The 57,671-nt window shown below is 59.3% G+C and carries 40 protein-coding genes (2 of these 40 only partly in view); 22 read left to right on the forward strand and 18 right to left on the reverse strand.

Translation table 11 applies throughout. From position 1 onward, the window contains the following. From LOC68_RS02585 to LOC68_RS02605, 5 genes are all read left to right on the forward strand, one after another. Positions 1 to 698 carry the 3' portion of a Gfo/Idh/MocA family oxidoreductase gene (locus LOC68_RS02585; protein ID WP_230215325.1) on the forward strand. It extends 658 nt beyond the left edge of the window, so 698 of the gene's 1,356 nt are visible here — the last part of the coding sequence; the start codon falls outside the window, past its left edge; it ends in the stop codon at positions 696 to 698. Between the two features lie 227 nt (positions 699 to 925). After that, positions 926 to 1,465 carry a sigma-70 family RNA polymerase sigma factor gene (locus LOC68_RS02590; RefSeq protein ID WP_230215333.1) on the forward strand — a complete coding sequence of 180 codons (540 nt, stop codon included), beginning with the start codon at positions 926 to 928 and terminating at the stop codon, positions 1,463 to 1,465. Beyond that, positions 1,462 to 2,868: a hypothetical protein gene (locus LOC68_RS02595; RefSeq protein ID WP_230215335.1), complete on the forward strand. Its 1,407-nt coding sequence runs from the start codon at positions 1,462 to 1,464 to the stop codon at positions 2,866 to 2,868. Before LOC68_RS02590 ends, LOC68_RS02595 begins: the two co-directional genes overlap by 4 nt. Positions 2,869 to 2,922: 54 nt before the next feature. Next, positions 2,923 to 5,868, forward strand: a complete 2,946-nt coding sequence (locus LOC68_RS02600; protein WP_230215337.1) for a PVC-type heme-binding CxxCH protein — start codon at positions 2,923 to 2,925, stop codon at positions 5,866 to 5,868. A gap of 98 nt (positions 5,869 to 5,966) precedes the next feature. Further along, positions 5,967 to 6,545 carry a hypothetical protein gene (locus LOC68_RS02605; protein WP_230215339.1) on the forward strand — a complete coding sequence of 193 codons (579 nt, stop codon included), beginning with the start codon at positions 5,967 to 5,969 and terminating at the stop codon, positions 6,543 to 6,545. Between the two features lie 11 nt (positions 6,546 to 6,556). Here the strand turns inward: LOC68_RS02605 and LOC68_RS02610 are convergent, their stop codons facing one another. From LOC68_RS02610 to LOC68_RS02625, 4 genes are all read right to left on the reverse strand, one after another. After that, positions 6,557 to 11,932: a HEAT repeat domain-containing protein gene (locus LOC68_RS02610; protein ID WP_230215341.1), complete on the reverse strand. Its 5,376-nt coding sequence runs from the start codon at positions 11,930 to 11,932 to the stop codon at positions 6,557 to 6,559. A 181-nt stretch (positions 11,933 to 12,113) separates the two neighbouring features. Further along, on the reverse strand, positions 12,114 to 12,926 hold the full coding sequence (locus LOC68_RS02615) for a hypothetical protein (RefSeq protein WP_230215343.1): 813 nt from the start codon (positions 12,924 to 12,926) through the stop codon (positions 12,114 to 12,116). 120 nt (positions 12,927 to 13,046) lie between these two features. Beyond that, positions 13,047 to 13,430, reverse strand: coding sequence for a hypothetical protein (locus tag LOC68_RS02620; RefSeq protein ID WP_230215345.1), 384 nt, complete (start codon positions 13,428 to 13,430; stop codon positions 13,047 to 13,049). A 354-nt stretch (positions 13,431 to 13,784) separates the two neighbouring features. Then, a complete protein-coding gene (locus tag LOC68_RS02625) occupies positions 13,785 to 16,067 on the reverse strand; it encodes a serine/threonine-protein kinase (protein WP_230215354.1) in 2,283 nt (760 codons plus the stop codon). A 166-nt stretch (positions 16,068 to 16,233) separates the two neighbouring features. Here LOC68_RS02625 and LOC68_RS02630 point away from each other — a divergent pair, with 166 nt between their 5' ends. Further along, positions 16,234 to 16,842: a sigma-70 family RNA polymerase sigma factor gene (locus LOC68_RS02630; RefSeq protein ID WP_230215356.1), complete on the forward strand. Its 609-nt coding sequence runs from the start codon at positions 16,234 to 16,236 to the stop codon at positions 16,840 to 16,842. A 237-nt stretch (positions 16,843 to 17,079) separates the two neighbouring features. Here the strand turns inward: LOC68_RS02630 and LOC68_RS02635 are convergent, their stop codons facing one another. Beyond that, positions 17,080 to 17,448 (reverse strand): hypothetical protein, encoded by a 369-nt coding sequence (locus LOC68_RS02635; RefSeq protein ID WP_230215358.1) that lies wholly within the window; start codon positions 17,446 to 17,448, stop codon positions 17,080 to 17,082. Positions 17,449 to 17,774: 326 nt separating this feature from the next. On the opposite strand from LOC68_RS02635, the gene LOC68_RS02640 reads away from it, so the two are divergent. From LOC68_RS02640 to LOC68_RS02650, 4 genes are all read left to right on the forward strand, one after another. Further along, the gene (locus tag LOC68_RS02640; protein ID WP_230215360.1) at positions 17,775 to 18,692 is read left to right on the forward strand and encodes a hypothetical protein; all 918 of its coding nucleotides are present in this window, start codon (positions 17,775 to 17,777) and stop codon (positions 18,690 to 18,692) included. A gap of 211 nt (positions 18,693 to 18,903) precedes the next feature. Then, the gene (locus LOC68_RS28720; RefSeq protein ID WP_390623329.1) at positions 18,904 to 19,401 is read left to right on the forward strand and encodes a transposase; all 498 of its coding nucleotides are present in this window, start codon (positions 18,904 to 18,906) and stop codon (positions 19,399 to 19,401) included. Between the two features lie 229 nt (positions 19,402 to 19,630). After that, positions 19,631 to 21,538, forward strand: coding sequence for an FAD-dependent oxidoreductase (locus LOC68_RS02645; protein WP_230215362.1), 1,908 nt, complete (start codon positions 19,631 to 19,633; stop codon positions 21,536 to 21,538). A 40-nt stretch (positions 21,539 to 21,578) separates the two neighbouring features. Next, entirely contained in the window at positions 21,579 to 23,648 is a 2,070-nt protein-coding gene (locus LOC68_RS02650) for an FAD-dependent oxidoreductase (RefSeq protein WP_230215364.1), read from the forward strand. Positions 23,649 to 23,740: 92 nt separating this feature from the next. On the opposite strand, the gene LOC68_RS02655 is transcribed toward LOC68_RS02650, so the two are convergent. Next, on the reverse strand, positions 23,741 to 24,115 hold the full coding sequence (locus LOC68_RS02655) for a carboxypeptidase-like regulatory domain-containing protein (RefSeq protein ID WP_230215366.1): 375 nt from the start codon (positions 24,113 to 24,115) through the stop codon (positions 23,741 to 23,743). A 24-nt stretch (positions 24,116 to 24,139) separates the two neighbouring features. Beyond that, on the reverse strand, positions 24,140 to 25,105 hold the full coding sequence (locus LOC68_RS02660) for a DUF1559 domain-containing protein (RefSeq protein WP_230215368.1): 966 nt from the start codon (positions 25,103 to 25,105) through the stop codon (positions 24,140 to 24,142). A gap of 546 nt (positions 25,106 to 25,651) precedes the next feature. Here LOC68_RS02660 and LOC68_RS02665 point away from each other — a divergent pair. After that, positions 25,652 to 27,001, forward strand: a complete 1,350-nt coding sequence (locus LOC68_RS02665; RefSeq protein WP_230215370.1) for a hypothetical protein — start codon at positions 25,652 to 25,654, stop codon at positions 26,999 to 27,001. Positions 27,002 to 27,047: 46 nt separating this feature from the next. Then, positions 27,048 to 27,485 carry a hypothetical protein gene (locus LOC68_RS02670; protein ID WP_230215372.1) on the forward strand — a complete coding sequence of 146 codons (438 nt, stop codon included), beginning with the start codon at positions 27,048 to 27,050 and terminating at the stop codon, positions 27,483 to 27,485. A gap of 116 nt (positions 27,486 to 27,601) precedes the next feature. Here LOC68_RS02670 and LOC68_RS02675 read toward each other — a convergent pair whose 3' ends face one another. The 4 genes from LOC68_RS02675 to LOC68_RS02690 form a co-directional block, all read right to left on the reverse strand. Next, a complete protein-coding gene (locus tag LOC68_RS02675) occupies positions 27,602 to 28,231 on the reverse strand; it encodes a hypothetical protein (RefSeq protein WP_230215374.1) in 630 nt (209 codons plus the stop codon). 138 nt (positions 28,232 to 28,369) lie between these two features. Continuing rightward, positions 28,370 to 28,840, reverse strand: a complete 471-nt coding sequence (locus LOC68_RS02680) for a hypothetical protein (RefSeq protein ID WP_230215376.1) — start codon at positions 28,838 to 28,840, stop codon at positions 28,370 to 28,372. Positions 28,841 to 28,894: 54 nt separating this feature from the next. Beyond that, positions 28,895 to 29,698 (reverse strand): hypothetical protein, encoded by an 804-nt coding sequence (locus tag LOC68_RS02685; protein ID WP_230215383.1) that lies wholly within the window; start codon positions 29,696 to 29,698, stop codon positions 28,895 to 28,897. A 194-nt stretch (positions 29,699 to 29,892) separates the two neighbouring features. Further along, positions 29,893 to 30,501: a hypothetical protein gene (locus LOC68_RS02690; RefSeq protein ID WP_230215385.1), complete on the reverse strand. Its 609-nt coding sequence runs from the start codon at positions 30,499 to 30,501 to the stop codon at positions 29,893 to 29,895. A gap of 794 nt (positions 30,502 to 31,295) precedes the next feature. On the opposite strand from LOC68_RS02690, the gene LOC68_RS02695 reads away from it, so the two are divergent. The 4 genes from LOC68_RS02695 to LOC68_RS02710 all read left to right on the forward strand — a co-directional run bounded on the left by LOC68_RS02695 (position 31,296) and on the right by LOC68_RS02710 (position 37,475). Next, positions 31,296 to 32,483, forward strand: coding sequence for a S1 family peptidase (locus LOC68_RS02695; RefSeq protein WP_230215387.1), 1,188 nt, complete (start codon positions 31,296 to 31,298; stop codon positions 32,481 to 32,483). A 427-nt stretch (positions 32,484 to 32,910) separates the two neighbouring features. After that, positions 32,911 to 33,729 carry a hypothetical protein gene (locus tag LOC68_RS02700; RefSeq protein ID WP_230215389.1) on the forward strand — a complete coding sequence of 273 codons (819 nt, stop codon included), beginning with the start codon at positions 32,911 to 32,913 and terminating at the stop codon, positions 33,727 to 33,729. A gap of 540 nt (positions 33,730 to 34,269) precedes the next feature. Next, positions 34,270 to 36,171, forward strand: coding sequence for a S8 family serine peptidase (locus LOC68_RS02705; protein WP_230215391.1), 1,902 nt, complete (start codon positions 34,270 to 34,272; stop codon positions 36,169 to 36,171). Further along, the gene (locus tag LOC68_RS02710) at positions 36,168 to 37,475 is read left to right on the forward strand and encodes an MBL fold metallo-hydrolase (protein ID WP_230215398.1); all 1,308 of its coding nucleotides are present in this window, start codon (positions 36,168 to 36,170) and stop codon (positions 37,473 to 37,475) included. The genes LOC68_RS02705 and LOC68_RS02710 overlap by 4 nt, the downstream gene beginning before the upstream one ends. Positions 37,476 to 37,506: 31 nt before the next feature. On the opposite strand, the gene LOC68_RS02715 is transcribed toward LOC68_RS02710, so the two are convergent. Beyond that, positions 37,507 to 38,628, reverse strand: coding sequence for an AraC family transcriptional regulator (locus LOC68_RS02715; protein ID WP_230215400.1), 1,122 nt, complete (start codon positions 38,626 to 38,628; stop codon positions 37,507 to 37,509). Between the two features lie 181 nt (positions 38,629 to 38,809). On the opposite strand from LOC68_RS02715, the gene LOC68_RS02720 reads away from it, so the two are divergent. Both LOC68_RS02720 and LOC68_RS02725 read left to right on the forward strand, forming a co-directional pair. After that, on the forward strand, positions 38,810 to 39,904 hold the full coding sequence (locus tag LOC68_RS02720; RefSeq protein ID WP_230215402.1) for a DUF1611 domain-containing protein: 1,095 nt from the start codon (positions 38,810 to 38,812) through the stop codon (positions 39,902 to 39,904). Continuing rightward, the gene (locus LOC68_RS02725) at positions 39,904 to 40,938 is read left to right on the forward strand and encodes a dipeptide epimerase (RefSeq protein WP_230215404.1); all 1,035 of its coding nucleotides are present in this window, start codon (positions 39,904 to 39,906) and stop codon (positions 40,936 to 40,938) included. The genes LOC68_RS02720 and LOC68_RS02725 overlap by 1 nt, the downstream gene beginning before the upstream one ends. An 87-nt stretch (positions 40,939 to 41,025) precedes the next feature. Here the strand turns inward: LOC68_RS02725 and LOC68_RS02730 are convergent, their stop codons facing one another. The 4 genes from LOC68_RS02730 to LOC68_RS02745 form a co-directional block, all read right to left on the reverse strand. Then, entirely contained in the window at positions 41,026 to 44,400 is a 3,375-nt protein-coding gene (locus LOC68_RS02730; RefSeq protein ID WP_230215407.1) for an efflux RND transporter permease subunit, read from the reverse strand. Between the two features lie 51 nt (positions 44,401 to 44,451). Further along, positions 44,452 to 45,612, reverse strand: a complete 1,161-nt coding sequence (locus tag LOC68_RS02735) for an efflux RND transporter periplasmic adaptor subunit (protein WP_230215409.1) — start codon at positions 45,610 to 45,612, stop codon at positions 44,452 to 44,454. Positions 45,613 to 45,679: 67 nt separating this feature from the next. Continuing rightward, the gene (locus LOC68_RS02740; protein WP_230215411.1) at positions 45,680 to 46,267 is read right to left on the reverse strand and encodes a TetR/AcrR family transcriptional regulator; all 588 of its coding nucleotides are present in this window, start codon (positions 46,265 to 46,267) and stop codon (positions 45,680 to 45,682) included. A 380-nt stretch (positions 46,268 to 46,647) separates the two neighbouring features. Beyond that, complete coding sequence (locus tag LOC68_RS02745) at positions 46,648 to 51,627, reverse strand: PVC-type heme-binding CxxCH protein (protein ID WP_230215413.1); 4,980 nt, start codon at positions 51,625 to 51,627, stop codon at positions 46,648 to 46,650. Positions 51,628 to 51,922: 295 nt separating this feature from the next. Between LOC68_RS02745 and LOC68_RS02750 the strand changes: the two genes are divergently transcribed. Both LOC68_RS02750 and LOC68_RS02755 read left to right on the forward strand, forming a co-directional pair. After that, positions 51,923 to 53,419: a DNA-3-methyladenine glycosylase 2 gene (locus LOC68_RS02750; RefSeq protein ID WP_230215415.1), complete on the forward strand. Its 1,497-nt coding sequence runs from the start codon at positions 51,923 to 51,925 to the stop codon at positions 53,417 to 53,419. Beyond that, entirely contained in the window at positions 53,403 to 53,921 is a 519-nt protein-coding gene (locus tag LOC68_RS02755; RefSeq protein WP_255671047.1) for a methylated-DNA--[protein]-cysteine S-methyltransferase, read from the forward strand. Before LOC68_RS02750 ends, LOC68_RS02755 begins: the two co-directional genes overlap by 17 nt. Position 53,922: 1 nt before the next feature. Here the strand turns inward: LOC68_RS02755 and LOC68_RS02760 are convergent, their stop codons facing one another. Both LOC68_RS02760 and LOC68_RS02765 read right to left on the reverse strand, forming a co-directional pair. Further along, entirely contained in the window at positions 53,923 to 54,873 is a 951-nt protein-coding gene (locus LOC68_RS02760; RefSeq protein WP_230215417.1) for a hypothetical protein, read from the reverse strand. Between the two features lie 47 nt (positions 54,874 to 54,920). Then, the gene (locus tag LOC68_RS02765; protein ID WP_230215419.1) at positions 54,921 to 56,087 is read right to left on the reverse strand and encodes a XylR family transcriptional regulator; all 1,167 of its coding nucleotides are present in this window, start codon (positions 56,085 to 56,087) and stop codon (positions 54,921 to 54,923) included. Positions 56,088 to 56,320: 233 nt separating this feature from the next. Between LOC68_RS02765 and LOC68_RS02770 the strand changes: the two genes are divergently transcribed. Both LOC68_RS02770 and LOC68_RS02775 read left to right on the forward strand, forming a co-directional pair. Then, positions 56,321 to 57,460 (forward strand): sialidase family protein, encoded by a 1,140-nt coding sequence (locus tag LOC68_RS02770; RefSeq protein WP_230215427.1) that lies wholly within the window; start codon positions 56,321 to 56,323, stop codon positions 57,458 to 57,460. A 48-nt stretch (positions 57,461 to 57,508) separates the two neighbouring features. After that, positions 57,509 to 57,671, forward strand: the 5' portion of a protein-coding gene (locus LOC68_RS02775; RefSeq protein ID WP_230215429.1) for a dihydrodipicolinate synthase family protein. Its footprint extends 782 nt past the window's final position; only the first 163 of its 945 coding nucleotides appear in the window; it begins with the start codon at positions 57,509 to 57,511; its stop codon lies off the right edge, out of view.

A 57,671-nucleotide genomic window follows, 5' to 3' on the forward strand; every position in this document is an offset into this window, starting at 1 on the left:
CTGCGATGCGTCCTTACAACTCGCAATACTGGCGCGGCGGCAACTTGAACTGGAATCGCCGCTGGGAATTTGGCAACGGCGTCCTCGGCGACATGGGAAGCCATTTGATCGACTTGCCTTTCTGGGCGCTCGGTTTGCATCGCCCGACCAGCGTCGTTTCGGAAGGTCCTGCCGCTGACGAGATCGCTTGTCCGCCGTGGCAAATGGTGACGTGGGAACACGCGGCTCGCGCAGGAAATGAAAACTGGGCCGAGCCAACCAAGGTGATCTGGTACCACGGTCCGGAAGGAATGCGCCGCCGCAGCGAGTATCTGCAACCGCTGGTCGGCGACGTGACCAAGATCGACGACTGGGGAATCGGCGTCGCCTTCGTCGGTCCGAAAGGGGTGCTGGTCGCCGACTACGGCAAATGCGTCCTTGGTCCCAAAGAAAAGTTCGCCGACTTCCAACCCCCAAAGCCGTTCATCGCGCCGAGCATCGGGCATTACAACGAGTGGATCCAAGCCGCCAAGACCGGCGGCGAGTCCCTCTGCAACTTCAACTATTCCGGCGCGCTGATCGAGCACAATCTGCTTGGCAACGTCGCCCATCGTGCCGGCAAGAAGCTAGAGTGGGACGCGGCGAATCTGACCGTGACCAACTCCCCCGAGGCCAATGCGCTGCTCACCAAAGAATACCGCGATGGGTGGGGCGTTTAGCCGGTTTCTCTCGCTAATGTCGCGTGATATCGCAATAAGTCATTGCCGTTTCACGATTTCTGACAATTCCCGCGCGGTCCCCAACTTTTGGGCGGCCGCGTTTTTTTCTGCGCGACCTCGCAGAAATCGCGCGAAGCGGGAAAAATCTTTGTAAGGTCTCGTCTATTTCTGTAGATAGTAGGGCGAGACCGACGACTCACGTCACCTCCCAGTTGGAACCGCGCCGCATGTCGCCCACGGATCAAACGCTGACCGACGAAGACTTCATTCGTCTCTTGACCGTCTATCACGGGCGAATCCTGCAGTACGTCACCTCCCTCATCCCGAATCGCGCCCAGGCCGAAGATGTGATGCAGGAAGTCTCGCTCGCCCTCTGGGAAAAACGAACGCAATTCGACGCCGATCTCAACTTCCTCACGTGGTCGCGAGCCTTCGCTCGACTGCAGGTGTTGGCCCACTATCGCAAACAATCGCGGATCCCGACCCAACTTTCGGACGGGGCGCTCGACCGAGTCGTCGCCGCAATCGACACGCGGCAACATGCGGTCGACGATCAACTGACGCTCCTCCGCAGTTGCCTTGGCAAGCTGCCGGATGCGCAGCGCGATCTCGTTCGCCGCTTCTATGACGGTCGACTCGACGTCTTGCAAGTTGCGCAAGATCTGCACGTTCAGCCCAACACCCTCTACGTAAAGATCCATCGCATCCGCGAGCGGCTGCTCGCCTGCGTGCAGAAGCATTCCGCTCTGTCAGGAGCGCCGGCATGAGCCAATCCCACGCCGACAACTTCCGCTCCCCCGTTTCACCCGAAGTCGCCCGGTTGGTCGCGCGCTGCATCGGTCAGCAAGCTTCGGACGAAGATTGGCGCCAGCTGAACGAGCTGTTGGAGACCGATGACGACGTCCTGCACTATTACGTCGAACATAGCGGCTTGAACGCGACGCTCGGTTCGCTGGTCGATTGGAACGACGATCCGAAAGCGGCGGTTCCGCCGCGGCGAATCAACTGGCAGTTGGCGGTAACTTTGGCGCTCGCTTGCAGTCTGCTATTCGCCGTCTCCGTCTATCTCTTCTCCGCCTTCGGTGGCGGTGAAAACAACCGGTACCTCGCGCGGCGCGTCTTTTCGACCGCCAGCGACCTGCAAGTTGCCGGCAGTCCGCAGCACGAAACCGCGATCGCTCCCCGTCAGCGTATCACCTTCAGCGACGGGACGGTCGGCTTTTCGCTCGCCTGCGGCGTCGACCTGGTGGTCGATGGCCCGGCCGATCTCGAAATCGTCTCACGCAACTATGTCCGTCTGAAATCGGGACGTCTGATCGCCAACGCCCAGCAGCAAGCGGAACCGATCACGATCGAAACGCCCCAGTGTCGCGTGCAGGATCAAGGAGGCCGCTTCGGGCTCGCTTCGTTCGTCGGCCAGGCCGACAGCGTCGCCGTCTTCCAGGGGCAACTCAACCTTTCCCGCCGCAGCAACACCCATGCGCTGCACCGCGGCGACGCCGTTCGGATCGACGACGATGGCGAGCTCTCGCGACTGCCGACCGTCTTGGAGGGTTTGTTCCCGAATGCCAGCGACATCAACCACACCACACTTGCCGACAGCGTGATTGAATCGGTGACCGACAACGTCGACGATGACTCGGTCTATGGGTTTTATCATGTCGCCCCTAACGGATTCGGCGAAGACGCCGTCGCCTATGTCGATCGCGAGCATCAATGGAACAGCCTTGGCCCGCATGGTATACCGCCGTTTCTGCAGAACGCCGAATATGTGATGACGCTGAACGACGATCGCTTTCATGAAGCGGCGCTCCGGATCAATTTGAAGCTTCGCAAGCCGGCGACCGTGTACGTCCTGTACACCGAGTGCATGTTCGTCCCGGAGTGGCTCTCGCGCGACTTTGTCGATACCGGCTACAAGATCGGGATGGATGAAGGCCCGTACCTGCAAAACGGAAAACTGGTCAACAACGCCTATGACCTTGCCGTCGGCGCGAACAACAGCATCGACAGCAACTTTCGCGTCTGGGCCCGGAAAATCGATTCGCCTGGCGTGATTACGCTCGGAGGCGTCGACATTCGCGTGCATGACTTACCCCAACCTGAATATGGCGCCCACAACGGATCCAACATGTACGGAATCGTCGTCGCCCCCGCCTTGCCTGAGTAGTGCGACCTCGCGCCGCATCCCGCCTTTCCCTTTTGTCCGCCGGAGTCATCTCGTATGCGATCGTTCGCCGCTCTTTCGCTTTGCTTTGCCGTCGCGGTCTGTTGTTCCGCCGAAGAATTCGACTTCGCCGATCAGCTGCCGCGAGTCGCTCCGAAGCAACCGGCCGAAGCGCTGAAGACGATTCAAGTCGCCCCAGGCTTTCGGGTCGAGCAAGCGGCGACCGAGCCGAATGTCGTCGATCCAGTCGCGATGGCGTTTGACGCCGATGGACGAATGTTTGTGATCGAAATGCGGGGCTATTCCGAAGACGATGGGCTCGTCTTGGGTCGCGTCCGGCTGCTCGAAGATGTCGACGATGACGGCGTCTATGAAAAGAGCACCGTCTTCGCGGAAGGTCTATCGTGGCCGACGGCGATCGCCTGCGTCCGCGGCGGCGTCTTGGTCGGCGCGGCGCCTGACATCTACTTTTTGAAGGACAACAACGGAGACGGCGTCGCCGACGAGCGGCGAGTCGTCTATACCGGGTTCGGCAAAACTAACGTTCAAGGTTTGATGAACACGTTCCTGTGGGGACTCGACAACCGCATTCATGGCGCGACCAGCAGCAGCGGCGGCGTGGTGAAGCCGGTCGTCGATGGTCAGCCGCAAGGAGAGGGCGTCAACCTGCGCGGTCGCGACTTTGCGATCGATACCGCGGCGATGACGATCACCCCAACCAGCGGCGGAGCCCAGCATGGGATGAGCTTTGACGATTGGGGAGACAAGTTTGTCTGCTCCAATAGCGATCACCTGCAACAAGTGATGTACGAGGACCGCTACTTCTCTCGCAACCCGTATGTCGCTCCGCCGTCGTCGCGGCGCAGCATCGCCGCCGATGGTCCCCAGGCGGACGTCTATCGCACGAGCCCGGTCGAAGCGTGGCGGGTGATTCGAACTCGCCTGCGTGCCGAGAAAATCGTCCCCGGCGTCGTCGAAGGGGGAGGGCGGCCGGCTGGCTACTTCACCGGCGCGACCGGCGTGACGATTTTCCGCGGCGATGCGTGGCCGTCGGAGTTCCAAGGGAACGCGATCGTCGGCGACGTCGGCAGCAACCTGGTTCACCGCAAACGCCTGATTCCCAACGGCGTCGTCTACAGCGGCGAGCGGATCGACGAGAAGAGCGAATTCGTTTCGTCGAGCGACATCTGGTTCCGTCCTGTTCAATTCTCCAACGCTCCCGACGGCTCCCTCTACATCGCCGACATGTATCGCGAAACGATCGAACATCCTGCGTCGCTCCCCCCGATGATCAAACGGCATCTTGATCTGACCAGCGGACGCGATCGCGGACGGGTCTATCGCGTGGTCGGTGAAAACTACCAGCGGCCCAAGACGCTCAAGATGTCGCAGATGACTGCCATCGAACTGGCCCAGCTGCTCGCCGATCCAATCAGTTGGCGCCGCGAAACGGCCGCGCGCCTGCTATACGAGCGACAAGATCTGTCCGCCGTGCCGGTCTTGAAAGAGATGGCCGCTGCCGGCGCCTCGCCGCAAGCCCGCATCCAGGCGCTCTACGCACTGGCCGGGCTCCAATCGCTCGATGAGAAAACGCTGCTGACGCCGCTCGACGATCAGCACCCCCGCGTTCGCCAACAAGCGATCCGCTTGAGCGAGCCGCTTCTGGCCAAATCTCCGGCGCTGCGTCAAAAGGAAGTTCAGCTGGTCGCCGACAGCGATCCGCATGTTCGCTACCAACTCGCATTCTCGCTTGGCGAGTTTCCCGCTGCCGAGAAACAAGCGCCGCTGGCGAAACTGGCCGCCTCCGATGGAAACGATCCCTATTTTGTCGCCGCGATCCAAAGCAGCGTCGCCGAAGGCGCCGGCGCGTTGTGGGCGAATCTGGCGAAATCGGCCCAGCTGTCCAGTGGCGAGAAAACTCTTTTGCTCGCCCTGGCGAAGCAAGTCGGCAAACAGCGCCGCAAAGAAGATATCGCCGCTATGGTCGCCGCATTGCCGCAGTTGAGCAAGTCGCACGCTGACCTGGTTCCGCTGGTAATCAAAGAAATGGCGGCCGGCGGAGATGCCGCCTTGGCGGCCCAAATTGCCGCCGCCGTTGATGGCAATGGCGAAGCGATGCTGCAGCGGATCTACGATCAGGCGGTCGTCGTCGTGAAAGACGAAAAGGCGCCGCTCGCCGCACGGACCGCCGCCATGCCGACGCTCCGCTTTCGTTCGCTTGACGAGAAGCTCTTCGCCGAACTCTTACAGCCGTCGCAGCCGCCTGCGCTACAGCAAGCGGCGCTGCAGACGCTCGCCCACTTTTCCTCCAGCGAAGCGGCCAATCTGGTGCTCGAGCGCTGGTCGGCGATGAGCCCCTCATTGCGGCAGTCGGCGTTTCAGGTCTTGGCCGCCAATCCGCAAGGGATCGCCAGCCTGCTCGACGCGGTGCAGGCTGGCGAAATTCGGACCGCCGATCTCGATATGAACGTGCTTAACACGCTAAAATCGCTGCAAACTCCGGACATCCAGGCTCGCATCGACGACCTGGCGAAATCGACCGGCAAGTCGGATCGAGACGCGATCGTCGCCGAGTATCGCCCGGCGCTCGAAATGACGGGCGACCCCGAGCGCGGCGAAGCGGTCTTCGTGAAGAACTGCTCCAGCTGTCACCAGATGAACGGCAAAGGACATCCGATCGGCCCGAATCTCGCCGCGATGAAAAACCGGGGCGCCGAGGCGATTCTCACGAACGTGCTGAACCCGAACCTGGAAGTGAATCCGCAGTATATGAGCTACGTCTGCCTGACGACCGACGGTCGCGCGCTGACCGGCATCATCTCTAACGAGACGGCGACCAGCATCACGCTGCTGCAAGGCGAGAACAAATCGGAGACGATCCTGCGAATCGACATCGATGAACTTCGCAGCACCGGTCAATCGCTGATGCCGCAAGACCTGGAGAAGCAGATCGATCGTCAAGCGATGGCTGACTTGCTCCGCTATCTGCTTGATTCGAAGTAATCGAGCAGATAACGCCCCCAAATTTCGACTTTCGCGTCGTAATCGCGTATGATGACGTAGATAAACGTTACTTGATACGACGCCGATTGGAGATAGTTTTGGGTTTTACGGTCTATTACCGCACGACGAAACCAGTTTCTAACGAACTTTCGAGCCAGATTAGCAGCGCCGCCGACGCTCTTTGTCGGCAGCGCCAATGGCTCAGTTGCGAGCCGATCCGCTTCTTCGCCAAGACGGACGGTCACATGAAAGGGGGAAGCAAGCCCAACTTTTCTCCCCATCCGGACGACGTCGCTGCGTTTGAAGCGATCGATCGTCCTGATGGCACGATGCTCGACGCGCTGGAAGTGCTGTGCGAAATCTCGCGCCGACACGCCGTCGATTGGGAGTTCTCTCACGATCATGACGAAGGGCCGATCGGCTTTATCATTAGCGGCGAGTGCGATGAGAACCTACTCGCCCAGGTCGAAGCGCTCGATCAACTGACGACCCTCATCTCCGGCGTACAAACCGGCCCGGCCGTCGCGCCGAACATTTACGTTGAAGACGATCTGATCGACGACTTGCCGGAGGATGTCGGCGGTTTCGCTTCGCTGGCCGAAGTCGAAGCTCACGTCGAAGCGAGCGACGACGATGATGATGACGAAGAGCCGGCGATCTTGAAGTTTCCGAGTTAGCCGCGCATCGGCTATTCCTCTTCCTTCTCTTTCGGCGGCTCGATACCGGCTTGCTTCGCCGCCTCGGAGTCGATCTTCCAGATCGCTTCCCCCAGGCGTTCTTTGTCCCACTCTTCTTCCGCTGTGCCGTAAAGTTCCAGTAACTTCGGCAACGCAGGTTTCGAAGCGGGGCCAATTTTGCCAAGCGCGACGATCGCTCCCCAATGTCGCGCCCACAGCCGCCAGGCTACGTTTGAATCGGACTGCAACAGATCGATCAGCGCTTTCTGCAACTCCGGAACTGCGGGCGCGGCGGCCGGGCCGATATCGCCGACCGAATCAATCACGCTCGTACCGAACGAATCGTCCCTCACCAATGGAACCAACGTTGGGACGAGCACTTTCCCCTTTTCCTTGAAGGAGCCGATCCCGGCCGCCGCCGCTGCTCGAACATTCTTGTCAGGCGACGTCAGCTTTTGCGATAGCACCGGCAACACCTTCTCTGCAGCGTCGGTTTGCTGTGCGACAGCTTGGATCATCGCCTCTGAAACTTTCGGATTCTTCGCATCGACATGCGTCAACAGAGGAGCGAGGTAAGTGGGATCCTGCTTCTCCAGACGCATGATCACCTTGGCGGCGGCAATTTGCAGTTGCGAGTCGTCAGAGTTCAGCGCGGACAATAGATCGGGAGCGATCGGCTTGATTGCCGCGATGGCGGGCAAATCGGCCAAAACGTCGTATCGTTCGTAGCGGTCGGCGAGCCGGCGCTGGTATTCGGCGATCAATGCGTCGGTCGGCCCTCCGATCGCGATCAGCGCCTCGGCGATCGGCGTAAGGCTCTCGCTTCCTCGAATTTGCGCAATGATCGCCGGCGCCGCTCTGTTGGCGGCCGGGCCGATCCCCTTGAGCGCTTCGATTGCGGGATACCGGAAGCGTTCGTCCGCGACTCGTTTCTCCAGTTCGTCAACGGCCGGCGCAGCCGCCGGGCCGATCTCTCCCAAGACTTGAGCGATTGCATTGCTCTGGAATACGTCACTCACTTTTAGCAGCTCGATCAGGCGGGGAACGGCCGGCCCAGCGACATCTTTCAAGCGACGGAGACCTTGACAGACGTCCGCCCGCGGCCCTGCTTCCAATTCGGCCATCAACGGCTCGACGGCGTCGCTCGCCTGCGGATCCAGCTGCGCTAATGCGAGCGCCGCCGGTAGATTGATCTCAGGGTCGTCACTTCTGACCGCTTCGTACAGCATCGCTGGCGCCTGCGGCCCCGCTGTAACTTCTTGGTAGTAGAGAGATTGGTAGTATCCCCACAAGGCGCGTGATTTCTTTTCTGGATCGTCGAATTCACTTAACCTGGCGGCAAGTCGCTCTCGCGTCGCATCGCTCAGCTCTCGGGTGATTTGATATCGAAGGTTCTCCGCCACTGACGTTATCGCGTCAATCACCGCATCGTTCGCTGCGGGATCATCCTTCCCCAGAGTCTCCAAAACCTGGGCGAAAAAAAATCGGCGTACGTCATTAGTCTCCGTCGGCATTCGCTTTATTAATTCAGGAACGACCGCATCGGCTTCCCAAGACCGTCGACGCAGCGATTTGAGGGAATATGTTTGAATCAGATATTCGTCCCAATCAAACCCATGCAGCAGGGCCGGCCCCAGCAGAAGATCTTTCACGTCGCCCTCGGCCAACACGACTGCCGCTGACGTCGCCAGACGCTGCGGTTCGGCGGTGATCAACTTTCTTAGCTTGAGGAAGGTCTCATTATTCAGTTTCAGCGCTCGTTGCGACCGATAAGTATGGGCGATGAAAAGTAGCATCATCCCCTTGGTCTCGGTAGAGAGTTCCGACTCTTCATCGGCAACGACGTCCACGACCGCCTCCACACCGCTCGGTCCGCTGGCGGCGAGAACCATCACAGCCCTCTCGACGACATCGTCGTCGTAACTCGCAAACATCGCGGTAAGGCTTTGGCGCATTTCAGCGTCCAGCTCATAGGAGCGGCTGCTCGAAACGAGCACTCTGGTCGCAGGAAGTTTCGTTCGCTCTTCTTTCAGCATGGCGGTTATTTTCGCGAGCGATGCGTCGGTTAACTCATCGTTCAGCGCAAAGACCGCGGTCTCCGCTACCTCCTCGTCCTCCGCCGCCACCAATTCGACGAGCGCCGCTTCCGCCTTGTCTCGTTGCTCGTTGTCCGCATCCAGGAACCCGCCTAATCGGCGAATCGCGCTGGCGCCAAGCGTCCCTTCCTCCTTCGTCGCCGCGATCAGCGGCTTCAAAACCGCGGCGCTATGATCCGAGAGACCAGCGAGCGTCAGCGCAGCCCACATCTGCTGCGACGCGTCGTCGCCGGCAAGCGCCTCGTATAACGGCCTCAATTCCGGATCATCGGCTGAATCAAACGGATCGATGAGCAGATCAGCCGCCGCGTGGCGAAGCTGCGGCGTCTTCTCTTTGTCCAGAACGACCGCGACCAGCGCGGGCCTCGCTTGACGAAGATGGTAAAGTTTATCCTGGATCTCCCAGTCGTCCGCTTCGCCCGAAAGGGTGGAGACGAGCGCATTCGCAACTTCAACCGTTCGCTCCCCCAGCTTGAGCATCCCAGCGGCGGCCGCTCCTTTCACCTCGCGATCGTCATCATTCAGCCGCTCGCGGTAGATGGCGACGGCCTCGTCGCGGGGAATCGTGGTTCGCGACAGCAGGAGGAGCCCGTTCTTTCGGACGCTCGGCTCTTTGCTTTTCGTCCGCTCGATCATGTACGCCGCAGCGCCGTCGCCGAGATCATCCAGCAGCTTGTCAACCGCTTCGTCGTCATAAAGGTCGAGCTGGGCGAAAGCGACTTCCGCCACCTCCGGATCGTCCGGAGCGATCTGCAGCAGCGCTTGGCCGGCTGCTTCGCGCACGTCCGACCTCGGGTCGTTGAGGGCCAACTCCCTTAATTTCGGGATCGCCGACTTGCTCGCCTCTTTCATTCCGGCGAGCGCTTCGATCGCGCTTTTCCGTTCCCAATTGTCTGGACTATCCAAGACCTCCGCCACCGCTGGAACCGCATCGCCGGCGCTTGGTCCGATTGCGGCGAGCGTCTCCAGTACATGCCGGCGTTCGTCGACGTTTTGCAGCAGTTTCGGCACGACCGCGGCCAGTTCCGGACCGCCTGCTTTGATCGCGGCAAGCGCAGCGAGCGGTTGCCGCGCGTCTCTCCAACTTCCGGCCGCTGCAGCAAGCGCCGGGCCCGCTTCTTTTGCGGCAGGTCCAAAGCTTTCGAGCGCTTCAACCGCCTTTTCTCGGTCGCTGCTGTAGTTGGACTCCAGATACTGGATCATTAGTTCCGTGGTCGACGCTCCCTTCGGACCAAGCTGCGTCAACATCTCAAACGCCGGATTGCGTTCGTACTGTTGCTCGGAATTCTTCAGCATCGAAAGGATCGGCGGCAACACCGCCGTCGCGTCGAGATCGTTCGCAGCGATCACCTGGCAAAGGGCCAGCAGGATCGTATCGTAAGCGTACTCCTCCGGTTTCGTCTCGGCGAGCAGCTTTTCCAGCAGCGGGCGACTGAGTTCGGGATGAGCGCCGATCGCCCCCAAGGTGCGGGCCTGGACCGAAATCTGTTCGTCGTATTGATCGTCATCCGGGTCAAACTCCAGGGCGACAATCGCCGGAACCGCATCCGCGGCGGCCTCTTCATAATTGCCGAGCGCTTCGAGCGTCGACCGCTGCAGTTTTTCATCTTGCGACTCGAGGATCTTGATCAGCGTCGGCAGAGCCGGCGCGTACTCGCGCCATCCCATGGTCGAGATCGCACGCTTTCGCGTTTCCAGCAAACCATCGGTTTGAATGGCGAGCAAAATCAAGTCGTTCGTTTCGTCGTCATCGGCGCCGCAGTCATCCATCACCACTCCTGCCGCCCCCCGCAGCACCGCAGGCTGATCGCTGCCGGTGAAGCCTTGCGCGAACGCCCGAATTTCTTCCTTCACTTCCTTGCCGTTTCGCTCCAGCGAATCGCGCATTTCGCCGAGCGTCGTCAGCGCGACCGCGCGCTCTTGATCCGATTTCGTCTTGTCGGCGACGATCTTCTTCAACAGCGGGTAGAATTCCTTTCCTCCCTGCGAAAGCGAACCGAGGAAAGCGTCCTGGTTCTGCAGCTGCAGATGCAACAGCGCCTGCAAGCGAATCTCCGGTGATCCTTTCGCCTTGCTCAGGGCCTGTTGAATCTCATACTTCTGCTGGGCATCTTCCTTGTCGATCGCCCTGACCAGAATCGGCACGACGCGATCGTCCCCAGGATCGATTTCCGCCAACGATTTGTAGGCGGCGGTCCGGACGAAGACTTGCTCGTCGTCGGCGAGCCGGACCAGCGCATCGACGATCTCCGGCGTCGACGGGCGAATCGCTCCGAGCGTCTCGGCGGCGGTCGATCTTTCGTACCACTCCGTCTCGTCGGTCGTCCCTTTTAAGACCGCTTTCACTGTCGGCGGATGAGGATCTTTCAGCAGACGAATCCCTTCATAGGCGGTCTGCCGAACGCCGTAGGTCGAATCGCCAAGCAAAGCCAGCAGCTCCTTCTCAGCGCCCAACATCCCCAGCGCTCGGCCGGCGTAGTTGCTTTCCGACTCCTTTGCAAACGCGGCGATTTTGGCGATCGCCAGCTTGGCGGGTTCGCCGATCGCTCCCAGCGCAATAACGATGTCGTTCTTGTTTTCGACGGCGGGATCGTCGAGCAGCGCCATCAGGTAGGGTACGGTCGGCGCTGCGGCCGGTCCCAGTTCCTGCAGCGTACTCAACACGGCGTTCGCTGCGTCTTCTTCCTGAATTACGGTAACCAATTCCCCCAGCGCCTCGCCCGCTTTCCAGCCGTCCTGCTCAAAACCCCACCGAATCGCACCGACCGCGGCGGCGCGAACGCTCGGATCAGGATCGCGCACTGCGGCTCGCGCCGTCAGCAACGCTTCAGCGCTGCGTGAGTCGTACATCCCGTCCAGTTTTTCGCAGGCCTTCGCGCGGACTTCCGCTTGGGGATAGGTGAGGATCAATTTCACCAGCGCGTCAAAGGATTCGTCCGAATAAGAAGAGAGCGTTCGCTGGACAGCTTCAGGAATCGGCGTGCCGGGTGCGTTCTCTTGGCCGGAAAAGGGCTCCGGCGGAACCGGCGCACCTTCCACAACCAGCGGCGGAAGCTTGCCTGCGGCTGGCATCGCCGTTTCTTGCGCGTTCTCCTCGGTTGGCATCTCCGCCCGATCGCTTGAACCTTCGTCCAGTGAAAATTCGCTCGTATCGATGGGATTCTCCATCACTTGCTTTTCTTGCTCGGCCTGGCCGACGCGAACCGGCGTTTGTTCTGACTGAGCGGTATCAGTCGGACCGGTACAGCCAGGCAACAACAGGGCGACAAGCAGCGCGAGACGGCGGTCCATCGAAGAGTCCTGATCGGGAGCAAGGGAGAAGGGAAGCGAAGGAGTGGGGAAGCCCCCCCATTTTGGACAATTCGTCGATTGGGTGCAACGATTTGGGACTGCGCGCAAGAGCTTCAAGAAACAAAAAACGCCCATCAAGCAAATTTGATGGGCGTTTCCCTTTCGAGTTTTTCCGATTCGACTAGCGAAGGCGAACGGCGGTTTGTTCCGCTTCCCCCAGATCGAGATCATCCAGATCGATCGAATCCATCGGCGACGTCGGAGTCGACGGTGCGGCGACGTTTCCATCAACCGGCGGAGCGGTCGTGGTCACCGGCGGCGTCGTCGTTTCGATGGTCGCCTCTTCGGTCACGGTCGCTTCCTGAACGACCAGCGGCGCGACTTCGCCTCGATTCAAGATCAGAATGTTATTCGTTTCGTTGCATTCGATCAGTTCGTCGAAGCTGTCGATCGCTACGATCAGCGTATCGAAGGCGATCGCAGCGCCGCCGGGGTTGTGGATCGACAAGCACGACAGCGGCAGCTGAATCTGCAAGTCGAGGATTGCACCGGCTTCGATGCGCGGAACCGTGATCACCGCGGTCGGCGAGAACGGCTGGATCTGGCCGCAGGTCCCAACCGCCGAAATGCGGAAGTTGCCGACCGGAATTTCGCTGTTGTTCTGCAGCTGGATCTGGTAGATCGGGCCAGCCGTATCGCAGGCGTCCGCCACCAGGCAAACTCCCAGCAGCTGTAGATCGCCCGGCTTCTGCCAGGCGCCCAATTGCGGGTTGAACATCGGGCCGCCGAAGCCCAGCTGCCCCGACTCGCGGAGCATTCGCGACTTCATCAGCAGGTGGATCACGTGGCCGCAGCCGTGCGATTGAATCCCCAGCACCTGGTCGGTACGAATGTTCTCGGCGTTGATCGGTACGAGCGGATCGGCGAGACAGTTGGAAGCGACCGATCCTGCAAGCAGGCCGAGCGCTAAAAAGGCGTATTTCAAACGAGACATGATTCCTTCTCCGAATATTTCTTTTTGGTTTGGCGTTGTTTGTTGGCGGCAGATTCAAAAAGAGCCCGACGGCCAATGGCTCGTCGGGCTGCAAAGGTTTACGCGGCGTCGCGGTTTCGCTTAGTAGCAACCCCAGTAGCTGGTGTAGCAGGGGGTGTAGCAGACCGGCGAGTAGTAAACCGGACGGTAGGTGTAGAAGTACGGACGGTAGCAGCCGTAGTTGTAGTTGTAGCAACCGTAGTTGTAGCAACCGTAGCTGCTGTAACCGCAGTAGCCGTAGCTACGATACCCGAAGCTGCGGAAACAGGCTTCAATCGCCTTGTCTTCCGACTCGGCGCCGGCGTCGGCGGCCAGCTTGTCGACATCGACGTCGAAACCTTCGTCCACGATCGAGACGTCAGCGTCTTGGATCTTGGCCAGGTCAAGTCCGAGCGAGTCATCGGCTCGCAGGGCGACAGTGAACAACAGAACCGGAACGATCGCGAACAAAACTTTCTTCAACATGACATGGATTCCTGGTACGGCGTGGGTTGTATTTAGGTCAACTGATTCGCCGTGCTTTTCAGTTGACTTGGTTAACTCGTTACTCTGCACAGCGGTAACCCGAACGATTTGTTACAACCGGGACCAGGAAATTTTTTGGGGGCCAAGAAAAGCCGAGAAAACAGGGGCGCACGGGCCACGCGCGGGCGCCATGGCCACGTCTGCGTGGCCATGAATGTGGCCGGCAATCAATGAGAAATCGGAATATTGGCCGGTTTTCCATTCCTGACCCACTGCACGGCGCACCATCGATCGGAATAGTTAGCGCATTCATGGCCACGCAGACGTGGCCATGGCGCCCCCGAAATCGCGCTGTTACGTCCGATCCGAGTCGCGCGTATCGGTAAAGAGTTCCGAGCATTTCAGCAGCGCTTCGATGTCGGCATGGACCGAACGAGAGAGACTGAGCGCAAAGCCGAAGCCGATGGCGCCCACGGTGCTAAGCACCTTCAGCGCCAAGCCGCTCTGCGGATCGTCGATATGACCTGCGACCAGCAGCAGCATGATGCCGGCCGCCGGCACGCCGCCGGCCAGGTAGAGGAACCAGTCCATGTGCCGCGACAACCAGCGCAACTCGCGGACGTCCGACTTGTTCATCGGCTCCGCTTGAAACATCGGCGGAATGAACGCGCGTATCGCGAGGGTCGACAAGAAGAAAAATGGGTAAGCGGCGGCGATCATTCCGCAGATGAGCAGCGAGCCGACAAAATGGAAATACCATTGCCGCTCCAGACCACCCAGCAATATATGGAGCGCAACCGGAAACGCGATCCCGGCGATGATCCACTCGGTGATTCCGAGGTAACTGACGAATCTTCCCAACCGAAATGCGCGGCGGCGAGACAACAACAAATCGGTCGGCTCTTCTTGGTCATGCACTTGCCGCAGTCCTTTGACGATCGGCCAGAGGTACCAGACGCTGATAATCGTCGCCAGCGGAAATGCAATTCCATTGATTACGAACTGCACGTTCCAGAAGGCGTCAAACGCATTGGTCCCTTCCAGCTTGCGAATAATCGCCTGATCATTGTAGACGTAGTTAAAGAAGCCGGCGATCGCGTTCGGCCCAATCCCGGCCGCGATGCAAGCCAAGACCGGATGATGCGACGCCCAGCCCATCAGGCCTCGTTTCGAGCGCTCTTGCAGCTGGGCGACGCGCGGCTCCAGGCACATCCCTAGATCACGCGCTAATAGCTCGGCTGTCTGATACCGATCACGCGGTTCGGGCTTCAGACAACGCCGTAGAATCGCTACGAGCCGTCGCCCGACGTCGTCGGTCGGCATTTGTTTTGGCTGCGGGACCTGTTCGCGGCGAATCTCGGCCATGTCGAGGAGCGACGTGTACCAACTACCGACAATCTCTTCGTCCCCAAATGGTCGCGACCCGAACAACAGTTCCCAGAGGAGCACCCCCAGCGAAAAGACGTCGCTCCGCCCATCCAGATCGCTCGCCTGGCGATGATGTTCGGGATGGCACGCTTCCAGTTGTTCGGGAGACATGTAGGCGAGACTGCCGCCGAAATAAGCGGCCGGGCTGGTCCCTTCCAGCTGCGAACTGAAGCTGATGTTGAAGTCGGCCAGCTTGGCGGTTCCGTTCGCTTCCAAGAGCACGTTGGCCGGTTTGACGTCCCGATGCAGGATCCCTTGCTCGTGGGCGTAATGAAGCGCACTGGCCAGTTCCATCCCGATCCGACAGGTTACCTCCGACCAACTCCGCCCCACCAGTTCGCTCTTCAGCGGCACGTTCGACGCCGAGACGACCCCGGTTTTGTCGAGGGTCGCCGCGACCGTATCCGCTAGCACTTTCACATCGCGACTTTGCCGACGATTTCCTTCGCGTATTACCGATTGCAGCGTCCCGCCGGCGACAAACTGCATATACAACAGCCGCAGATTCTGCCCCGGCAACCGACACTGGTCGTAAACGCGCACGATATTCGGATGATCGAGCTGAGCGAGCGTCTGGGCTTCCGTACCGCGATCCATCGAGATCTTCAGCGCCACTAACCGCTGCATGGTCTCTTGGCGAGCCAAAAACACGCTCCCAAACGCCCCAGCGCCGAGACTCGACATCAAGTAGAAATCGCCAACCCGATCACCGGTCGAGAACTTGGAATGGGCCAGCCCGTCCGAGAGGGACGTGGTCATCGTGTGATGATCAAGCTTGAAGAGCCGCGCGATCGCGTCGGCCTGGCTCGGGAAACGCTGCCCATATTCCTGCAAATCGACCTGTTCGCCCGACGTTTTGCGAACGTGGTATTCCTCAAAAATCAGGTCGGTCGGCATCCCATCGGGACGGGCCAGCTCCGGGAAACGCTCGTGATAATCCTCCAGCCGCAAGAAATCGCAATTCCGCTGGCGGCGATATTCCATGTCGATCTTGATCAGCTCGATCAAGACCATCCGGCGAAAGATCCCAGGCTCCGGCGGAAGAAAGTCGGCGACGCGCGGCGGTAAGGACTCGGATTCCCATTGTTCGAGAAACCGCTCCATAAAGCTGGCCAGCACGTCCCAACTAGCGACCGCGTCGTCCAGCTTCAGCGCGACGGTCGGTTGGTCGTCGATGTTGATATTCAGCGGTTTACCATGCAGTCCCATACGTCATCCCTGCGCTAACGGCGATATGCCCGGGGCAACTTGATTTTCGCCGCGCCTGTGGTCAATGACAAGCGAAGTTCGAAAAGGGCGATCGTTTTATTTCCATTTGTGGTAATATTCAGACGCGGAAAACGATCAAACCTGCGACATTTGGAGCGACACAGACGTGAGCGACGAAGCGGCCCTGCTTGAACAGATCAGCACCGGAGACGTTGATGCGCTGGCGAAGTTTATCGAAGCCCGCAAACCGCAACTGATGGCCTATATCCATCGGCGATTGGGGGCGGCGCTCAAGTCGAAGGTCGAAGCGGAAGACATTTTCCAGGATTCGAGCGTCGAAGCGGTCCGGGCGATCACGCCCGAGTTTCCCGGCGACAAAGACCCGTTTTCGTGGCTTTGCCAGATCGCCGAGCGAAAAATCGTCGACGCCCATCGCCATCACTTTGGCGCCCAAAAACGAGACGCCGGTCGCGAACGCCCTTTGGATGGACGCCCGGCCGGGGGCGGCGACAACGAAATCGGCCTGGTTAACATGCTGGTCAAAAGCATGACCACGCCAAGCAAAGCGTTTTCACGCAACGCTAGGGAATTACGTCTGCAAGCGGCGCTGGCCGGCTTGCGTGAGGAACAGCGCGAAGCGATCCGTCTGAAATATGTCGAAGGTTGGGCCTCGAAAGATATCGCCAACCAGCTCGGCAAGACCGACGCCGCCATCCGCGTCATGCTGACCCGCACGCTAAAACAGCTGCAATCAGTCCTGGCCGAACAAGAGTAGGTCAAACACTAGCCCGCAGCGCAAGCGAGGGAATGCGGCCGCAAGTGAATGACGAATGTCGAAGCTCGAATGACGAAAACCTCTTCCATTCGACATTCTGGTTTCGGCATTCGTCATTTAGCCTAACGCATTCCCTCGCTTGCGCTGCGGGCTAGTGTTTGTCGCGCACAAAAAAAGCCCGACGACCATTTCGATCGTCGGGCTGCGTCGGGTTACGTGTCGTCGCGGAAGCGCTGTTTAGTAGCAACCCCAGTAGCTGGTGTAGCACGGGGTGTAGCAAACCGGAGCGTAGTAAACCGGGCGGTGGCAGTAGTAAGGACGGTAGTAGCGGTAGCCGTAGTTGCAACCGTAACCGTAGCTGCGGTAGCCATAGCTACGGTAACCGTAGCTGCGATAGCCGCGGAAGCAAGCTTCGATCGCTTCATCTTCGCTTTGCGTGCCGGCGTCGGCAGCCAACTGATCGACGTCCAGGTTCAAACCTTCTTCGACGATCGACACATCCGCGTCTTGAATGTCGCTCAGGTTCAAGCTGAGTGCGTCATCGGCTCGCAGCGCGACGGTGAACAGGAAAACGGGAACGATCGCGAACAGGACTTTCTTCAACATCAGGTAGTTTCCTCAAATCGGCGATGTTAGGCGGGAAAAACGTCAACTGACTCGCCGTTTTGATCAGTTGACCGCTGTGTTGCGTTGATACTTGGCAAAGCGACCGTCCCGCCGATTTGTTACGCCCTTTTCGGAAAAAGATTTCCGACGTTCTGATGCGCCTAGACCTTATTAACTAGGGGCGTCTCGCCGTGCAGCTCGCCTGGCCCCGAGGACCGTACCCCTCTCTGGAAAATGGCCTGTAACATTCCGTCTCCCGCGACGCTTAGCAGAGGTAGAGACCTAAAAGCCCCCAAAAAACCAACGAATCCACCGCAGGTAATGTCATGTTCAAATCGATCATTCCCCTGGTTTGCGGCCTGATCGCGTGTTTCGCCACGGTTGGCCTGGCCGACGAAAACGACCTTTTTTCCGGCGTCCGTTCCGGCTCTGTTTTTGGCGACGTTTCGGCCCAGTCGACGGCGACGCCGATTACCCGCGTCACTTCGATCCAGGACCTGAACCAGATGCTCACCGAGGCAGGCCTTGAAAGTAAAGTGGCCGGTACCCGCGTCATCCTCACCAAGAAGGAACTGGACGACTGGGCGTTCAACGTCCTGGTCACGATTTCCGAAGACGAAATGACGATCGGCCTGACGATGCCGCTGAGCACGCTGAAAGATGAATCGAAGTTGTCGTCCACGCAGCTTTTGAAGTTGCTCGAAGCGAATCAAAAACATGCTCCGTCGGTCTTCACCTTCAGCGCTGAACGTAAACGAACCGAGCTCTACCACATCCTGCCGAACGAATCGATCACCGGGCAAAAGCTGCGGGACGAAATCAATCGCCTGGCGGTGTTGGCCAAAGGGACAGTCGACTTGTGGAAGATGCCCGGCGCCGAAGCGAAGCCTACCGATACGAAACCTACGGAAACGTCGAGCCCGGCGTCTCCTTCGCCCGAATCGACTTCGACCGCCTCGCTGATTGGCGCGTGGAGCGCCTCAAAGTCAAAGACCGAAGCGATCGCCATCCGCTTTGAGTCAGGCGACAAGTTCCAGCTGGTTTACGTCAAAGCGGGCAAGCAGTCGAAGTCGAGCGGTAAGTTCTCGATCAACGGCGACAAGCTGCAATTGGTCGGCGACGACGGCATCCGCTTGGAAGGAAAACTGGTGATCGCTTCGGCGACGAAGTTCACCTTCACTCCCTCCGCCGCGATCGGCCCGCTCCAGTTCAACAAAGCCGCCGCCGCGAAGACCGCCAAGTAATCCAGCGACCGACAACCAGATCCGTGTGTGCCCGGGCCGTGTGCAATTTCTAGTCCTGCCTCCTAGAAACGCATGCGGCCCGGCCTTTGTTTCGAAACAAGAGCTTCTCTTCGAATAGTAGCCCGAAGCGCAAGCGAGGGAAAAGCGGTTGGAAACGACAAATCACGCCTGCTACGATAGTCCGGTCCGCACTATTGAACAGAGAAAGACCATGACTTCCGAGCCGAAGCCACTCTACTCTCCCGACGCTCTCGGCTACTTTCTAACCTGGACAACTTACGGAACGTGGCTTCCTGGCGACCAGCGAGGCTGGACGCAAAGACTCAGCGGAGACCAGACCGGCGATGAGTTTCAAAACAAGCGAGCGAAGTCGAAGCTAGGCGATTCCCCATGCACGCTTGATCTAACGCAACGTGAAATCGTCAACAAAGTGATCCGAGCACATTGCGAAATTCGCGATTGGCGCCTGCACGCTGTAAACTGTCGCACGAATCATGTCCATGTCGTGGTCACTACTTGCGAAGACCCCAAAGAGGTCCTTCGGCAATTCAAAGCCTGGGCGGCCCGCCGACTCAATGAGCATGGCCCGCGAAGGGAGAAATGGTGGACCGAACGGGGCAGCGGGCGCTATCTATATGACCAGGAGAGTTTAGAGTCGGCGACCGTTTATACTTTGGATGCTCAGGACCGTAAGTCGCGCGATCGGTGATTTGTGTTCAATGTCGCGATTCTTGGGCGGTTGCGATCCCCGAAGATTTGCGGACGCATTTCCCTCGCTTGCGCTTCAGGCTACTAATGAATCGCATTCTTGCGACCCTTGCTCGTATCATACGCCGGAAGCGATTACGATAGTGGGAACCAGCCGAATATCCCTCCTTAAGCTTAACTTGCGGCCGCATTTCCCTCGCTTGCGCTTCGGGCTACTATTGAGAGAATTTATGAAACCAACCGCCGGTTCGTTACTGCTGCTGTTCGCCCTCACTTCGCTCGCATCCGCCGCGCCGCGGGAAGTACAGACCGACGTCTGCGTCTACGCCGCGACTCCCTCCGGAATCATGGCCGCCATCGCCGTGAAGAAAGCGGGACACTCGGTCGTGATCGTCGAACCAAGTCGCTGGGTCGGCGGCATGCTTGGCGCTGGGCTGAAACCGATGCAGGACTGTCCGAACTACGCCGCAACCGGCGGCATGACGCATCCGCTGCTCAAGAGTCTCGGGCAACCGGCCGAAGGTCCCCGTCTGACGACGGCTCAGCTAAGCCCAAAACAGATTCGCGAAGATTTTCAGGCGCTCCTCGACAAGCATGGTATCGAGGTGATCTTCGAACACCGCATCGCCAAGTGCACCAAGCAAGACGCGGCGCTGCAAACCGCCAGCTTTGATCTAGCGCCGTTCGACGCCCAAGGAGTTCCGCCGGCTGAACCAACCAAACGTGACGACCTGCGCGTCAGCGCCAAGATCTTCATCGACGCCGGCTACGAAGGAGACCTGCTTGCCGCCGCTGGTTGCGAATATCGCGTCGGTCGCGAAGCGGCGACCGAGTTTGACGAATCGGCCGCCGGCGTTCGCCCCGTCGTGCAGAAGACGCAGATTGATCCGTATCGCACGCCCGGCGATCCGAGCAGCGGCCTCCTTCCGCTCCTCCAAGTTGATCACGGATTGCCGATCGGCGCCGGCGATCAATACACCCAAGCTTACAACTATCGCTACTACACCACCGCCGATCCTGAGAATCGCCTCACCATTCCCGTTCCGGCAGGTTACTCCGCCCAAGACTATGAGCTAGTCGGTCGCTACGTCGCCTACCTCGCAGAGATCGAACCCGATCCGAAGAAGCTGCGCGATCGCTTGGTTGGCATCTGGCCTGGCTGGCGCAACTCGCAGGAATGGAACTACCAGCGCGCCTCGTTGATCTCGATGGCCCCGCTTGGCATCAGCCAAGAATACGCCTCCGGCGACTATGCCGCCAAAGCTCGCGTCTGGAAAGCGCATCAAGACTATCTAAGCGGGCTCTATCACTTCATGAAATCGGACGAGCGCGTGCCGCAGTCGTATCGCGACGAAATCTCGCAACTCGGTCTCGACGGCCGTTTTCACCCGGAGACCGGCGGTTGGCCCCATCAGTTGTACATCCGCATCGCGCGGCGCCTGAAAGGTCGCTACGTGATTGCGGAGCATGACGTCTACAACCGCACGCAAATCGACGATCCGATCGGCCTCGCGCAGTACGGCATCGACACCTATCCGTCGCGGCGGATCGTGGTGAAAGAAGGGGACGAAACCTTCGTCGCCAACGAAGGCAACATGTTCGTCGGCGGCAATAAAGGTCCCACCAACGTTCCTTACCCGATTTCGTACCGCGCGATCACGCCGCAAACGGATCAGTGCACAAACCTACTGGTCCCTGTTTGTTTTTCGGCGACCCATCTTGGCTACGCTTCGGCCCGGATGGAGCCGGTCTTCATGATCGCCGGCGAGTCATCAGGCATCGCCGCCGCCCAGGCGATCGAAGAGCAACTGCCGGTTCAACAAATCGACATGCAAAAGTTCGCCGCCGCGCTTAACGCCGCCGGCCAAAAGCTTCACTGGGATCCGACCGTTGATAAGAGCGAAAGTCCCAGCAGCCCCAAGCTCGACTTCGCCACGCTCCTGAAGCAGTGCGATCAAGATCAGGACTCGCTCGTCTGCGCCGGCGAATGGAGCGTCGGCAAGCCAGGCTTCGATTGGCTCTTTACGTTTATCGACGCCGACAACAGCGGCCAGATCGACGAGAAAGAATACACGTCGTTCCAGGATTACAAAGCACAAAATCCGAAGTGGCGCGAAGTCATCCAGGCCAAGAAATAGCAAACCCCACCCCACTAGTCCCACCTTCCGAGAGATCGTTGTGAAATCGTTCCTTACCTTCGTTTGTGCTGCGCTACTCGTTAACGCGACTCTCGCTGCGGCGCCCGATCGGACGTTTGACGTCGTCGTCTTTGGCGCCACTCCCGGCGGAGTCGCCGCCGCCGTCGCTGCGGCCCGTGAGAAAGAAGTTTCCGTCGCCCTGGTCGAACCGCTCGATATTGTCGGCGGCGTCATGACCAGCGGCCTCAGCTTCAGCGATTCGAACCAAACCGATCGCCGCGTGCTTCTTGGCCTGTTCGAGGAAATCCACTTGCGGATCGAGAAGAAGTACCAGGAGCGGGGCGTAAAACTGCCGTACGAGGTCAAAACGAAAGACCATTCTCCCTGGACCTACGAACCGCACGTCGCTGAGCAGGTCTTCCACGAAATGCTGCAGGAAGCCGGCGTCAAGATTTTCCTTAGCGAAGAACTCGAAGGGGTCGAAAAGCAGGGGAGCAAGATCGTCCGCATCACCACCAACCAAGGCGCCTTCCGCGCGAAGAGCTTCGTCGATGCGACCTACGAAGGGGATCTCATGGCGAAGGCCGGCGTTCCTTTTACGATCGGTCGCGAAGGCCGCGCCAAGTACGGCGAATCGCTCGCCGGCCGTCAGTTCCCCAAGTCGGTCGTTACCAACGTCAATCCGTTTGACGACGACGGCAACTTGCTCCCGCTGATGACCGCCAAAGACGCCGGCGACGTGGAAGCGGGGGACGATCATGTAATGACATATAGCTTTCGCTTGTGCCTGACCAAAGATCCGGCGAATCGGGTTCCAATTCAAAAGCCGGCCAACTACGATCCCGCCCGCTACGAACTGGTGCGGCGCTACGTCACGGCCCATCCGCCGAAGCGTTTGCTCTTCGACTTGTACCCGCTTCCCGGAGACAAACTGGACGGCAACAACAGCATCGGCGGGCAAGTTTCGATCGGCCTCGTCGGCGGTTGCAACGAGTGGTGCGAAGCGTCGTATGAACAGCGCCGCCAGATTCAGCAAGACCATCGCGATTACACCGAAGGGCTCTTCTGGTTCATGGCCAGCGATCCGAGCATGCCGGAAAACCTGCGCGCCGAGATGCAGCAGATGGGCTATTGCAAGGATGAGCTAGCCAAGTGGGGACATTTCCCGCCGGTCCTCTACGTTCGGGAAGGGCGCCGCATGTTGGGGCGTTACGTCCTGACGCAGCGCGACGTGCTCGAACAACTGCCGCATGAAGACTCGATCGGCGTCAGCTCGTTCCCGATCGACTCGCACGATGTCCAGCGTGTTCCCAGCGAAGATGGCAAGGGATACGTCAACGAAGGAACAATTTTCCCGGTGCGCATTCCTGGCCGGCGCGTCGGTTACGCCTATCAAGTGCCGTATCGCGCGATCACTCCGGAGCAGCGGGACTGCGACAATCTGCTAGTACCGGTCGCGTTGTCGGCGTCGCATGTCGCGCTCAGCTCCGTTCGAGTCGAGCCGACCTGGATCATGCTCGGCCAAAGCGCCGGGATCGCCGCCGCGATGTCGGCCAAACAAGAGGTCGCCGTCCAAGCGCTGCCGTACGATCAGTTGAAAGAACATCTGCAAGCGGCGGGGCAAGCGCTCGATCTCTTGCCGCTTCCGCCGCTGCCGAAACCGGCGCCGGTCGCCAATGCGATTCCGCTCAGCAAGCTGGAAGGGATTGTGCTCGACGACAGCCACGCCGAAAAGATCGGCGGTTGGTCCCACTCGACCAACTTCCGCCCCTTCGTCGAGCAAGGCTACCTCCACGATGGAAACGAAGGGAAGGGTTCGCGGCGACTTGTCTTCCGCCCCGAGATTCCCAAGGCCGGCAAGTACGACCTGCGAATCGCCTATTCACCTCATCCGACTCGCGCCGCCAAAGTGCCGGTGCTGATCGAATCTGGCGGCAAACGCCAGGTGGTGACGGCCGACGAAACGCAGCCGCTCGACGACGGCTCCGCGTTCCGTTCGTTCGGCACGGTCAACCTGGCGGCCGGCAAAGAGACGACGATCACCATCAGCAATGAAGGGACCGACGGGTTCGTCATTTGCGACGCGGTGCAGCTGATACCGGTGAAGTAAATGGAGAAGGGGGGCGGAATCGCTTTTTCGACGTGCGCACGATTCCGCTCCCCCGGTCCTCCACACCCACCGGTCTGTTTCAAGACGCCCGGCTACATGCCGAGCGTAAACTCAAAGGTCGTCTGGTCCTCGGTCACGATCGCTTGCAGCGGACTATCGTTGCCGGCATAGATCTCAAACCCCGGGGCAATTCCCTGGGCGTCCATCGACATCCGCAACACGCTGACCGTGTATTCTCCCGGCATCAACTCGACGACGGTGAACTCTCCTTTCGAGTTGGTCACTCCTCGTCCCATCGTTCTGGTGTAGGGAGACTTGAAGGTCACTTCCGCTTCGCGGCAAGGCTTGCCGTTGATGGTGATCTTGCCCGAAACGTCGACCAGCTTTTCGACCACTGCTCGCTGAGAACAAGCCCCTGCGAACAGCGACAGGAAGGCGACCGTCAGGCAAACGCATTTCGTATTCATCGCGAATCTCCTGTTGGCGACCGGTTAGGGGAGCTGAACGACTTCTTGTCCTTTGGGCGTACCGAGGGCGAACCACATGTTGCCGTCGATCGTGTCCGGGATAAAGCGAACGCTCCCGTCCATGAACCCGCCGTTGACGCCGCCGGGATGATAGCTGCCGACGGTCGAAAGATTGCGAGCGTAGGTGCTCGCTCCCCAGGTCGCTTTCGGGCTATTCGGCGTGCCGTTCGCGTTGATCGTATAGCCGATGCTCGACACGCTTTGCCCATTAAACCAGCTGCGGGCGAACTGCCATTTGCTGACCCCGTTCTCCAGCACATAGTCCAAGCCCGGCGCGAACTCGCCGATCACCATCGTGTTGCTGAGCCCGTCGGTAATCGCCTCCATCCGCATCTCCGGCGCGACCAAGATCGCCTGGTCGAGCGGCAACGGAGTTGTGCCGTTGAAGGTATGCTTCAGTCCCCAGAAGATCGAGAACACGCCGCCGTTGGGCGGGCTATAACGACCGCACTGGCCGTACCCGTGGCTCGACATCGAGACCGGATAGTTGTTCGGACCGTCGGTCGCCAGGTAAGGGCCGATCTCGGCGCTGGGACACTCATAGGCCGATACGCGCGTTTGGCGGACCGCGGCGTTTTCCGGCGCTTTCATCCCAAACTGAAAGTTGACCTGATCGAACAGGTTCTGCTGTTCGAGGAACGGCAGCAAGAACGTATGAATCGTATGCGCGTACGGATTGTTGTCATCGCCGCCGCAGGTCGATGCGGTGGTCGTATGATCGACGGTCACGCCGCGCGGAATATGCCCGCCGGTCATGTCCATATAGTTGTGCATCGCCAACAACATCTGCTTTTGGTTGTTGGTGCAGTGGGCGCGGCGAACCGATTCGCGGGCCATCATCACTGCGGGGAGAAGAAGTGCGATCAAGACGCCGATGATCGCGATGACCACCAGCAATTCGACCAACGTAAATGCTTTGCGCTTCGTCATTGAAATTTCCCCAGATAAAAAATAGGAGGGAGAATAATTACGCTCGCAAGAATCACCTCGGCAGGAAAATAGGAGGGCGGCGCCGGAACGGGCGCATTGCATATGGGGAGCGGCGCGACGAACGGGGGTAAACGTGGCGCGGGAGGAGTCAGACAGGATTCGCCAACCGCGAAATGCGAATCGTGTCCGCCTGGGGGGACGTCTGCCGGGGCAAGGCGTATTAGATGGGGATTTGACCGTCTCTCACGCGACTCTATTTTTTATATAGTCACATAAGATTTTGTCTTTGGTTCTGAAGTTAAACGTTCGGGCCTCTCCCGAAAAGCGAAATCCCCCTAGATACCTGCAGTTTTTTGGAAGTTTTCCGGCCCTTTGCCAGCTAATATTTACTACGTCGTAGATAGATATGTCGCACTCGCCTGAATAAGCCACATAACCGATGGCTTAAAGGCGGACTGCTGAACCTGTGGCAATTTGGCTAAAGTAGAACGTTCAACGCCCGCTCACTCCACTTCCAACCTTTCCCTCCAACCCAAGCCGATAAACATGCACCATTCCCATCGCCTGCTCGCCTGTTTCGCGCTGCTTCTCGTTTCGTCCGCAACGTTGTTTGCGCAGAACCCGCCCTACGATAAGCCTCCGGCCGTCGCTCCGCCGTACTATCGCGTTCGCTACGAAGCGTCCGACAAGCCGGGCGAGCTCATCTATCCGGTCGCGTACACCGTCTGGATTCCGCAATCGGCCAAAACGCTTCGCGGCGTGATCGTGCATCAGCATGGTTGCGGCGAAGGCTCGTGCAAATCAGGCCAGACCGGCGCCTTCGATCTGCACTGGCAAGCGCTCGCCGCGAAGTACGACTGTGCGCTCCTCGCCGCCTCGTACGAACAGCCTGACAAAGCCGATTGCCAGATGTGGTGCGATCCGCGCAACGGTTCGGACGCGGCGTTTCAAAAGTCGCTGGCCGATCTTGGTCAGCAGTCAGGTCATCCCGAACTCGCGACCGTTCCGTGGGCGCTCTGGGGACATAGCGGCGGCGGACATTGGTGCGGCGGCATGGTCCTGCTCCATCCCGATCGAATCGCCGCGGCCTGGCTCCGATCCGGCGTGCCGCTGTTCGAGGCGATCGAAGGCCGCAACATCAAGCCGCACACTTTGCCAAAAGCCGCCCTCGAAGTTCCGCTGATGTGCAACCTCGGCACGAAGGAAGGCGTCACCGTTACCGACGGCCGCTTCTCCGGCGCCTGGAAGAGCAACAAGACCTTCTTCGAAGCGATGCGCAGCCAAGGGGCGCTCCTCGGCGTCTCGATCGATCCGCTGACCAGCCACGAGTGCGGCAATCAACGCTACCTGGCGATGCCTTGGTTCGACGCTTGCCTGGCCGCCCGCTTGCCGGAGAAGGCCGGCGATCCGCTTCGCTCGTTCCCGGCGTCGCAGTCGTATCTCGCGCCGCTGCCGACGGACGATGGCAAAGCGACCGCCGCCGTTCCGGCCGCCAAGTACAGCGGTGATTTGGCGACCTCGATCTGGCTCCCCAGCGAAACGGTCGCTGCCGATTGGCTGCAATACATGAACGACACCAAGATCGGCGATACGACCCCGCCGCCGGCGCCGACCAACGTCAAGCTCAACGGCGATCAGCTCACCTGGGACGCGGCGGCCGACCTGGAAAGCGGCGTCGCTTACTTTGTGATCGAACGGGATGGCAAGCAAATCGCCCAGGTTCCCGAGCAGCCGAAAAATCCGTTCGGCCGTGCGCTATTCCAAGGTTTACAATACAGCGACACGCCGACCGTCCCGCTGGCCGAGATGCGCTGCACCGTCGAGCCGGCCGAAGGGAACGACGCGAATCCGTACAAGGTTCGCAGCGTCAACACGGTCGGATTGACATCAAAGTAGGGCAGGCCGTGCCTGCCGAAGAACCGCGAACCGGGAGCCCATCCGCATGGAAATCGAAATCCACGAAACCCCGCTTCGCTTTCATCTCTACGGCAAACCGGCGTCGATCGGCGAGGAAGCGATCGGCGCCGTCGGCCAGCGGCTAATGGACGAGATGTGGCGAATCGTTCGCTCGTCGCGGACCGACACGACCGGAATCAACTATTGGGTCTACATGCCGGCCGGACGCTTGTTCGTCAGCGTCGAACTCGTCCCCGGCGCCGACGCGCCCCCCGAACTCGATTGCTGCGAATTCGAACTGCCGCGTTACCTGCGACATGTTCATATCGGTCCCTACCAGACGCTTCCCGATAAGTGGGCGTCGCTGAAGCAAAAGCTTCACGACCATGGCGAATCGATCGGCCCCGTCTCGCTCGAAATCTACGGCCACCACAGCGCCGATCCGTCGCAGCACGAAACGACCATCCTGATCGGCCTCGTCTAGAGCGATGTAGGTCAGGCCTTGGCCTGACGATGCCCTGCCGAATGTTGAAAACCAACTCTCCCTTCGCGTCAGGCCAAGGCCTGACCTACCGGAGCGACCGATAGCAACCAATCTGCTCACCGCAAGACAGCGTCACGAAACTTCCGGGCGGCGGCAACGCCGGCCGCGATGTCCCAGCCTGGCGTCACGGCGGCAAGCAGTTCGCTGGTGATCTCTCCATCCGCGGCGACGAGCGCCGCCATCGCTTTCTCCGCCGGCGGCTCGCCGTTCAGACCAGGCGCATCCGCCGCGTGATCGGCCAATTGCTGGAAGCCGTTGATGCTACAGCCGTCGAGCAGTCCGACCGATTCAAAGCCGTCCGATTTGTCGTAGGCGGAACGGCGCCAGCGGGTTCCATCCCAGCCATAGACGAAGCCAATGAAGTCGCCATAGGGCGCCGGATCCAAGTCGAATCCCCACCACTCGGGCGCGTCGGCCAAGAGATCGGTCTCCTCTTCGTCGAAGTAGGTCGCCGCATCCCGGAAGTAGGTTTCCGAGTATTCATGATCGTGACCAAACAAGATCGCTCGGCCCCCTTCGTGAAAACGAAGACAGGCCCAGTTGCCTCCGCCGTCATCAAAATACCACCGGTCCGGCTCCGCATACGCACTGTCGGTCCAGCCACGCGCCGCACAAACGGCGGCAAACGCCGCCCAACCGCCACGAAGCTGGGCAGGACTTGGCAAATCGAGGTCGATCAAAGGCAACGGACAGCTCCCTATCTAAAAATGCGATCGATCGAGGCGCGAAGTCTTGGTAGGTCAGGCCTTGGCCTGACGATGCCCTGTCGAACGAACTTTCCAATTGAATACCACAAAGTCCTTCACGTCAGGCCGAGGCCTGACCTACTGGTCTATCTTGGGTTCTTCCATGGGAAATTCCGTGGGCTCATCCCAAACGGGACGCCACGCCCCAACGTAGGTGCTGCCATAAGGGCTGATCTCGGCCAGTCGGTCCCAAAACCATTCGACCTTCTCCACGGAATTGGGCTCCGCATCTTTCGCCGCGACATCCTGGTAGAGACGATCCATCTCTTCGTTGGAGACCTGATCGACGGTCGTGCAGATATTCCCCAGAGCGGTAGTCATCATCCCGCAGTTATTGCGCCAGATGTCGGGATCGACATCGGCTGGCGGAGGCGACTCCCAAGTAGCGATAACATCGCGAATTCGAATATGCGTATTGAGAAAGCGGCGGTGCTGGTAGATGCCGTCCCCAAGCGGCGAAGTGGCGACCAGCCCCGCAATCAAGAGCCCCACGACGAGGACGTAAACGCCGATTCGAACCGTCTTTCGAATTGGAGAAGAATTTGTCATGAGAAATCCAGCCCTTCACGTCAGGACAAGGTCTGACCTACCGGAACACCGAAACTACTCCGCCCCAGTCGCCGGTTTCACCGGTTCGAATTCGATCCAACCGCCGACGCGGCCGATTCCTTCGATCGTCTGCGGGACGACAATCTTACGGACGCGGGCTGAGCCGTTTACACCGCGGTAAATATCTCCCTCTTGGACGACCTTCGTCTGGGTCACTCCTTTGTTCGGGCCGTACGTCGGATATCGGAGCAGCTTCACTCGTTTTGGGTTGTCGGCGAACTCGAGGATCGAGACTTCGTCGTATTCGGTCCCTCCGCGCGGACTCTTCGCGTAACCTTTCGGCGGTTGATGAAACATCGTCGCATGTACGTCATGTTTCGCGATGACGCGCGAGCCGACCGATGGCGTCAACGCCTGAACCGCTTTGTCATCGGTCGGCAATCGTTTCATCTGGAACTTTTCCCCTTGGAATTCGACCCGCAGCAGATGGTCGTAGTGAGGAATGACGTCCCCGGAATGAACGCGAAAATCGGCGCCGTAAGAACTAAAGCGAAGATCCTGGGGGTCCCAATCCCTCGCCGAATGAAACAGCATTTCGAAGTAAGGCCCGTCTTCGTCCGCTTTCGCCGCCGAGATCTGTAGATTTTCCACGGGACGGTACCCGCCCGACAACAAGATCCCGCGCCCGTGCGTTTCAGCCCTGGTAAATTCGAGCGTCCGGGGATACTCGCCGGTACGACCGTATTCTTCCTCGCCAATATCGGACATCCAAGGATTCGGCGCCGCGACCAGCGGGCGCGGCGCGAGGAACGGGACCAAGCAGAAAAGGAGAAGAGACGCTCGCTTCAATACGTGCATGCGGGAATTTCCTATCGCTAGAGTTTCGCGTTCGATCCTTCTTAGTATGAATCCGACAGAGACATGATATGTCCAAGTCGATAGGGATACTATATCTCGATTGAGGTCGAGGTAGGTCCGGTTCGGCCTGACGATTCCTGTCGAACGATCGAGTCAATTGTAAATCACAACGCCCTTCGCATCAGGCCGAGGCCTCACCTATCTCGGTTCGTGTCGGGCGCTGGCCCTTCGATAAGAGCAAACGTGTAAGACAGATACCAACCGCTGTCAGCGGGACGTATCTCCGCAAACAGTTCCACATCGTCGGCGACTGCGGTCTTCAACGAGCGACGGACCCACAAATCGTGCAACGGTGGCGATCGTTTCCACTCTTCTGTTTTCAGATACGCAGGATCGCCTGGCTTGCCCCCCAACTCCATCATGGTTGAATCGATGATCCCGACCGCTTCGACGAACGAGACCGGTTGTTCGAGCGGCGTTACGACGACGCTAGTGATCTTGCCGTCCGATTGATCGAAAAACGTCGCGAGCGACTTTGTCTGCCACCGGCGTCCCTCCGACATTTCAAGCGTGAGCGAAATTGGTTCGTCAATTCCGATAAAGTCGGTAGGTCCGCTTTCGCCGCGACGCATCCGCCATTGGACGCCTGTTACGTCCTCCACCGCACCGCCAAGTTGTGCGGTGATCTCCCGTGGGTTCGAATCGGGCAGCGGGGCGCTGCAGCCTACCAAAACGGCAAGCAGCGACAGGCTCACGATGGAATAGGGACGTTGCGGGTGGATCGAGTCGCCAGGATTTGACATCGCCAATCAGCCTTCCATTAGGAGTCGATATCACGCATCTACCGATAACCGTGAACGTTTTGAACGGGTAACGCCCAGCCTCGTGGAAAGCGGGAACCGCGAAAGAGATCCGTACGGTCGAAACCATCGTTCTCTGTTGACAAAGCGCACGGAGTTGTGGTCGATTTCGCGTGACGCGGCGGATCTTGCACCGCGCTGGTTGGCGATCAGGGAGCCAGGCGATATGTGGCCGGGTCCAGTGGAAAAATGATGCGGTCCAGTCCACTCCACGAAAAAAAAATCACGCAGCGGTCCAGTCCAGTCCGTCCGATCGGAACGGTCTGATGCATTTCCAATTCCGCTTTAGGTCGCCCCTTCACGGCTTTCGTTCGTACTCGGCCGATCTCACCCAGGGCTGCGTCGCCGTTGGCGACTTACCCTGGGCTACTGTAGCGCCGCCCCGTTGGGGCTCAAAAAAAATGTTGCGGTCCAGTCCACGGTTGGTTTGGGTGCAAATGAAAAAGTGTTTGCCCAGGGTTGGCGTTTCATGCGGCGGAAAAAAATCGAATTGGTCCAGTCCAGTCCCCAAGACATGCTCTTCCCACGAAGACGTGGTAAGAGCATGGCGCCGGGGAATTTTTCTTCCGTCTTTACCGTGTTCCTCCGTTGTTCCGACCGCGACTTCCGTGTTCCATTCTTACTCTTCCCAAACCGCCGCAATTTGCCCTGTAACATCAGCCGCCGTTTCTCGCTGAGCTTAGTAACCAGGCACGTCGCCTGACGGACGTTCTTTAACCAAAGCGGAAATGGGGAAAATGATGAAAACCTTTACCAAAACATGGTTTATGGCCGCTGCGGTGGCCCTGATGACTTTCAGCAGCATGGTTTCGGTCAGCCGGGCCGATAGCTCGGTTTATGAGAAAACGCTGAAATCGACCGCCTGGGTGCTGGCCAAGACCGGCGGAGAAACCTCGAGCGGGACCGGCGTGCTGGTCGACGCCGAGAAGAAGCTGCTGGTAACCAACTATCACGTCGTCGGCGATGCCCGGGCGGCGGTGGTCTTCTTCGCCGACCTGACCGACGGCAAGCCGGAAGTTGAGCGTTCGCACTACCTTACGAACGTCAAAAAGCTGGGGATTCGGGGCCGCGTGATCGCGGTCGATCGCAAGCGTGACCTCGCCCTGGTCGAGCTCGACAAGCTGCCAACCGGCGTGACGGCGATTCCGCTGTCGGCCACCGGCGTTGGACCTGGCGAAGACGTCCAGTCGATCGGTAACCCTGGTTCGACCGACGCTTTGTGGGTCTACACCTCGGGTACGGTCCGCTCGGTCTACCAAAAGCAGTTCCGCACCGGGGCTGGCGAACATGACTTCAAAGTGGTCGAAACCCAATCGCCGATCAACTCGGGCGACAGCGGCGGCCCGGTCGTGAACAACCAAGGGGAACTGGTCGCGATCTCGCAAGCGATTGCTCCGAAGGCTCGCCTGGTCAGCTACAGCGTCGACGTTTCGGAAGTGAAGGATTTCCTGAGCGGTTCGTGGAAACTGGCCCCGATCCCGGCCGACAAGCTGCTGGAAGAGGCCGAATTGAAGTTCACCACCCACGAAAGCGGGCACTACGAAGTGAAGTTCGAGGAAAAGGAATATGGCAACCAATCGGTCTTTTTGACCAAGGATACCGAGTACTACGAACGAGCCGACATCCGCAAAGTCTGGGCCCTGGCCGCCAAGCTGGACAAGGCGCCGAGCATCGAAACGACGCTGAAACTGCTCGGCCAGAACGGGCAAACCAAGATCGGCGCCTGGTCGATTGAACGGACCCAGACCGGCGAATACCTGGTGATTTACGCGGTGAAAATCGACGCGACGGCCGCCCCTGACGCGGTGAAGAGCACGATGCAGTACGTCGCCAAGCTGACCAACGTGTCGAAAAAGGATCTGGAGCCGAAAGAATCGATCCAGAACGCGTCGCAGACCCTCGATTCGTGGCTCTCGACCAAGTAGCAGATCGCGGCGTCGCGACGTCCGCGCGACGACCCATTTCCGCGCAGCGGCTGCGTTCACCTCGGAGGGGAACGCAGCCGCTTTTGTCGGTTCGAAACGGAGTGTCGCGGGATGGGTGCCGTTGCCACGTCTTCGTGGCAATGAATGCGTTCAGCACCAGAACTAAGACGTGGAACAATGAAGCTGCATTCACTCCAACCTCCCAAGAAGAAGGAAGTTAGGTCGATTTTTCCCACCACCCTCATTGCCACGAAGACGTGGCAACGGCACCCCAAAGGATTCGCCTCCTAAGCATTTTTGCGGCGGGAAAAGATTTCTCGAAAAGGGTCTGTAACAAATCGGCAGGGTTCTCGCTGAGCATGGTAGAGAGGCAGTCAACGCCTCCCAAACTCAACGCAAAAACAACCTACCCTCACGGAGAATACCCATGACCACCACGACCAAAAACATCGTTACCTTGATCGCTGTCGCCGCCATCGTCGTCGCTTTTTCGACGCAATCCGAAGCCGGATGTCACGGCCACGGCGGGGGCCACGGAGGCTTCTCGGTTTCGATCCATCGCCCGAGCTACAACAGCTATCAACCCCGTTACCAACCGACTTACCGTCAGCCGACCTATAGCCAACCGAACTACGTGAACACGCCGCCGAACTCGATTCCGCCGCAACAGTTCCCGCAACAACAATTCCCGCAGCAAGGACAGCCGTTCGCCCAAGGCCAGCCGCAACAGCAGGGACAGCCGTTCGCCCAAGGTCAACCGCAACAGCAAGGTCAGCCGTTCGCCCAAGGTCAACCGCAACAGCAGCAGCGAATCGCTCAGCAACAGCAAGCTCCGCAGCAGCGTCAGGCCGCCACGCCGCAGACGCAAGCTCCGGCGAGTGCTGAGACCTCGGCCTTGGAAGCGCTCGGCGGTTTCGCTCCGCCGCAATCGGAAGAGACGACTCCGGTCGCGACGAACAGCGAATTGCCGACCCACGTCGGTCGCTGGTCGGCGACGCTCTCCAACGGGGCTCGCATCCAACTTGACCTGAACGACAACGGCAGCTTCACCTGGTCGGCCATCAACAAAGACGGCAAGGCCAGCAGCTTCGAGGGAAGCTACCAAGTCAACAGCGGCTCGCTCACCTTGATCCGCTCCGACAACAACCAAAGCCTGGCCGGTTCGCTCGAAACCAGCGGCAGCAACGCCTTCAGCTTCAAACTGGCCGATCAAAAGGCCGCGAAGTTGGAATTCGTCCGAGCCTAAGAGTTGCGAGACAAGATTAACGATCAACGCACCTTGCCCCAGCGGCAAGGTGCGTTCGTTTCGTTATAGCACCATCAAGATTCGATAAATTCCCTTCGTCGTGATGAATTTCAATCGCCTCGCTGGTGGAGGACGATCCATGCGACAACGCTCGAAGCCGTAGTCTTTTTCGTCAGTGGCATCGGGAATCGCAGATGCAGTACTGACAACACGCGATGTCTCAAACATTGGCGCCGAATAGATCGATCACATTCTGCATAGTTTCCATGCGTTTACAATTTTGCAACTCTACTTACTTCAATCGACTACTAGAACCTTTATAATTGCTGGGCATGTCGGCATACGATTCCGAGATGAGGGACGTTCTCAATGGCTTCAAAAACTCCTCGATTGGGCGTCGGTTTTCGCAAAATAGATCCGAAGCTGCGAATGGTGGCGAACGGCAGTGCGGAAGTAAATGAGATGCGATCCGATTTTAGCCCCGCTGTGCAGATGGCTCCGTCGTACGCGATAAGTACCGTTTCGCCTCCTAGCCAACTGATGATCCAGATGGCGACCACGCCTCCTCCCGTATCTGCAAAAGCAAGGCGGGGATCGTTAAAAGAGTTGTCGGACGAAGTACACGTAAGCGTTTTTGTCGAGCGAGATAGCGCTCGTGGTGGAGAAGTCAGCGTAAAGTCAATTTCCGGAATCACATCGAAGCAAGTGACGGCGGAACGCGGCCGATTGGCGACGCTCGAAGTCGCAGTATCTGATCTGCCAAACATCGCCGCTCAAAACGCGGTCGTTCGCATAGAAATGGGCGAAACGCTCAAGCATCCGCGGCCCAGCGTTTCGCTGGGGAAAGTCTCCGCTCCGGCAAAGACGCTGCGGCGCTTTGGCGCAGATGGGGGCAAGAACGTACTGATTGGAATTATTGACGTCGAAGGTTTCGACTTCGCACATCCCGACTTCCTCGATGACTCGGGCAAAACGCGCTTTATCAGCATCTGGGATCAAGGGGGAACAACGCGTCCAAGTCCCGCCGACTTCTCATTTGGCTCGGAAATAACGAAAAGCAACATGGACGCGGCGATTGCGGCAAGCCCGAGCCAAGGCCTTGCTCCGCAAATACTTGAGCCGCAGTCCTCCATGCAACATGGATCGCACGGTACGCATGTCGCCAGCATCGCCGCAGGCAACCGAGGCGTTTGCCGTAACGCCTATCTTGCGGGAGTGTTGATTGACCTCCCTCGCGAAGATTTGGATCGGCGACGCTCATTTTACGATTCGACGCGTATTGCCCACGCCGTCGAATATCTCCTGAGCGTTGGAGAAAAGATTCGACAGGAACAGAATCTCGACTCATTGCCGATTTCCATCAACATCAGCCTGGGCACCAATGGACATGCACACGATGGAAGCAGCGCTGTTAGTCGCTGGCTGGAACATGTCCTAACGACGCCGGGAAAATCGATTACGGTTGCGGCGGGGAACGCTGGACAGGAAGCGGCGGAAAGCGCCGATGACATTGGATTCATCATGGGCCGAATTCATACAAGCGGTCAAATCGCGGCGCGGGGCCTCGTCAATGACATCAACTGGGTTGTTGTCGGTAATGGCGCAGTCGACGTCTCGGAAAATGAGCTCGAGATCTGGTATAGCGCAGCCGATCGATTTGCCGTTTCAATTAAGCCTCCCGGAGGAGACTGGATTGGCCCGATTCAGCCGGGTCAATTCGTAGAAAACCGCCAGCTAACCGATAAGAGCTTCTTGAGCGTTTACAACGAAATCTATCATCCCGCGAACGGCGCCAACTATATTGGCGTATTTTTGTCTCCATTTTTGTCAAGCGCCCAGGTTGTTGGAGTCACCCCCGGCGAATGGCAAGTTCGCTTGCATGGAATTGACGTTCGAGACGGTCGATATCATGGCTGGATCGAACGCGACGATCCTGTGGAGTTGGGTCCGCTCGGCCAAGCGTCAGCTTGGCGTTTTCCTTCGTTCTTTGCGGAATCTTCCAATGTCGACAATTCCTCCGTCAGTTCGCTCGGGTGCGGCGAGCAGGTTCTGTCGATTGCCAATCTTGACGAACGCCGTCAACGAATCAACATTTCCAGCAGTCAAGGACCAACGCGCGACAACCGGCCGAAACCGGATCTTGCGGCGCCCGGCACAGACATCGTCGCTGCCCTTGGATTTAATTTCGAGGACGACGAACAGTGGATCAGCATGACCGGCACTAGCATGGCGAGTCCTTACGCTTGCGGCGTAGCGGGATTGATGCTGGCGGAAAATCCCCGTCTAACCGCCTCCCAAATTCGCGGCATCCTGCAGCGCACCGCCCGCCCACTCCCTAATGCAGACTTCAGTTGGAAAAACGACGCCGGTTACGGCGTGATTGACCCAGAGGCTTGTTTGGCGGAAGTCCGACAACTCAGCCGGGTGGAGGACGTAACGTGAAACTTCAAGTATTTCAGTCCGACAAAGGGGACTGCTTGCTCATAACCAGCGTTGACGGCAAGCGAGTCTTGGTCGATGGCGGAATGTCGTCATCGTATAAAGAGCATGTGGCGCCGGCACTTGGAAAGCTCCAGCAAGCGGGCCATCGGCTTGATGCAGTGTATGTATCCCACATTGATCAGGACCACATCGCAGGCGTCCTGAAGATGACTGACGATCTCATCGCCTGGCGGATCTACGACTTCCAGTCGCAGAACGGCAACGCCCATGTCAAGAAGCCAAAGGTTCCCCGGCCCCCCGATTTTGATCGCGTCTGGAACAATGCGTTCCACGAACAACTTGGGAAGAACGCTGGTTCAATCGAGGATATGCTCGCCGCTCGCGCGCGAGCGCTCACGCTGATTCCCAAAAAATTCGCACAAGAGGCTGCCGAGGAGTACGCCGAGATTGCGTTTTCCAAGGGAGAGGCGGTTCGCTTATCGCGGCGTTTGGGGAACAAACAATTGAACGTCGCAGTCAATCCTGAATTCGATCATGGGCTGATGTTCGTCTGCGATCCGCCGGATCCATTAACCATCGGCAAGTTAAACTTCACGGTAATCGGCCCCTTCGCGGAAGACTTAAAAAACCTGCGAACGGAGTGGAACGCTTGGCTCAGAACTCAAACGGCGAAAGACCAACTCGCTGGCATTCGGCGAAAAAGCAAGCAGGACGAAGATCGACTGGGAAATTCCGACCTTCACGAAGTATTGGGTCCAATCTTCGCCCAGGCCTCGGAACTCGGAAACCGCGAAAACGTCACACTCCCGAATTTGGCTTCGCTGATGTTCCATCTTGAGGAGGAGAACGGCGGAACGGTCCTTCTGACCGGCGATGGTCATTGGCAGGACATTCTCGATGGTCTGGAAGAGACTGGAAAACTGGTTTCCGGTAAGGGCTTGCATGTGAACGTATTGAAAGTCCAACATCACGGCAGCGAACACAATTGGCACGCCGACTTCGGCAAGCGAATTACCGCAGACCACTATATCTTTTGCGGCAACGGCGCCCACGAGAATCCTGACCTGGACGTGGTCCAAGCGCTGCTCGATTCTCGAATCGGATCAGCATCCAAGCGGAGCAAGAATCCTGAAGTTGGAAATCCTTTCAAACTATGGTTTAACTCCGCCGCAAGTATTGCGGAACCGGCTCATAAGAGCCATATGAAGAAGTTGGAAAAGTTGTTGAACGATACTCAATCGTCCCATCCCGGACAGATTAGCAGCTTCTTTTTGACGAAGAGCTCGTTTGAACTCGATATATAAACGGCGCACTTAAACTGAAGCGATCACTCGCTTACGCATGCTCCCCGCGCCAACCTGTCGGCGTGGCGCCATGTTGTTTTTGAAAGGCGGTCGCGAAGTGGGCGCTTGAGGCGAAGCCGCAGAGCCTGGCGATCTCGGCGATCGATAGACTTGATTCCAGCAGCATCCCTTTGGCCCGTTCCAGACGCACCCGGCGGATTTCTTCGGCCGGCGAGCGCCCCAGTTGTTCGCGAAAGCGTTGTTCCAACGATCGGCGGCTGATTGGGAACTCACGGATCAGTTGTTTCACTTGCAGTCCCTGATCGGCATGCTCGCGGATGTAGCGCAAGATCGCGAGCAACTCGCTGTCGGCGATCGCCAGCATATCGGTCGAGTGCCGCTGACGAACTTGAATCGGTGCGATCAGCTTCGGCTTGGCCGGAATCGCGCCGCCGTTCATCAGCTTCAAGAGCAGCTTCGACGCTTCCGTTCCCAGTGCATGACAGCCAAGCTGGATCGCCGATAGTCGCGGCCAGGCCAGGTTGCAAAGGAGATCGTCATCATCGCCCGCCAAAATCGCCACCTCATCCGGCACGCGGATTCCGCCGAGATCGCAGATCTCGGCAAGCTGCCGCGCCGGGTAAGGATCGGCGGCGAAGACTCCCAACGGTCGCGGAAGCTTGCTGAGCCATTGCATCACATGCTGATGATCGACGGCCCAACCTTGGCGGACTTCCTTCGAGCCGAAGATCGAACAAGCGAAGCCTGCTTCTTTCAGCAGCCGAGCGAAGATCTCGACGCGCTGATCGTTATAGCGTCCCAGCGGCGGCGCGTAACAAGCGAAGTGCTTCAGTCCCAACTGACGCAAATGCGTCACTGCCAGGTGGGCGCGACGCTCGTCGTCGGTCGCGACGCGGCCGAGCCAGTTTTCCGACGGCAGCATCTGCGAAACGTCGACCGTCGGCAAACCGACCCGCCGCAAGTGGGTCGCCAGCGCTCGGGTGCGAAGATGGACGATCACGCCGTCTCCTTCCCACTTTTTCGGCAACCGCATCCGGTTTTGCGAATCGCGGGGAGCGATCAGCAGGCGCCAATGCTGCTGTCGGGCGAATTGGCCGACCGCTTCGACGACGCTCCGCCCCCAGCTATCATCCGTTTCAATTAAGACCGCCACGCGGCGATAGTTTTCCAGCACCACTGCTTACCCCAACAAGCGGAACGCCAACCTCCGTCGACGGCGGTCTGCGCAATTTTGATATCTTTGTGCGCGACTGCGCATTTTAATTGGAAGCGGCCCGAGATACGATCATCTATCGACGCTTTGTCATGAACTTCTTGGTCCTTGAGCCTTGGATATGAATACCGCCGCTATTTCCGAAGCCGCCTGCGAATCGGCCGAACATCGCCTGCGAGATCACCACCGGATCGTTTTGCTGACCGACGGCTTTTCCTCCCCGTTTCTCGCCAAAACGGCGATCAGCATGCTGCGGTACCGAACCGCCGACATCGCCGCCGTGCTGGAATCGAACGTTCAGGCCAAGACCGCCCAGGAAGTCTTCAACACCGGCGGCGACGTTCCGCTGGTCGCTGACCTTGCGCAAGTTCCCGACGCCGACGCGGTTTATATCGGCATCGCTCCTCCCGGCGGCAATCTTCCCCCCGCGTGGCGGCCGATCCTGCTGGAAGCGATCCGCCGGAACATCGACGTCGTCTCGGGGCTCCACGACTTTTTGATCGACGATCCGGAACTGGTCCAAGCGGCCGAAGAAAGCGGTTCGCGGCTGATCGACGTTCGCCGCAATCGCTATCGCCAGATCGCCTCCGGGCAGCCGTTCCGCAAAGGGTGCGTGCGCATTCACGCCGTCGGCCAGGACTGCAGCCTTGGCAAGATGGTCGCTTCGCTCGAAGTGGACAAGGGACTGCGCGACCGCGGGCACAGCACCGCCTTCATCGCGACCGGTCAAACCGGGATCATGATCTCCGGCATCGGCGTGCCGATCGACTGCGTCGTCGCCGACTTTGTGAACGGCACGATCGAACGCTTCATCCGCCAGAACGAAGAGCATGACTTCCTGCTGATCGAAGGGCAGGGGAGCATTTCGCATCCCGCCTACTCGGCCGTCACCGCCGGACTGCTGCATGGCGCGGCGCCCGACGGCTTGATCTACTGCTACGAAGCAGGCCGCGAGCACGTGAAAGGGCTGCAGGACATTCCGCTCCGTACGCATCAAGAGCTGCTGAAGGCGTACGAAGTGGTCTCGAACCTGCGTCATCCCTGCCGCATCATCGGCGTCGCGGTCAACACCCGTACCCTGAGCCAAGACGAGGCGATGGCCGAACTGGAACGAGCGCGGCAGGAATTCCAACTGCCGGTCTGCGACGTCTACCGAACCGGCGCCGCCGAACTAGTCGAAGCCGCCCTGAAACTTCGCGAAGAGGTGCTGGCCTAATGAAGATGACGCTCCACCGGCTGCAGTTGCCGCTGCAGCATGAGTTCACCATTTCCCGCGGTTCGATCAACTTCCAGAACAGTATGGTGGTCGAACTGGAAGAGGATGGCGTTTCCGGCTTCGGCGAAGTGACCGAGAACAGCTTCTACGGGCACACGATCGACGCGATGAGCGCCGCGCTGCTGGGCGCGGAAGACCTGCTCGATTTGTACGCCAACCAAACGCCGGAAGAAGTCTGGCCGCTCGCCAAGAAACGTCTGCAGAATATGTTCGCCCTCAGTGCGATCGATATGGCGGCGCATGACCTGGCGGCTCGCAAGGCGGGTCTTCCCCTTTACAAGCAATGGGGGCTGGAGTGGAACGACGTTCCCGCCTCGAGCTACACGATCGGCATCGACACCATCGAGACGATGGTCGCCAAGTTGAACGAACGCCCCGGCTGGTCGGTCTACAAGATCAAGCTGGGCGCCAAGGACGACCTGGCGATCGTTCGCGCTCTGCGTGAACAAACCGACGCCACCTTCCGCGTCGACGCCAACTGCGGCTGGAGCGTGAAGCAGACGATCGCTTACTCCCACGAACTGGCGGAGCTGGGAGTCGAGTTCATCGAACAACCGCTACCGAACGACGCCCCCGCCGAAGATCGCCGCGACGTTTATAAACACTCGGCCCTGCCAATCTTGGCGGACGAGAACTGCCAGGTCGAGGAAGACGTCGTCCGGTGCGAAGGCTTCTTCCACGGGATCAACGTCAAGCTCTGCAAATGCGGCGGCCTGACGCCGGGGCTGCGAATGTTGCGGCTGGCCCGTCGCTTGGGACTACGAACGATGGTCGGCTGCATGATCGAAAGCTCAATCGGCATCAGCGCCGCAGCGCACTTAGCGCCGCTGCTCGACTACGTCGATCTCGATGGGGCGGTGCTACTGAAGGAAGACCCGGCGCAAGGAGTCGTAATCAACAAAGGGCAGATTCTCCTGGCGAACGACTTTGGCGGCGGGGCTTCGCTCAAAGCGTCTGCCAGCGTTGGATCGTAGACGCTCGGCTTAAACACGAAAAAAGGCGGTCTTCTCCCACCAAGAAGACCGCCTGAGGAGCGGCGGACGTGCGCCTGCTCAGAATTCTTAAATCGCGACCGCTTCGTCTTCCTTCTTCGGCGGACTCAGGTCGAACAGCACGCTCAAGAGGATCGGCACCAGGACCATGGTGAAGATCGTCGAGACGACCAGCCCACCGACCACCACGGCGCCAAGGCCGCGATAAAGTTCGCTGCCGGAACCCGGCATCAGCACCAGCGGCAACATGCCGCCGACCGACGTGAGCGTACTCATCAAGATCGGGCGAACGCGGCTTTCGACGCTTTTGGCGATCGCTTCCCGCGGCGTGTAATGCGACGTGTCTTCCCCTTCTTCCGAACGTCCATTCAGAATGTTGATCGTTTGGTAAACGATCAGAATCGCGTTGTTCACCACGACCCCAGCCAAGATCACGAAGCCGAGAATCGTCAGCACGTCCATGTTCTGAATCGGCATGTAGCGGTCGACGACGCTCCAGTGATGGACCAGCGCCAAGCCGGCGAAACCGCCGAGCAAAGCGAGCGGCACGCTCACCATGATCACCAGCGGATAGCTCCAGCTTTGGAACAGCACCACCATCAACAGGTAAACGATCAAAAGCGCGAGGAACAAAGAACTGCTGAGCGTACCGATCAGCGTGCCGTCTCCCATCAGCGCGGTCCGAATCTGCGCCAGCTGCCCGGCCGAACCGGCCATGTTCACCGCGACGTTCTGCGGAATCGCGCCTGACTCACGCATCCCAGCGACGATTTGATCAACTTGCTCGATCGCCGCTTGTAGCGGCACGCCGGTCGGCGGCGTGAACTGCAGCGTCACGGCGCGTTGACGGTCGGAGTGTTTGATCTGGTCGGCCGCTTCAACCCGTTCAACCTTCGCCAAACTTTGCAGGTCGACCACGCGACCCTCTGGCGTCGCAATCGGCGAGTTGTGCAGCGCGTAGATCGGGTCGCCCAGCAGTGCGTCCTGCGTGACGATCTTCAAGTCTTTCAATTCGCCCCCGACGTCAAACGCACGGACCAGCATGATGCCGTCCCCGTTGGCGGCGACCGCCAGGCCGAGATCGCTCTGTTCCATTCCGACGTCTTGCAGACGTTCGGTGTTCGGCGTCACCCGCAATTCCGGCGTTGGGAGCGAAAAGTTCGCTGGCTCCGGCGTGACCGACATCGGACCATACTGCTGCGCAAGCGCACCGAACAGCGCGCCGGCCGAATTCGCCACTTTGTCCAAGTCGTCCCCGACCAGGTCAATCTTGATCGCCGAACCGGTCGTCCCGCCGACGCGGAAGAGCGGCATTTGAAAGGCGAAGTTGATCACGTCCGGCGCGTTCGCCCCGGCGGCCGCGGCGTTCATCAGCGGCAACGCGTCGACGACCCGTTTCTTATCTTTCGAGATCCCTGCCTGGAAGACGCGACCATCCCACGCCACCAGGAAGTAATGATCGAGCGGCGGCGGAGTCACCATTTCCCCAGTTCCGTACAGGGGATGAGCGACGCGGTTATCTTCGCCGTTCCATTCGCTGCCGCGAACAACCGCTTCAGCGCCGAACTTGTCGCCGGCCGCTTCCCACGCCGGTTTGATCACTTCTTCCATCCGCTCGCCCAGTTCCGACAACTGATCGACGTTGTAGCCGGGCGGGGGAATCAACAAACCGAATACGATGTTGCGATTGCCGACCGGCAAGTAGTCGAGCGGCGGAATCAACAGCCACGTGCCGACGACCGTCACCACCGCAAACACGCCGATCACCGCGAGCCGCGAGAACCAACTGCCGGTCAATCCATAGACGATCCCACCGACAATCGCCGGCAGATCAGTCGCCATCTGGAGGAAAGCGACGAAGCCGTTTTTCTTTTTCGCTTTGTCGTTCGCTTCGGCAACCGCGGGCGATTGCTCTTTCGCTGGACGCTTGGCCGAGAGCCATTGTCCCGCCGCAGCTGGAATCACCGTAATCGAGACAATATAGCTGACGCCGACCGCCGCCATGATGGCGATCGCGATGTCGCGGAAAAGTTGCCCCGCTTGCTCTTCAATCAGCAGGATCGGGAAGAAGACCACGATCGTCGTCAGGGTCGACGCCAACACGGCGGTCGCCACTTCCTGCGTTCCTTCCATCGCCGCTTGCTTCGGCGGTTTCCCCATTTCCAGGTGGCGGAAGATGTTTTCGATCACCACAATCGCATTGTCGACCACCATCCCGACGGCGAACGCCATCCCGGCGAGCGAGATGATATTCATCGTTCGGCCGAGCATCACCATCACCACCACCGCGACGACGGTCGAGATCGGAATCGCAATCGCGATCACGCCGATCGTGCGGAGCGAACGCAAGAACAACAGCAGCGTCATCACCGCCAACAAACCGCCGACGATGATGTTGCTTTGCACCAGATCGATCGCGTCGACGACGTAGGTCGAAGCGTCATAAGTCGGCACCAATTCAAACGTGCCGTTCACGCCCAGCTCTTTCGCTTCTTGTTCAAGCACGCCGCCAGGGGCGTTGAGCCGGGCGACTTCATCATTGATGGCGCCCATCGTTTCGAGCAAGTTGCCGCCGCTTTCGAGCATGAAGTTGAAGAACGGCATCCGCTGACCGCGGGCCCGAACCCACTCGGTCATTTCCTTGTGCGTTTCAACCACTTCGGCGACGTCGCGCAGGTAGATCGGACCGCTCGCTTCGCGGCGAATCACCAGGCTTTCTACCCAACCCGGATCACGGAAACGACCGACCATACGCACGCGGATATCGCTCTTTCCATCCGGCAGTTTGCCGCCGGAGTAGTTGCCGTTGTTCATCTCCAGCGCGTGGACGAGTTCGCTGTAGGTAATGCCGCGCTGGGCGAGGGCCGTTGGATTGACGCGAACCTGAACTTCCATCTCACGGGCGCCGCGAATGCCGACCTGAGACACCCCTTTGATCCGTTCAAACCGCGGACGAAGGCGACGCTCCATAAAGTCGTACAGCGTCGTCGCGTCGAAATTGGGATCGGTCGAAGCGAGCCCAATCCACGAGATGTAGTCGACCGACTCCGGATCGAAGTCCTCGATCTGCGGTTGGTCGACGCCAGCGGGATAGCCAGGAACTTCCGACAGCTTTTGATCGACTTCCGACATCGCTTCGTCGATGTTGGTGCCGGTTTGAAACTCGAGCCGGATCTGTCCGCTCCCCGGCTGGCTGGTGCTGGTCATCGAGACGAGCCCCGCCAGATCGCCGAGCCGCTTTTCCTGCTCTTCGATGACGTCGCTTTCGATCTCTTGCGCTGAAGCGTTTTCCCAAAACGTGCTGACCGAAATGACGACCGACTGGACCTCCGGCGTCATCTGAATCGGCACGCGAGAGAAGGCGATCAAGCCGGCCATGACCGACAGGATGACGCCGACCGCCACGGTAATCGGTTGTTTGACCGACATCTGAATTAAGTTCATCGGGATCCAGCCTAGAAGTGTAGGAAGAAGTTCGTCACATTCGCCGCAACGTTACAGCGGCTGGCGACCCGTTTTCATTTCGGCCTGTAGGGCGGGCCCTTTCACTTCGGTCACGGCGATCGGCGTGTTCGGGAAGAGTCGCTCGTTCCCTTCGATGATTACCATATCGCCAGGCATCAGCCCGATCGCTTCGACTACGACCCAATTGCCGGTCTCAAACTTCACCTGAATCGGCTGGCGAACGGCGGTGGCGCCTTTTTCTCCTTCGACCGCTTTGTAGACGTAGGTCGATCCGCCGGAGCGAACGACCGCATCCTTGGGAACGGTCAAGTCGTTCTGAGCCGGGCCGATCGGCAACCAGGCGTCAACCGACATACCAGGCGAAAGCTCTCCCTCGGCGTCGTCGAGCATGACGACAAATTGGAACGTCCGCGTGCGGGGATGAACTTCATTGACCCGCTTGGCCGAGGTAGCGTTATATTGCTTGTCGCTGCCGACAATTTTCACCGCCGGTTTCTCGGCGTATTGGCTCAGGACGCCGGCGTAGCGTTCCGGGATTTCGAGCCACGCTTCGATCTCGCCGGTCGAAACGAGCGTGACGAACGGTTCGCCTGCTTTGATCCATTCGCCGGGCTGCGCTAGACGCTCGATCACCTGGGCGTTGTAAGGAGCGCGAACCGTCGTATCGTCGAGTCGCACATGCATCAGTTCGAGCTGTCGTTCGATTTCGGCGATGCGGCGCGAATCGGTCGCCAGGCGAGCTTCGGCGACGGCGACTTCGGTTTCGTTGTGTTCATGTTCCTGCTGCGAAATCGCATTGTGACCGACCAGGCTGTGCGAACGCTGCAGGTCGAGCTTCGTTTGCCGCAATTCCGCTTCGCGCTGCGAAACGAGGGCCTGCGCCGTTTGCAGCATCGCCTGAAGTTCGCCTTGTTGGGCTTCGAGTCGCCGTGAGTCGACGATCGCGATGACGTCCCCTTTTTCGACCGCGGCGCCTTCGCGAACGGTCACCTCCAGCACGCGGCCATCTTCCAGCGCCGCGACGCTGCCGCGAGCGACCGCCCGGAGACTGCCGGTGAAGCGGTGATGCGGCTGAACTTGTCGCAGCTCAACTGGAACGGCACGAACCGACACCGGCGGCATTTGCGCCTGGGCCGCTGGGGCGATTCCTATCGCCAACAGGGCCAAAAGGGGGAGCGTAGAACGTTTCATACGGGTATCTCCAGGTAATCCAGTAGACCAGTCGTCTCTGTTTGGATGCAGAGGGAAATGGAAGGTTTCAGGTTCGCTTGGGAATTAGCACTTCGAACACGAAATGGAGGAATTCGTCGATCGGTTTGACGTCGTTGTTGACCTGGGCGCGGATCAAAACGCCCTCGAACGCCGAAATCATGAAGTCGGACAGCTTTTCGGCGTCCTGGTTCGGATCGATTTCGCCCGCTTCTTGTCCTTCACGCACACATTGCGCAATGATCGATCGCCATTGATCCCAACCGCAGCGAACCGCCGCACGCATCGGCGGACTGAGGGCGCCGATTTCCAGGGCTAGCTTGGGAATCAAGCATTCTCGGCGAAAACCGACGGAAGTGAGATGTTCGCGGGCCCAAAGATAGTAGCCGCGCAAGCGCTCGACCGGCGAGAGCGAACGATCGGACAAGCGTTGACGAAGCATCTGCACCGCCGCATCCGAAGAGTTCTCGACGACCGCGATCCCCAGCTCTTCCTTCGACTTAAAGAAGTGATAGAAGGAGCCTTTCGGCACGCCGGCCTCTTTGAGAATCTCGTTCAAACCGCAGCCGTTGTAGCTTTTGGCGACCATCGCCAAACTCGCGGCTTCGATAATCTTTTGCTTGGTGTCTGAAGACATTGCGTCTCTCTTCTTCCGGACAGGGTGGCGGCTACATAGTAGACCAGTCGTCTCGGAAGGGCAATCCGTATTTCCCGTAGAGTCGCCTAGGGGAGAATATGCCACCAATTGGCCCCTATAGTGCCAGCCATCAGGGCATCGGCGTCACAGGGGAGATCAAATCGGAGCCCATGAATGCATCAGAGACCAGCAGAAGGGTTGGGGCCGTCTAGACGCACCGCGAACCTGCCTATGCAGCCGGCTACCATTGCGTGGCAACGCAGTGACGCCGACCGATACGTTGCGTTACCACGCAGGAAAACAATCGTCCACCGCGGCAGGTTCCTGGTGCGTCCAAACGCACCCTACAGGAAGACTGCCGCAGTCCGTCCTCTTGCGACCTACTTCTTCGGCAACGGCGACTTCAAAAACTCGAGCAGGTTCGCCATGTCGGTGACGTTGATCTCTTTTTCCATTCCTTCCGGCATCAGCGACTTTTCGCTCGTTTGGAAGAGATCGATCTCGCTCCGCGGCGTCTCTTGCAGTTTGCCGTCGGCCAGTTGCAGGACGATCGACTCGCCAGACTGGCTAGCGACGATGCCGATGTACGATTGCCCGCTGAGGGTCAGAATCTGGCTCGCCGCGTACTTCGGCTCGACTTTGCCGCTCGGGTTGAGGATGTCGTACAGGATCGCCTCCCGCGGACGATTCAGCGAGTCGGCCAGATCCGGCCCAACGCTGCGGCCTGACTCTTCGGTCGCAACATGGCACTTCGCACAGTTCTTTAAAAAGACTTCGCGACCAGCGACAGCGCTGCCGATAGTGCGAGGAGCTTCTTCGTAGGCGGCGAGAACCGCGTCACGATCGGTCGAAGCCGCTTTGCCGAAAACTTCGGCGGCCGCCTTACGGATCGCTTCGTTGCGATGTTCATGCAGCGCTCGCTGGTGATCCAAGCTGACCGCCGACGCCGAGACCTTGCCCCCTTTGATCGCGGCGAAGAGGCTTTCGACGCCGAGCTGGCTTTTCAGCAAGTGAGCCAAGACCGCTTCGTGCGACTGCGGTTCCATCTCGGTCCACGCGGTCAGCAAGACTTGGGCTCGCTTGTCGTTGAGCCCGCCGCCGAGGGCGTCGATCGCCGCCAACTGCACCTGGGGAGGAAAGCGGGGATGGAGCAAGTCGGCGAAGAAGTCGTCTCCAACCGACGAGAACCGAGCGAGCAGCAAGATCGCTTCGCGGCGATCGGCCAGCGGCTCAGCATCGCCGAGGGCGACCTCTTCGAGACGTTCGGTCAACTTTTCGGCTTGCGGGCCGCTCTGTTTCAAGAGCGTTTCAAACTTCGGATTGCTGTTGATCCCTTCCGCCAAACCGGCCAACAACACGAGTTGCTGATGGGGCGCCGGGCTACCAAGCGCGAGCTTCACGAGCGACGCCGTTTCAGCTTCGTCCTTACGAGCGCCGACGACTTTCGCCAAACGTTTTTGAATCGCATCGGCCGCGGCCGGATCGGCCAGTTTCGCCAACACTTCTCCGCTACAGGTTTCGGTCGCGGTCATGATCGCATCGGCAAAGTTGACGTCCGCGCCATCGCTGGCGACCAACTTCGCGAGCACTTCGACGCGACGCGGATCGGCGGTCGTTCCCATCGCCAAGGCCAAACGGTAACGGACAAACGGGTCCTTGTCGTCGGCCAGGGAAAGGGCAGCGGTCAGCAGTTCCGGCTTGTCGCTCCACGCTTGGCTCGCCAGATCGACGGCCGAGGCCCGGACGTGCGGATTCGCGTCGGTGAGCGCCGCTTTGATCGTCGCATCTTTCAATTGGCCAATCCCGGCCAAGGTCCAGATCGCATGCAACCGTGCGAGCGGAGATTTGCTTGCCGCGAACAGCTTTTCGATTGCCGGCGCGGCGGCGGTCACTTGTCCTTCGACCAGCGTTTGCTGCGCCAGTCGACGGCGCCAACCGTTGCTGTCGCCGAGCATCGCGACCCACTCGTCGGTCGTTTTCGGCATGACGTACTTGTTCACCGACTTCTTGTTGTCGGCGGTAATGCGCCAGATGCGGCCGCGGTCTTCCCCGGCCCGCCAATCGAGACGAGCGGCGATTTCCGGCGGCAGGAACTTCGGATGTTCGACCCACAAGCGATACATGTCGGCGAGGTAAAGGTTGCCGTCAGGACCGTTCGCCAGGCTCGCCGGTCGGAACCAGGTATCGGTCGCCGCCAGGAAGTCAGCGTCTTCACGCGCACGCTTCGACGTGAGTCGAGCGCCGTCGCGAGTCACAATGGCTCGCGTCACCAGGTGACCAATCGGCTCGCAGGCGAAGACGCTGTCTTCCATCGCCGGGCCCAGGGCGTCGCCGACATAGGCGGTCGTTCCGCAAGCGGAAGTGTGGGTGCCGGCATGCGAGAGCCAGTTGCTTTTCATCGCAACCAGCGGAAAGACCTTCGAGTCGCCGCCAGAGGGAGCGACGTCGTACTGCGCCGCGTAGATCGGCGAAAAGCGATTGCGGCGGAGCTCTTCCATCGTCATCGGCGCGGCGATGATCGGATTGCGATTGGTGACGAACAGACGATCGCCCCACTGGGTAATCGTGTTGCCAAACTGCCCGGTCCCGGCGGCCGGACCAAACTCGCGAGTGATCGGATGAAACCAAAATTCGGTCCGCGGCATATCGAACGGCGGCGCGTCGCTACCACCCTTCGTGATCTTGCCGACGCCGTAATTCAAGTAAATCTTGTTATCGAGACCCCAGCGCGGATTGCCGACTTGCATTTGAGCATGCGCCGGGACGAATCCGTCGAAGACGACTTCGCGCGATTCGGCGACGCCGTCGTCGTTCTCATCCTTGAGCAGCAACACCTGCGTTTGCGCGCAAGCCAACACGCCGCCGGCGTACGGCATCAGGCTATGACAAAAGGTGAGCTTGTCGGCGAAGACCGAACGCTTGTCGAGCTTGCCGTCCCCATTGGTATCTTCCAGCAGCACGATCCGCGAAAGGGGAGCGTCCTTTTCATCGGGAGGACCGATCGGATAGTCGCTATACTCGGCGACGAACATCCGGCCGCGGGCGTCGAACGCGATCGCCACCGGATCCATCACCAGCGGCTCCGACGCGACCAGTTCAATCTTGTAGCCCGGTTCGATTTTGAAAGCGGCGAGTTCCTCTTCCGGCGATCTCGGCGCCGGCGTCTTTTCGTCGACCCAGTGACGGCCACCCTTCGTCTTGTCTTCTTCGCTTAGCTGCGGCGTGGCAGCGACTTCGGCGCCTTTGCCAGATCCATCGGCGGAAAGAATGGCGATTTCGGCGTCGGTCAAAGCGCGATCGAAGACCGAGATCTCATCCAAGCGACCTTCCCAATTCGATTGGTTGTCGCTGCGACCGCCGAAGAAGGTGTGATCAAACGAGCCGACCTTCGAAGCGTCGGCAGTGATTTCCAACTTCCCGTCCAGGTAAACCTTGGCGGTGTCGCCAGACTTCACGAGCGTTACGTTGTGCCAGGTCCAGCGCTCGACCGGAGTCTTGCCGAAGACCTGCGCTTCGTCTTGGTCGCCGAGCTGCAGCACCACGCGTCCTACATTGTCACCTTTGCCGGCCAGCCCGAGCTGAATCCCTTCCGGCGTTACGCTGTCGACGTAATCGCGAGAAAACATCCAACCCGCGATCGGGCGAGCGGCGAGATCGAGCCCGTTCCAGCACCAGATGTTGACGGTGTAATCACCCTTCAGCTCGGGAGTGCGAGTGATGATGCGGCCGCCGGCGAAGTGCGCGGCGCGATTGATCTGCTTGGCGGTCGAGAAGGCGGGGCCATCGGCGCCGGTCAGATAGAAGACGACGCCATCTTCGTAGGTCGCGTCGCGATAGCTGGCCGACGCGTCGCTGACGGTCGGACCTTCCATTTCGTCAAGCGGATAGTAACGAACCGGCTTCAAGTTGGCGATCGCTTTGGCCATCACGCTGTCAGGCGGAGTCGCCTCACGACGCGGTTTGCCGGTCACTTTTTCCAGTAGTTTTAGATCGGCCGAGACGATCTTCGGTTCGGCGGTCACTTCCAAACCGGCCGAGCGAGCCGCCCAGGTGTTGTACCCACCCAGGACATGCTGTTCCGGCGGCGGAATATAACCGTCGCCCCCGTTGGCCAGTTCAATCACAAAGGTCTTCTCAAACGGACTGCGAGCCTTCAGCTTCAAACCGGTCAGGGCGTACGTTTCGTTCGGCGTCGTCGCGATCGCGATATCGCCGATCCGGAGCGCCTGCAGCACGATTTCGGTCGATTGCCGCTCGTGCAGGATCGGCTGTTCACGCGCGTAAACTTCGGCCGGCGTTTTCGGCGAGGTGCGTTCCCCCATTTCGGCCAAGATGCCTTTGGCCCAAGTGAGTCGTTCGTTGCTCGGTACGCGATAGTTGAGTCGCATGCGCGTTTCGGCCATCGCGATCGTCGCGTCGCTATCGTACTTCATCGCGGCGAGCGCTCGTTCGGTACGATCGACCATCCCTTCGACGAAGCCGTCGTAGGTTTGATTGGTGCCGGCGCGATAATCGACGCGCCAGATGTCGCCGCTGCAACCGTGCGACATTACCGCGACGAACGGCGGCTTGTCGTCGCCTTTCTGGTCATAATGCGCTTCGAGCGCTCGGCAGTAATCGCCAAAGTAGTCAGCCGCTCCGCCGCCCCCGAAATAGTGCATCGAGAAGTTCGCCAGCATCGCGATCGGGCGACCTTCCGGCGACTGGAACGAAATCACCGCCAGCGACGGATCTTCCGGCCCCGATTCGCCGGTGACCTTTTCCATGCCGCTTTTGGCGGCGTGCATCTGGGCTCGCATCGACTTGTTGCCGAAGGGGTCGGTTCCCATTTGATCAGGAGCGAAGATCCACCGACGCAGGGCGGTGAACTCATTCGCATCGGCGGTCGCGTATCCCACTTTCGCCGGCGCCAGGTTGCGCTGGGCGGTGACGATCGCTTCGGCCAACTTGATTCGCAAATAGGGAGTATACGTTTCGTCAGGTTCGGTTCCGAGCGCACCCATCGACGACGGCGCCGAGTGCGTATGCGTCGCCGACATCAAGATCCGATCGGTCGGAATCTTCGTTTGCTCTGAGGCCAATTGTTTGGCGCTGTCGATCAGATCTTTCGGCAGCATGCAGCTGTCGGTCACGACGATCGCCAATTGCGAAGCGCCGTCGCTGACCACAATCGCCCGGGCAAAGATGTTGGTCGGTTCGCCGGTACGGCTGTAGAAGCTGCCGTTGATCAGCACCGGAAATTGCTGCGGCGTGACGTCGATCGCGGCGGCGCCGACTTGCAACTGGGCAAACGCGGCTGAAGTGAAACAAAGCGAAACTGCGACGGCGATTGCCAACGTAAAATTACGCAGCGGCTGCATCAGATCGTCTCCAGATGGAAGGGCCTCAGGCGGGGCGTTCGAGGCGTCGATTTTCAGGTGGGAGTAGGGCTCTCGGAATTTTATATAGTTCCCAGATTGAGCTCATGATATCTCGTTCCATCGAAAATTGCCAATAGTTCCTTTTCCCGCTCCCTTTTTTTCTTTCCTCCCCCCCGAAATCGCAAGGTCCCTGGGCGAAAGAGTACGCCCCAGAAATCTTGGTAGGGAAGCAGTTTCTAACCATCATGTCCGAAAACCGCGAGACGCTCTTCCGCCCCTTTTCTATATTGAACGCATGGAACTGAACCCCGAAGCCTGTTACCGTGCGGTGCTCGCTCGCGATGAGCGACATGACGGCCGATTTTTCACCTGCGTGAAGACGACGCGGATCTATTGCCGCCCCGTTTGTCCGGCCCGTCCGCCAAAGCGCGAGAACTGCCAGTTCGTTCCCTCCGCAGCAGCCGCCCAAGAAGCGGGGTTTCGTCCCTGTCTACGCTGTCGACCAGAAAAGGCGCCGGAGCTTTGGACCACCGGGGGCACGAAAGCAGTCGCCCGCGCGCTGCGCTGGATCGACGACGGCGTACTCGATACGGAGAACGTCGCCGCCTTGGCCGAGCGACTGCAGATCAGCGAGCGACAACTTCGCCGACTCTTTCAACAGGAGCTCGGAGCCTCGCCGATTGCGGTGGCGCAAACGCGAAGGATCTTGCTCGCGCTACAACTGCTCCAACAAACCGATCTGTCGATGATCGACGTGGCGCTGGCCAGCGGCTTTCAAAGCGTCCGGCGTTTCAACGAAGCGTTCCAAGCGATGTACGATCGCCCACCGCGAGAACTGCGCCGATTGCATCCCGAATCGACGGCGCCCAGCACGCAGCTTTCGCTGCTGTTGCCATACCGCAAGCCGTATGATTGGCTGAGCATGCTCGAATTCTTCGGGCAGCGGGCGATTGCAGGGGTCGAGCATGTCGCCAACGGCGTCTACGCGCGCACGATTGAACTCGACGGAGCGTCCGGCACGTTGCAGGTTACCGACCTGCCGGAGGAATCGGCCTTACGTGCCACGATATCGTTCCCGCGCCTGAAAAGTTTGCCGCAGATCATCGCGCGGGTTCGCCGGATGTTCGATCTGAGCGCCGACATCGGCGCGATCTCGCAGGTCCTGGCGCAAGATCCAACGCTCGCGCCGCTGGTCGCAGCTCGGCCGGGGCTTCGTATTCCGGGCGCTTGGGATGGCTTTGAAATTGCCGTTCGCGCGATTCTAGGGCAGCAGATCACCGTCCGAGCGGCTCGCACCATGGCGAGCCGGCTTGTTTCGCAGTACGGCGCAAGGTTCGAAGCGGATTCGCTTCCTGAGTTGACGCACCGCTTTCCAACGTCTGACGCGCTTCGCCAAATTGACATCGAAAAGTTGGGAATGCCCAAAGGGCGCGCGACGGCGATTCTTCACCTGGCGGAACAAGCGGCCAACAATCCAAGGCTCTTTGAGACCATCGGGGAACGGACCGACGCGATTGACCAGTTGTGCGAGTTTCCGGGGATTGGTCCCTGGACCGCCCAGTACATCGCGATGCGGGTGCTGCGCGAAAGCGACGCGTTCCTTGCCGCCGACGTCGGTCTGCAGCGGGCGATGGCGAAAAACGGCGTTCGTCCGACCGCCAAGCAGTTGCTCGCTCACGCCGAAACATGGCGCCCCTGGCGATCCTACGCGGTCATGCATCTGTGGACCGGCGAGTCCGCGACAACACAATCCCCGAGCGGAAAGGAAGTCCCCCATGCAATTGCTTCTTAGTCGATTGGATTCTCCTGTTGGCGAAATGCTCATCGTCACCGACGCGGAGGGAACGCTGCGAGCGCTCGACTTTCATGATTACGAGCCGCGGATGCGCACATTGCTTGCGCGGCACTACGAAACGTACCAATTGACGACCGGGGACACGCCTGACGCGATCGCCGCGGCGCTGACGAACTACTTTGCCGGCGACCTCAACGCCGTCAACCATTTGCCGACGCAAACCGGCGGCACCGAGTTTCAGCGCACCATTTGGAAGGCGCTGCGCACGATTCCAGGCGGCGTGACTCGCAGCTATGGCGACCTTGCCAAGCAGATCAAGAAGCCGAGCGCCTCGCGAGCTGTTGGCTTGGCCAATGGCGCCAATCCGATTGCGATCGTCGTCCCCTGTCATCGCGTGATCGGCGCCAGCGGAGCGTTGACCGGATATGGCGGCGGCTTACCTCGCAAGCGCTGGCTCTTGGACCACGAACGAAAGCATGCCGGGCTGTTTGCCGCGTGAATCAGGACATGAGATAGAGGAACGAATCATCCGCCTGTTTCCGCTTGTCGTCGTTTTCGATCCAGCGACGAAGCACGCCGTAGCCATAGAGCGTTTTGATGCGATGGGTGAGCCGCGCTTCGTCTCGCTTCAGCATCCCTTGCCAATAGGCGGTGCGTCGCGGATCTTCGGTCGCTTTTTCGACAGCGCCAAGTTCGCTCGAAACGTCAGGTAAGCTGCGCCAGAGCTCAATGTGATTGTGATGTGCAGGAAGCGCCTGCTGGGCCAACTTCTTGTAGCCGAACCGATTCAGCTCCGCGATCGCGGCCGCATGATTGACGATATGCCAGAGACCGCCGAAGCCTTGCTTCTTTATCGGCGCCGTGGCGATCATTTCGTCGATCGTTACGCTGACCATTTCCTGAATCGAGCCATACGGCGCGAATTTTACGTCGTCCGGCACTTTTACCTGGTCGCCGATCAGCCAACCTTTTTCCTTTCCAAAGTAACCGCGTCCCGCATTCGCCTTTTGAAAACCTTCCGTCAGCTTGCGAATGCCGACGATCGTTTGCGGCGTGGCGAAGTCGGGGTGATCCTGCAGCGCGCGGATGCCGATCGACGCGAAGATGACGTTGTGGCCTGACTGCCGCAATTGGCCGACGTTCTTCGCCAGGGCGTCAGCGATGGAGTCAATTCCCTCCGGCGTCGCTTCTTCCTGTTCGAGCGGCGCGAAGAGATCGGCCGGTTCAATACCAGCTTGCTTGACGTTCCACCAGATCGACTCTTCGCCGGCGATCACGCGATCGAGTTCCCCTTCGATTCCCTGGTAGACCTCGTCCGGCAGATCGGCATGGTCTTCGCCATAGAAATATCCGGCGACGACCGCGGCGCCTAAGTGCCCGGCCATGGTTCCCCCCCGGTGAGCCCGAGCAAGCGCGGCAACGCCCGACTGCAGGTAGCGAAAGTCAATCATGATGTACCTCCCAACAATCGCTGCGAACTAATCCTAGTTTTAACGCATCAGTTGGTCGCTTGGGAACGAAATTCCTTTGGCGTCATCCCGAAATGCTGCCGAAAGACGCGGCAGAGTTGCTGCGAGGTTTCAAAGCCAGTTTCCTTCGCGATATTGACGATTTTCTCACTGGTTTGCAGCAGCATTTTTTGCGCTCGCAACAGTCGAATTCGGCGGAGCTCTTCCATCGGTGGGCGAACGTAATGTTCGCGAAACGCTTTCTCGAGCCCGCTGCGGCTCATGGCGACCTCGCGGACAACATCGATCATGTTGATCGGCAGATGAGCCTGCTCCTGCATATAGCGGAGCGCCGCCGCGACTTGCGGATGAGGAACCGCCATGCTGTCGGTGCTGCGGCGCTCGACCACGCGGCTCGGAGCGACATAGATCGTCTTTGCCGGCGGCGGTTCTCCAGCCATCAAGCGGGCCAAGAGCGACGCCCCTTCGTAGCCGACTTGCTCCAGGTTGTTATCAATGCTCGACAGCGGCGTTTGCAAACAGTCGCAAATCGTCTCGGTATTGTCGACTCCCAGGATCGAGATTTCGTCCGGGATCAATGCGCCGATCGCCATCGCCGCTTCAATAATCTCGACCGCTTCGATATCGCGGGGAGCGAACACCGCCAGAGGTTTCGGAAGTTTCGCCAGGTGCTGCACGAGCCAACGATGGCGCTGCTCGCGCGTATCGGCGCGTCGCCCCATCTCCTTTTGCCACGAGAGGACCTCACAGCCGAGATTGTGCTGCGCCAGCTCCGCCGCGAAGGAATCGCCGCGGCGATGACTCACCCCCAACTCCCAGCGATGAATGAACGCGAAGTTGCGGAAGCCCCGATCCAGGAAATGCTGAGCTCCCATTTTCCCAATCGCGACGTTGTCCATGGTGACGCGGGGCAGGGGAATGTCAGGGCGGCTTTCGGCCAGATCGACCATCGGGACCGAGAAGTTCTTCAGCGAGCGCCACACTTGCTGCTGGGCGCCAAGTAGCGTTATGACGCCGTCTCCCTGCCAATCGCGCGGGACCAGGTCGTCAAAGTCAAAGGTCACATGCCACTGGTGATCGCGGGCAAACCGCGCGACGCCCCGATGAATCTCGGAGTAGTACCAGCCGAGCGCCAGCAAGACATGCGCCCCTTTGCCGAGAGGGCGCTTACGGTCGACTTCGGCTTCGGTAGACATCGGCGTGCGGCGGAAACGGGAAAATGGGCCGATTCCATCGTAACCGCCCGAGTAGCGAAAACGCCAACCTTTTTCCGCAACATGCGCATGTTCACTAAGAAAAGATGCATTACCATTAGAGTGGCCCTTTTGGGGCGCAAGCCAAACTAAAGAGTTCCTCGAGCCTCATCTTTGACCCCTATCACTGTCCCCACCCGCCAACTTTCCTGCCGCTACAAGAGCGAGATCGCCCCATGAAACGAATGTTGCAAACCGCACTGCTGGCCCTGTTGGTCGTGACGAGCGGCGCTCTCCTGACCGCCGGCGAACTTCACGAAACGGTCGTCTTCAAGTCAGGGATGAACGGTTACAACACCTACCGCATTCCGTCGGTCATCACCGCGAAGGACGGAACGCTCCTCGCGTTTATTGAAGCCCGCAAGAACAACATGTCCGACACCGGCGACATCGATCTGGTGCTCCGCCGCTCGAAAGATAACGGCGCCACCTGGAGCGACGCCGAAGTGATTTGGGATGACGAAGGAAACGTCTGCGGCAATCCTTGCCCGGTGGTCGATCAATCGACCGGCAAGATCTGGCTGCTGCTCACCTGGAATTCGGGGAAGACGCCGGAAGGGAAGATTCAGCCCGGTTTCGGCGCCGATTCGCGCCGCGTCTTCGTCGCTTCGTCGGAAGACAACGGACAGACCTGGACCGCCCCCCAGGAAATCACCGCCGACGTCAAAGACAAAGAATGGACCTGGTATGCGACCGGTCCCGGCAGCGGCATTCAAATCGAACATGGCCCGCACGCGGGACGTTTGGTCATTCCGTGCGATCACAAATGGCTGACCGGCGGCAAGCTGAAGTTTGGTTCGCACGTCATCTACTCCGACGACCATGGTAAAACGTGGCAATTGGGGGGCTCGGCGCCGGACTACCAGGTCAACGAATGCGAAGTGGTCGAGCTCAAAGATGGCAAGCTGCTGCTCAATATGCGGAACTACGACCGCAAGCAAACAGCCCGCCAGGTCTGCGTCAGCGCTGACGGCGGAAAGACCTGGACCGATCAAAAGTTTGACCCCACGCTGGTCGAGCCGATTTGCCAAGGGAGCGTCCATCGCTATCGTTGGCCCGCAGGAGACAAGCCGGGGATCGTGCTCTTCTCGAACCCGGCCAGCGCGAAAGATCGCACAGCGATGACCGTTCGCGCCAGCTACGACGACTGCCAAACCTGGCCGGTCGAGCGCCGCTTGTTTGACGGGAGCAGCGCCTATTCGTCGCTGACCGTTCTTCCCAACGGCCAGATCGGTTGTCTCTACGAGCGGAACGGATACAAAGAAGTCGTCTTCGCTCGTTTCGATCTTGATTGGCTGCGGTCAGCTGACAAGTAAAGAGCCAGCGTCCCGTTTCCCATCCTTTCCCTTCCTGGGTCAAAACTCGTGATTCAGCCGCATTATGGTCGATTGCGCGGACTTGTCGCCGCGGCGTTTACTCCGTTTCATGCTGATGGCGGCATCGACATTGCCCGCGTGGCGCCGATGGTCGACTATTTGGTCGAACAGCAGATTCGCGGGCTCTACGTCCTGGGAAGCACCGGGGAAG

It is taken from the genome of Blastopirellula sediminis (assembly GCF_020966755.1).
Lineage (GTDB): Bacteria > Planctomycetota > Planctomycetia > Pirellulales > Pirellulaceae > Blastopirellula > Blastopirellula sediminis.

Bases quoted from the DNA above. Each gene is read 5' to 3' on its own strand.
- LOC68_RS02590 (WP_230215333.1), top strand. From the start codon at position 926: ATGTCGCCCACGGATCAAACGCTGACCGACGAAGACTTCATTCGTCTC.
- LOC68_RS02595 (WP_230215335.1), top strand. From the start codon at position 1,462: ATGAGCCAATCCCACGCCGACAACTTCCGCTCCCCCGTTTCACCCGAA.
- LOC68_RS02600 (WP_230215337.1), top strand. From the start codon at position 2,923: ATGCGATCGTTCGCCGCTCTTTCGCTTTGCTTTGCCGTCGCGGTCTGT.
- LOC68_RS02610 (WP_230215341.1), bottom strand. From the start codon at position 11,932: ATGGACCGCCGTCTCGCGCTGCTTGTCGCCCTGTTGTTGCCTGGCTGT.
- LOC68_RS02615 (WP_230215343.1), bottom strand. From the start codon at position 12,926: ATGTCTCGTTTGAAATACGCCTTTTTAGCGCTCGGCCTGCTTGCAGGA.
- LOC68_RS02620 (WP_230215345.1), bottom strand. From the start codon at position 13,430: ATGTTGAAGAAAGTTTTGTTCGCGATCGTTCCGGTTCTGTTGTTCACT.
- LOC68_RS02625 (WP_230215354.1), bottom strand. From the start codon at position 16,067: ATGGGACTGCATGGTAAACCGCTGAATATCAACATCGACGACCAACCG.
- LOC68_RS02635 (WP_230215358.1), bottom strand. From the start codon at position 17,448: ATGTTGAAGAAAGTCCTGTTCGCGATCGTTCCCGTTTTCCTGTTCACC.
- LOC68_RS02640 (WP_230215360.1), top strand. From the start codon at position 17,775: ATGTTCAAATCGATCATTCCCCTGGTTTGCGGCCTGATCGCGTGTTTC.
- LOC68_RS28720 (WP_390623329.1), top strand. From the start codon at position 18,904: ATGACTTCCGAGCCGAAGCCACTCTACTCTCCCGACGCTCTCGGCTAC.
- LOC68_RS02645 (WP_230215362.1), top strand. From the start codon at position 19,631: ATGAAACCAACCGCCGGTTCGTTACTGCTGCTGTTCGCCCTCACTTCG.
- LOC68_RS02655 (WP_230215366.1), bottom strand. From the start codon at position 24,115: ATGAATACGAAATGCGTTTGCCTGACGGTCGCCTTCCTGTCGCTGTTC.
- LOC68_RS02660 (WP_230215368.1), bottom strand. From the start codon at position 25,105: ATGACGAAGCGCAAAGCATTTACGTTGGTCGAATTGCTGGTGGTCATC.
- LOC68_RS02665 (WP_230215370.1), top strand. From the start codon at position 25,652: ATGCACCATTCCCATCGCCTGCTCGCCTGTTTCGCGCTGCTTCTCGTT.
- LOC68_RS02670 (WP_230215372.1), top strand. From the start codon at position 27,048: ATGGAAATCGAAATCCACGAAACCCCGCTTCGCTTTCATCTCTACGGC.
- LOC68_RS02680 (WP_230215376.1), bottom strand. From the start codon at position 28,840: ATGACAAATTCTTCTCCAATTCGAAAGACGGTTCGAATCGGCGTTTAC.
- LOC68_RS02685 (WP_230215383.1), bottom strand. From the start codon at position 29,698: ATGCACGTATTGAAGCGAGCGTCTCTTCTCCTTTTCTGCTTGGTCCCG.
- LOC68_RS02690 (WP_230215385.1), bottom strand. From the start codon at position 30,501: ATGTCAAATCCTGGCGACTCGATCCACCCGCAACGTCCCTATTCCATC.
- LOC68_RS02695 (WP_230215387.1), top strand. From the start codon at position 31,296: ATGATGAAAACCTTTACCAAAACATGGTTTATGGCCGCTGCGGTGGCC.
- LOC68_RS02700 (WP_230215389.1), top strand. From the start codon at position 32,911: ATGACCACCACGACCAAAAACATCGTTACCTTGATCGCTGTCGCCGCC.
- LOC68_RS02705 (WP_230215391.1), top strand. From the start codon at position 34,270: ATGATCCAGATGGCGACCACGCCTCCTCCCGTATCTGCAAAAGCAAGG.
- LOC68_RS02720 (WP_230215402.1), top strand. From the start codon at position 38,810: ATGAATACCGCCGCTATTTCCGAAGCCGCCTGCGAATCGGCCGAACAT.
- LOC68_RS02725 (WP_230215404.1), top strand. From the start codon at position 39,904: ATGAAGATGACGCTCCACCGGCTGCAGTTGCCGCTGCAGCATGAGTTC.
- LOC68_RS02730 (WP_230215407.1), bottom strand. From the start codon at position 44,400: ATGAACTTAATTCAGATGTCGGTCAAACAACCGATTACCGTGGCGGTC.
- LOC68_RS02735 (WP_230215409.1), bottom strand. From the start codon at position 45,612: ATGAAACGTTCTACGCTCCCCCTTTTGGCCCTGTTGGCGATAGGAATC.
- LOC68_RS02740 (WP_230215411.1), bottom strand. From the start codon at position 46,267: ATGTCTTCAGACACCAAGCAAAAGATTATCGAAGCCGCGAGTTTGGCG.
- LOC68_RS02745 (WP_230215413.1), bottom strand. From the start codon at position 51,627: ATGCAGCCGCTGCGTAATTTTACGTTGGCAATCGCCGTCGCAGTTTCG.
- LOC68_RS02750 (WP_230215415.1), top strand. From the start codon at position 51,923: ATGGAACTGAACCCCGAAGCCTGTTACCGTGCGGTGCTCGCTCGCGAT.
- LOC68_RS02755 (WP_255671047.1), top strand. From the start codon at position 53,403: ATGCAATTGCTTCTTAGTCGATTGGATTCTCCTGTTGGCGAAATGCTC.
- LOC68_RS02760 (WP_230215417.1), bottom strand. From the start codon at position 54,873: ATGATTGACTTTCGCTACCTGCAGTCGGGCGTTGCCGCGCTTGCTCGG.
- LOC68_RS02765 (WP_230215419.1), bottom strand. From the start codon at position 56,087: ATGTCTACCGAAGCCGAAGTCGACCGTAAGCGCCCTCTCGGCAAAGGG.
- LOC68_RS02770 (WP_230215427.1), top strand. From the start codon at position 56,321: ATGAAACGAATGTTGCAAACCGCACTGCTGGCCCTGTTGGTCGTGACG.